The organism is Rathayibacter sp. AY1C9, assembly GCF_002932315.1.
Classification (GTDB): Bacteria; Actinomycetota; Actinomycetes; order Actinomycetales; family Microbacteriaceae; genus Rathayibacter.
Map to the genome: position 1 here is coordinate 1 of NZ_PSVZ01000020.1, position 56,437 is coordinate 56,437.

Genomic DNA, 56,437 nt, shown 5'->3' on the forward strand with positions numbered 1-56,437 from the left:
GTCGATCCCGGCCTCACCGCGCCGCGCGTCCGCCTTCCGCCCCGTCACTCCTGATCCCCCCGCTCACGGGGCAGGCGCCCGCCGCCGCCCCGAGCTGACGCGGATCTCCGCGCGACGACCCCTGGTCGAGGGACGCCTCGACCTCCGGAGCATGGGTGAAGATGGGCGGATGACATCCGTGGGGGGCGTTCCGGAGCTCAGGCTGGCCGTCGTCGACGACCAGCCCCTCTACCGGCACATGCTGTCGTCGCTGCTGCGCGCGGTGCCGGGCGTGCGGAGCGTCGTGGAGGCCGGATCCGCCACGGAGGCGCGGTCGGTGCTGCGGCCCGCGGAGCTCGACGTGGCGATCCTCGACATCGAGCTCGGCGACGGGGACGGCATCGAGCTCGGGCGCCGGCTGCGGTCCACCGCGCCGGGGCTGGGCATCGTCCTGCTCTCGGCCGTCGACGCGATGCACCGCTTCCTCCGCCTCGACCGCGCCGAGGCCCGCGGCTGGAGCTACCTCTCGAAGACCTCCTCCCTCTCCGCCCCCGCGCTGCTCGCCTCCGTCCGCGCGACGGCGGACGGCCGCACCGTGCTCGATCCGGCGCTGGTCGCCGCCCGCGCGGCCCGCCGCGACTCCCCGGTCGCCGCGCTGAGCCCGCGCCAGTACGAGGTGCTCTCGGGCCTCGCATCGGGGCTGACCAACGCCGCGATCGGCGAGCGCCTCGGCATCGCGGTCCGCTCGGTCGACAACCACGTCAACGCCGTCTACGCGTCCCTCGGCGTCCGCTCGGACGGCGAGCGCAACCCGCGGGTCGACGCGACGCTCCTCTTCCTCGAGCACACCGGGTGAGCGCCGGCCCGCGCGATACGCGCGAGGACAACCGCATCGTCCTCGGAGCGATGGCCCTCCTGGGCGGCGTCCTCTCGCTGCTGGCCGCGCTCCAGGCCGTCTTCGCGCTCGGGATGCTGTCGCGGACGCTGCGGGGGGTCGATCCGGGGCCGCTGCTCGACGTGACGACGCGCGTCCTGGTCAACGTGTCGACGATCGGGCTCGCGATCGCCCTGGTCGCGGTGCTGCGTCCCGAGCGCTCGACCGGCAGCGGCCGGGTGGCCCGGACGGCGGTCATCGCCGTGGGGATGGGACTCGTCCGCTGCTGCCTCCAGGTGCTGACCGGCGTCTACCCGCTCTCGGCCCTCCCCGCTCTCGCGGTCGAGCTGGTCGTGGGATCCACGGTGATCGCGCTGATCATTGCCTACGGCTACCTGCTCGTGCGCGCGGCGCGGCGGGTGCGCGAGAAGGAGCGGGAGCACGCCCGCGCCTCCGTGCAGGCGCTCGAGGCGGTGCAGGCCCTGCAGCGGGAGGAGCTGCGGGTGCGGCGCGACGTCGCGCAGAGCCTGCACGGCGGCCTCCAGAACGGACTCGTGGTGCTGACCGCCGAGCTGCACGCGGTCGCGAGCGCATCCGACGAGGCGGCCTCGGAGCGGCTGCTCGCCATCGCCGCCCGGCTCGACCGGCTCCGCGAGGACGAGGTGCGCGCGGTCGGCCACGCCCTCTACCCGGTCGAGATCGACCACGGCCTGGTCCCCGCCGTCCGCGACCTCGTCGCGCGACTCCCTCCCGAGATCGCCGTCGACCTCGACCTCGGCCGCATCCCGGCGCTCGCCGCCGAGGGCGCCGAGGCGCCGCTCGACCAGCGGATGCTCCTGTCCGGTTCCTGGAGGAGGCGGTCACCAACGCGCTGAAGCACGGCGGCGCCTCCTCGCTGCGGGTGCGCGGCGACGAGGAGGCGGGCGTCGTGGTGCTCACCCTCGACGACGACGGCCGCGGACTCGTCGAGGGGTCGACGCGCTCGGGCCTGGCGCGGCTGGAGCGGCAGCTCGCGGTCTACGGGGGCTCGTTGGAGCTCTCGGACTCGCCCGTGCTGGCGGGGGCGCGGCTGAGGGTGCGGCTCCCGCTGTCCGACGCGGACGGCGGCGGGGACGACGGCGGGGCGGAGTAGCGGGGCGGGCGCTCGCCCTCCCACGCCCAGGGTGGCGAGCCGTCTCCTCGTGCCCGCCCCTCACGCCGGGTAGATCAGCAGATCCTCCGGAGCGACGGTGAAGCCTGCCTCGCGACCGGGCGCGAGGTCGAGGCGCGCCGCGTCGGCCGCCGGGACGTCGGCGGTCAGGAGCGCGCTGCGCACCCGCACCGCGTCTCCCCGCTGCTCCACATCGGTGATCACGGCGCGGAGGCCTCCCTCTCCGACGGAGAAGGCGGAGGGACGGACCGCGGCGAGCACCGCGGCGCCGACCGCGACCGGCTCGGCCGCGACTCCGGACAGCTCGTGCCCGTCGGCGGTGCGCAGACCCGTCGCGGTGCGGACGCCCTCGAGCAGCTCGAGCCCGGCGAGCTCGGCGGTGAACGCGGTGCGCGGGCGCGTGAGGACGCGGGCGGTCGGCCCCTCCTCGACCACCCGGCCGCCGTGCAGCACCAGAACCCGGTCGGCGAGGGTCCAGGCGTCGAGCACGTCGTGGGTGACCACGATCGCCGAGCGGTCGGCGAGCACCTCGCGGAGCATCCGGCGGAGGACCGGGGCGGTCCGGGCGTCGACCGCGGCCAGCGGCTCGTCGAGCAGCAGAAGGCGCGGGTCGGTCGCGAGGGCCCGGGCGAGGGCGACCCGCTGCGCCTGGCCGCCGGAGAGGCTCCCCGGGCGCCGGTCGGCCAGGTCGGCCACGCCCGCGGCGGCCAGCTCGCGCTCGGCCCGCTCGAGGGACCGCGCCCGTCCGGCGCCGGCGCTGCGCGGACCGAACGCCGCGTTCTCGCGCACGCTGAGGTGCGGGAACAGCAGCGGGTCCTGCGCCAGCAGGGCGACGGGGCGGCGGTGCGGAGGAGTCCAGCGGCGGTCGTCGAAGAGCAGCGCGCCGCCGGCGGTCGCCCGCCCGGAGTCGGCGCGGACGAGGCCGGCGATCAGCTCGAGCACGGTCGACTTCCCCGCGCCGTTGGGCCCGAGCAGCGCGATCGTCTCGCCCTCGGCCACGTCGATCCGCACGTCGATCCCGCGCGCCGCGAGCCGCGCCTCCAGCAGCAGGCTCACCGCGGCACCCCCCGGGCTGAGCGGCCGTGCGCGAGACCGATCACGAGCACCGCGACCACCACGAGCACCAGCGCGAGGGCGACCGCCGCGTCCGGATCGCTCTCCCGCTGCAGGTAGATCTCGAGCGGGAGGGTGCGCGTCGTGCCCTCGAGGCTGCCGGCGAAGGTCAGCGTCGCCCCGAACTCGCCGAGCGCCCGCGCGAACGAGAGGATCGCGCCCGAGGCGAGGCCCGGCAGGATCAGCGGCAGCGTGATCCGGCGGAGCACTGTCCCGGGGGAGGCGCCGAGCGTCGCTGCGACCGACTCGTACCGCGCGCCGGCGCTGCGCAGTGCGCCCTCGAGCGTCAGCACCAGGAACGGCAGGGCCACGAAGGTCTGCGCGATCACGACGGCGGTGGTCGAGAACGCGATGCGGACGCCGAGGGCCTCCAGTGCGCCGCCGAGCAGGCCCATCCGCCCGAAGGTGAAGAGCAGCGCCAGCCCGCCGACCACCGGCGGGAGCACCAGCGGCAGCAGCACCAGCGAGCGGAGCAGGCGCTGGCCGGGGAAGGCCGTGCGGGCGAGCACGAGGGCCATCGGGGTGCCGAGCAGCAGGCACAGCAGGGTCGCGACGGCGGAGGTGCGCAGGCTCAGCAGGAGCGCGGCGACGGAGGAGTCGGAGGTGATCAGCGGCAGGAACTGCGGCCAGTCGACGCGGGCGAGGATCGCGGCGAGCGGGAGCAGCACCAGCAGGGCGCCGAGCGCGGCGACGGCCACGACCCAGCGCGGCAGGCCGGACCCGGTGCGCATCAGCCGCGGGCGAGCGGCGTCTCGACGATGACCGTGGTCGCCTTGACCACCGCCACCGCGGGAGATCCGGGCTCGAGCCCGAGCTCGCGGACCGCCTCGCTGCTCATCAGCGAGACCACGCGGTGCGGACCGCACTGCAGCTCGACCTGCGCCATCACGGTGTCCATCACGATGCCGGTGACGATCCCGACGAAGCGGTTGCGGGCCGAGCGCGCGACCGGGGACGGATCCTCCGGCAGCACGGCGTTCGCGCGGGCGAGCCGGGCGACCTCGAGGCCGTCGACGACGCGTCTCCCGGACGCGTCCTTCGCGCTCTCGAGCGTCCCGTTCTCGATCCAGCGCCGCAGCGTGTCGTCGCTCACGCCGAGCGCGGCGGCGGCGTCCCTGATCCGTATCTGCGGCATGGAGTCGATCCTACGTCCGCGGCTGAGCCTGTGCCGTGCCCGCCCCCTCTCCACGAGATACCGCTCCGGTGCGCCTCCTGCGGCGTGCCGCGCATCCGGGTGGCATCTCGCGGAGAGGGAGGAGAGGACGGCGGAGGGACGGGCGCTGGGGATCCCGGGCCCCGCGCGCAACCCCCTGGAGGACCGGCGGGAGCACGACGCACGCTGAAGGGACGACGACACAGGAGGCTGCATGCGCGCGATGGTCTACCGGGGCCCCTACAAGGTCCGCGTGGAGGAGAAGGACCGGCCGAGGATCGAGCACCCGAACGACGCGATCGTCCGGGTGACGATGGCGGCGATCTGCGGATCCGATCTGCACCTCTACCACGGGCTGCTCCCGGACACCCGGATCGGCCACACCTTCGGCCACGAGTTCATCGGCGTGGTCGACGAGGTCGGCTCGTCGGTGGAGAACCTCAGCGTCGGCGACACGGTGATGGTCCCCTTCACCATCTACTGCGGCTCCTGCTGGTTCTGCTCCCGCGGCCTCTACTCCAACTGCCACAACGTGAATCCGAACGCCACCGCGATCGGCGGCATCTACGGCTACTCGCACTCGGCGGGCGGCTACGACGGCGGGCAGGCGGAGTACGTGCGCGTCCCGTTCGCCGACGTGGGCCCGACGAAGATCCCCGAGTGGCTGCCGCACGAGGACGCCCTGATGCTCACCGACGCCTTCTCGACCGGCTACTTCGGCGCGCAGCTCGGCGACATCGTCGAGGGCGACACGGTCGTGGTGCTCGGAGCCGGACCGGTCGGCCTAGCCGCCGCGCGGTCCGCCTGGCTGATGGGCGCCGGCCGCGTCATCGTCGTCGACCAGATCGACTACCGCCTCGCCAAGGCCCGCGAGTTCGCCTTCGCGGAGACCATCGACTACACCGAGGAGGACGACCTCATCGTCACCCTCAAGAAGACCACCGGCGGGCTCGGCGCCGACGTCGTGATCGACGCGGTCGGGGCGGAGGCCGACGGGAACCTCCTCCAGCACGTCACCGGCGCCAAGCTCAAGCTGCAGGGCGGCTCGCCGATCGCGCTCAACTGGGCGATCGACGGCGTCCGCAAGGGCGGGACCGTCTCGGTGATGGGCGCCTACGGTCCGCTCGCGAGCGCCGTCAAGTTCGGCGACGCCGTCAACAAGGGCCTCACGCTGCGGATGAACCAGGCCCCCGTCACCCGCCAGTGGCCGCGCCTGTTCGAGCACATCCGTGCCGGGCACATCACGCCCAGCGACCTGATCACGCACCGCATCCCGCTCGAGCACATCGCCGAGGGGTACCACCTGTTCTCGTCCAAGCTCGACGGCTGCATCAAAACCGTCGTCGTCCCGTAGGAGGATCCCGTGCCGTACACCGCCGACCGCCCCGTCCGCGTGCCGACCCCCGAGGAGCTGCGCGCGCGCATCCCGGGCTGGGGCGCCGACCTCGATCCCGCCGACCGGCCCGCCTTCCCCCGCGAGCGCAGCGACCTCGTGTCGGGCGCGCACTGGGAGCGCCCGGAGAGGATGCGGACGCACGGCCGTCGCGAGAAGAGCATCGAGCACCTCGAGCTGCCCGCCGTCTTCGGCACGGCGCAGCCCCTCCACGGCCTCTCGGGCGCGATCCGCCGCTACGCCTACGACCGGTTCAGCGAGGGGCGCCACGCGCACTGGCTGCTGCTCGTGCTGGGCGACCGGGTGGAGTCGACCGGGGCGCACCTCCGCTCGCTGCTCACGACACGGCCGGACGATCCGATCACCGAGACCGGTGTGCTGGCCGAGGCGCACGCGCACCCGATCGCCTCGCGCCGCGGCCGGACCGACGTGCGCCACCAGATCCTCGACCCGCTGGTCGTCGGCGGTCCCTGGGTCCTCGCCGCGCTCGGCGCCGTGGCCGTCGCCCGCCGCCTCCTGCGCTGACGCCCCTTCTCCCTCTCGTGAGAGGCCGCTCCGGTGCGCCTCCGTCGGCGTGTCGCGGACCGGAGGCGCGTCCCGCGGAGGAGGACGGGGGTCAGCGGCTGCGGGGCGCGGCGCCCGCGGTCGGCGCGGTGCGGGTGTCGACGCTCGCCGTGAGTGCCGCGGAGTAGCCGGACGCCGGGCTGCCGGACATCGTCGCGAGCTGCAGGGCTACGCCGTCGTCGCCGAAGACGGAGTCGGTGTCCAGGCCGACCCGGGCGAGGTTCGCGGCCGAGCCCGCGTACGCGTCGAGGGCGTAGACCGCGGTGCACGCCTCCTCCTGCAGGGCGACCTGCGAGGTCGCGATCGCGTTCGACGCGTCGGTGATCGAGTCCGCTCCCGGGTACACCTCGAAGTGGATGTGCGGCCAGCGGCCGGAGTAGCAGGCCGGGACGATCGAGGCGAAGGAGACGACGCCCGACGCGTCGGCGACCTGCACGCCGCGGAGGTACGTCTCGTCCTCGACGCCGCTGGAGTACATCGAGTAGTCCCCGTGCGCATCGCAGTGCCAGACGTACACGGCGGCTCCGGCGAACGGCACGTCCCCGTTCGCCGCGTCGAGGATCGTCAGAGTGAGGGCCAGGGGGACCCCGTCGGCCGTCGCGCCGCCGCCGATGCTGGTGCGCAGGTCGCTGCGGACGATCCCGGAGCGCTCGAGGACGTCGACCCCGTTCGAGCCGTCGCCCGGGTAGGGGCCGGCCGTCTCGTCGGGGATCTCGCCGGCGACCGCGGTGCCGGCCCCGGCCGTGGCGGTCGCGGTGGGAGTCGCGGTGGCGGTCGCGGCGGCGGAGGAGGCGGATCCCGATCCTCCGGTGGCGCACGCCGCGAGCCCGAGGGTCGCCGCCCCCGCACCGACCAGCGTCAGCACGCCGCGCCGCGAGAAGAGGGTCCCCACGTCGAACGGGAGGCCCTGGTCGACCACCTCCTCCTCGGGGCGGTCGAGCCGCCGGCCCTCGTAGGCCGGTCCGTCGGGCGTGCTGCGGGGCTCCGGGATGCGGGTCATGGTCGTGCTCCTCGTCGATCGTGGTGTCCGTCGCGAGCAACCCTTGCGGCCGGGGCTCTGCGCCTCCGATGACCGTCCTACGACCCTCCTATGACCGACCTGCCGACCGCCCTGCAGGTCTCCTCCGACGCCGCGACGCCTCTCACGGTGCTCCGAACCCGGCCGCCGCGAGCACCGCGCGCCCGGCGTCGGAGGCGACGTACGCGACGAAGGCCGCCGCCGTGGCCGGGTCGCCCGCTCCGGTCAGCGCCGCGATCGGGTACGTGTTCACCGCCTCCGAGGCCTCATCGAAGGGAATGCCGGTGACCGAGCCCGCGGCCCCGCGGACGTCGGTCGCGTAGACGAGCCCGGCGTCCGCTTCACCCGAGGACACCTTGCCGAGCACGTCGGTGACCGACGACTCCTCGCTCACGGGGGAGATGTCGACACCGGCGGCCTGCTCGACCGCGACGGCCGCTGCTCCGCACGGCACCTGCGGCGCGCAGACGACGGTGGCGGTCCCGGGCCGGGCGAGGTCGGCGAGCGAGGCGACCTGCGCCGGGTTGCCGGGAGGCACGGCGATCTCGAGCGTGTTCGTGGCGATGTCGACCGGGTCCCCGTCGACGAACCCGGCCTCGGCGACGGTGGACATGGTGCGCTCATCGGCGGAGGCGAAGACGTCGGCCGGGGCGCCGTTGACGATCTGCGTCGCGAGGTCGGAGGAGCCGGCGAAGGAGAGCTCGACCTGCGCGCCGGGCTCGGCGGCCTCGAACCCCGTGGCGAGCTCGGTGAACGCGCCCTTCAGCGAGGCGGCGGCGAAGACCGTGATGGAGCCGCCGACCGAGGACGTCGCGCCGCCGGTGGCCGTATCGCCGGCGGGGGTCGACGGAGCGGAGCAGCCGGCGAGCAGGAGGAGCGCGGCAGCGGCCGGGACGAGGGGGAGCAGGCGACGATGCACGGGGACCTCCGGATCTGGGGTCCGCAGATGCGGCGGACAACTGATCCTAGGACCTCAGGTGCGGAGGCGGGCTGGGAGGAGGGCCTCACGTGCGGCGGAGAGACGATCCGAGGATCGGACCGGCCGGGCGAAGCGCCTGCGCGAGGACCGACGGGCCGCGCGACGCACAGCGGCGGGCGGACCGCAGCCCTCCGGCTCCGGCCCGCCCGCCGCTCGTCGCGGCCGCCTCGACGGCGGTCCTCCGCTCAGCCCTGCGGCGGCGAGTAGAACTGGAGGTCGTTGCCCTCCGAGTCCTTGAAGGGGAGGATGCGGCCCCACTCGTGGTCGCTGATCTCACCCTCGATCGACGCGCCCCGCGCCGTGAGGCGCTCCAGCTCGTCCTCGATCGAGCCCTCGGGCTGGAACGAGATGACCGCCCCGCCCTGCTCCGCGACCGTGGCCGATTCGCGGGCGTTCAGGCCGATCATCAGCCCGCCGGCGTCCAGCTCCGACCAGTCGGCCGAGGTGTCCTTGACCTCGAGGCCGAGCGTGTCGCGGTAGAACGCGACCGCCCGCTCCATGTCCGTGACGGGGACCCAGACCGTTGCGACTCCTGATGCCATGTCGTGCTCCTTCGCTCGATGATGCCGATCCTCCGACGCTAGGTCGGCGACGCCCGGAGCGGGGGCCCTTGCGCCGACGCGCGGAGGCTGCTCTCGCGCGGCGCCTCTCCGCCGAGCTGCCGTGCTCACGCGCCCGGCAGCGGTGAGGCGCCGGCTTCCCGCTGCCCGTCAGTGCCGAGACACCGCCCCGCGCCGAGACACCGCCCCGCGCCGAGACACCGCCCCTCGCCGAGACACCGCCCCTCGCCGGCGTCCCGGCGCGCAGCGGGACGTCTCGGCCCGGCCTCCGCGCGCGAGCGCTCCCCGCCGACGTCACCGACGACGCGGCCGCCGAGGCGGGCGTCGCCTGGATCGAGGAGGCGGTGGGTCCGTTGCGCATCCTGGTCAACAACGCCGGCGTCCAGCACCGCGTGCCCCTGCTCGAGCTCGAGGTCGCCGACTGGGAGCGGGTGCTGCGCACGAACCTCACCAGCGCCTTCGTGGTCGGCCGGGCGGCGGCGAAGCGGATGATCCCGCGCGGCGCCGGGAAGATCGTCAACGTCGCCTCGGTGCAGGCCGATCTCGCGCGGCCGACGATCGCGCCCTACACCGCCTCGAAGGGCGGGATCCGCAACCTCACGCGCGCGATGACGGCGGAGTGGGCGCAGCACGGCATCCAGGTCAACGCGATCGCTCCGGGGTACATCCACACCGAGATGACGCAGGGCCTCGTCGACGACGTGGCGTTCAACAGCTGGATCCTCGGCCGCACGCCCGCCGCGCGCTGGGGCCGCGTCGAGGACCTGATCGGCCCCGCCGTCTGGCTCGCCTCCGACGGCTCGGACTACGTCAACGGGCAGGTCGTCTTCATCGACGGCGGCATGACCGTCGTCGTCTGAGCCACCCCTCGACCCACCGAACGGAACCCGCATGACCGCGCTCGTCCCCGCCTCCACCACCCGCGTCGTCGTCCACGCCGCCGGCGACCTCCGCGTCGAGGAGGCGCCGCTCGCGCCGCGCGGCTCCGGCGAGGCCCTCGTCGCCGTCGCGTACGGCGGGATCTGCGGCTCCGATCTGCACTACTGGACGCACGGCGCCGCGGGCGAGTCGATCCTCCGCGAGCCGCTGACGCTCGGCCACGAGGTGGTCGGCACGGTCGTCGAGGCAGCGGCAGACGGCTCCGGACCCCCGGACGGCGCGGCCGTCGCCGTGCACCCCGCGACCGCGCGCGGCGAGTGGCCCGACGGGCGCCCGAACCTCGCGACCGAGGGCACCTACCTGGGCAGCGCCGCGCGGATGCCGCACACCCAGGGCGCGTTCGCCCGCCACGCGGTGCTGCCGGCGCGCATGCTCCGCGAACTGCCCGCCGGCCTCGGGCTCCGGGAGGCGGCGCTCGCGGAGCCGGCGAGCGTCGCCTGGCACGCGGTCTCGCGAGCCGGAGAGGTGGCGGGACGTCGCGTGCTGGTGATCGGCAGCGGCCCGATCGGAGCGCTGATCGTCGCCGTGCTGAAGCGGGCGGGGGCGGCCGAGATCGTCGCCGTCGACCTGGCCGAGGAGCCCCTGGCGATCGCCCGCGCGGTCGGCGCGACCCGGACGATCCGCGCGACCGACGCCGACGCGATCGCCGAGGTCGCCGCCGACGTCGTCTTCGAATCCTCGGGCAGCCCGCGCGGCCTCGCCTCGGCCGTCCGGGGCGCCGCCCGCGGCGGCACCGTCGTGATGGTGGGACTCCTCCCCTCGGGCGAGCAGCCGGCCCTGATCTCGCTCGCGATCACCCGGGAGCTGCGCCTGATCGGCTCCTTCCGCTTCGTCGACGAGATCGACGAGGTGCTGGCGGCGCTCGCCGACGGGAGCCTCGCGGTGGCGCCGGTGGTCACGCAGGTGCTGCCGCTGGAGCGCGCGCTCGAGGCCTTCGAGCTCGCCCGCGACGCCTCGCGCTCGAGCAAGGTGCTGCTCGACTTCACCCCGTGACAGGCGCTCGAGGCGCCTCCGGAGGGTCGGGATCGCCCGAGCGTTCGGGGTTCCCTCGGACGGCGGCGCCGCCGGAGCACTACCGTTGCACCATGGCGTCCACCGATACCCCCGATTCCGCCCCCGAAGCCGACACCGCTTCCGAGAGCGCCCCCACGCTCACCTTCTCCGACCTCGGTCTCTCCGACCCGGTCCTCAAGGCCCTCAAGGAGGTCGGCTACGAGACGCCCTCGGCCATCCAGGCCGCGACGATCCCGTCCCTCCTCTCCGGCCGCGACGTCCTCGGCGTCGCCCAGACCGGCACCGGCAAGACCGCGGCGTTCGCGCTGCCGATCCTCTCGCGCCTCGACGTCTCGCAGAAGACGCCGCAGGCCCTCGTGCTGGCCCCGACCCGCGAGCTCGCGCTGCAGGTGTGCGAGGCGTTCGAGCGCTACGCGTCCGGCCTCCGCGGCGTCCACGTCCTCCCCGTCTACGGCGGCCAGGGATACGGCACCCAGCTCTCCGCGCTCCGCCGCGGCGTCCACGTCGTCGTCGGCACGCCCGGCCGCATCATGGACCACCTCGAGAAGGGCACCCTCGACCTCTCGCAGCTGAAGTTCCTGGTTCTCGACGAGGCCGACGAGATGCTCAAGATGGGCTTCGCGGAGGACGTCGAGACGATCCTCGCCGACACCCCCGTCGAGAAGCAGATCGCGCTGTTCTCGGCGACGATGCCCGCGCAGATCCGCCGCATCTCCGGCAAGTACCTGAAGGAGCCGGAGGAGATCACGGTCAAGAACAAGACCACGACCTCCGTCAACACCACGCAGCGCTACCTGATGGTGTCGTACCCGCAGAAGGTCGACGCCCTCACCCGCATCCTCGAGGTCGAGAACTTCGAGGGCATGATCGTGTTCGTCCGCACGAAGAGCGAGACGGAGACGCTGGCCGAGAAGCTGCGCGCCCGCGGCTACACCGCGGCGGCGATCAGCGGAGACGTGGCCCAGGCCCAGCGCGAGCGCACGGTCGAGCAGCTGAAGTCGGGCAAGCTCGACATCCTCGTCGCGACCGATGTCGCCGCCCGCGGCCTCGACGTCGAGCGCATCAGCCACGTCGTCAACTACGACATCCCGATCGACACCGAGTCGTACGTCCACCGCATCGGCCGCACCGGTCGCGCGGGGCGCAGCGGAGCGGCGATCAGCTTCGTCACGCCGCGCGAGCGCCGCCTCCTCGCCGCCATCGAGAAGGCCACCCGCCAGCCGCTGACCGAGATGCGGATGCCGAGCGTCGAGGACGTCAACGTCACCCGCCTCTCGCGCTTCGACGACGCGATCACCGCGGCGCTCGCCGACACCGAGCGCCTGCAGCGCTTCCGCGACATCATCGGCCACTACGTCGAGCACCACGACGTGGTCGAGTCGGACGTCGCCGCCGCGCTGGCCATCGTCGCGCAGGGCGAGGAGCCGCTGCTGCTCTCGCCCGACGACCCCCGCTTCGCCCGTCGCGAGCGCGAGGACCGCGACTCCCGGCCCGACCGCGGCGACCGCCCCGAGCGCGGCGACCGCTTCGACCGCGGCGGCGACCGCGGCGAGCGTCCCGAGCGCCGTCAGCGCCCGGCGAACAGCAACCTCGCCTCGTACCGGATCGAGGTCGGCCGCCGCCAGCGCGTCGAGCCCCGCCAGATCGTGGGCGCGCTCGCGAACGAGGGCGGCCTCAACCGCGGCGACTTCGGGCACATCGACATCCGCCCGGACTTCTCGATCGTGGAGCTGCCGGCCGACCTGCCCCAGGACGTGCTCGACCGCCTCGCCGACACCCGCATCAGCGGCCAGCTGATCGAGCTGAAGCCGGACCGCCGTCCGAGCCGCGCCGGCGCCGACCGCGGCGCACGCCCCAGCGGCCCGAGCCGCTCGAGCGAGCGCCCGGAGCGCAAGCCGCGCTACTGACGCCTCCCGCCCCGGCGGACGGGCCTCCACAAGACGCCACTCCGGTACAGCGACCCTCGCGTGTCGCGTACCGGAGTGGCGTCTCGCGTTCGTGCGGGGGGCGGCCTCAGCGGCGCAGGACGCGCCGGGCCAGCACGTTGCCGAGCAGTTGCACCAGCTGCACGATCACGATGATCACGAGCACCGCGGCCCAGGTGACGACCGGCTCGAACTGCCGGTAGCCGTACTGGATCGCGAAGTTGCCGAGCCCGCCGGCGCCGATGTAGCCGGCGACCGCCGACATGTCGATCACGGCGACGAACACGAACGTGTAGCCGAGGATCAGCGGACCGAGCGCCTCCGGCAGCAGCACCGTGCGGACGATCCGGAACCGGCTCGCTCCGACCGACCGCGCCGCCTCGATCACGCCGGGCTGCACGGTCAGCAGGTTCTGCTCCACGATCCGCCCGATGCCGAAGGCGGCGCCGAGCGAGAGGGTGAAGACGATGGCGTCCGTGCCGATGCCGGAGCCGACCACCAGCCGGGCCAGCGGCTGGGCCGCGGCGATGAAGATGATGAACGGGATCGGCCGGAACACGTTCACGATCACGTTGAGCAGTCCGTGGACCATCCGGTTCGCGTAGAGGGCGCCGCCGCGGGTGAGCGCGAGGCCCAGTCCGATCAGCAGTCCGCCGAGCCCGCCGAAGAGGAGGCTCAGCGCGACGATGTAGAGCGTCTCGCCGGTCGCCTGGACGAGCTTGGGCAGGAGCGGGATCAGCTCGTTCATCGGGGCACCTCCGTGAGGGCGACGCGTCCGCCGAGGCGGGCGAGGAGGGGGTCGACGACGCCGTCCGGCGCGTCGAGGGCGACCGTGAGGTGGCCGAAGGCCCGTCCGCGGACGTCGGTGATGCCGCCGTAGACGAGCTCGAGCGGCACGCCGGCCGCCGCGACCTCGGCGAAGACGTCGCCCTGGGAGGCGGAGTCGTCCGAGAACGAGAGCGTGACCAGCCGGCCGCGGTGGCGCGTGCGCAGCACGGCCGCCTCCGCGGGCGAGGGCACCGAGCGGACGACCGTGGAGACGAAGCGGCGGGTGACCGGCTCGCGCGGGGCCGAGAACACGTCGAAGACGGGCCCGCGCTCCACGATGCGGCCCGACTCCATCACCGCGACCTTCGTCGCGAGCTGCTGGACCACGTCCATCTCGTGGGTGATCACGACGATGGTGACGCCCAGCTCCTCGTTGATGCGGCGGAGGAGGGCGAGCACCTCGCCGGTGGTGTCCGGGTCGAGCGCGCTGGTGGCCTCGTCGGCCAGCAGGATGCGCGGGGAGGCGGCGAGGGCGCGGGCGATGCCGACGCGCTGCTTCTGCCCGCCCGAGAGCTGCTCCGGGTGGCTGCGCGCCTTGTCGCTCAGGCCGACGAAGCGGAGCATCTCGTCGACGCGGGCGCGCTGCTCCGCCCGCGGGACGCCCGCGACCTGCAGCGGGTAGGCGACGTTCTGCCCCACGGTCTTCGAGCCGAACAGGTTGAACTGCTGGAAGATCATCCCGATGCCCAGGCGCAGCCGACGCAGCTCGCGCTCGGGCAGCCCCATGGTCTCGCGGCCGTCGATCTCGATGCTGCCGCTGGTCGCGGGCTCGAGGGCGTTGACGAGGCGCGCGAGCGTGCTCTTGCCGGCGCCGGAGTAGCCGATCACGCCGTAGACGTCGCCCGCCTCGATCTCGAGGCTCACGCCGTCGACGGCCGCGGTCGGGGCGGCGCCGCGCCCTGCGCCGGGGTACACCTTGCGCACGTCGGTCATGCGGATGAGCGGCACGGGGCGCCCTTTCTGTTGCGGGGGAGGCGCGGGACCGCGCCGGTGGGGAGCTCCGCGAGCGGAGGACCCGACCGGCGCGGTGCCGCGGGTGCCGGAGTCAGGAGGTGGCGGAGATGTCGGTCTCGGCGGACTCGAGCGAGGTCTCCAGCTCGGAGGCGGGGGTCTTCAGGAAGACCGCGGTGCCGCCGGACTGCTCCGAGACGCCGTCGAGCACGTCCTGGCTGTCCTGGTAGATCGAGACGAGCTTCGTGTAGGTCTCGTTCCCGGCGTCGTCGGCCCGGGCGGCGAAGATGTTCGTGTAGAGCAGGGAGGCGGGGTCGCTCGGGTCGTCCTGGGCGATCGCGTCCGAGGCCTTCAGGCCCGCGTTCTCGATGAAGTCGTTGTTGATGATCGCGGCGGCCACGTCCGGGAGCGACGTCGGGGTGAGGGAGGCCTCGAGCGCGGTGACCTCCACCTTCGAGGAGGATTCGACGTCGTCGACGTTCGAGAGCACTCCGCCGCCGTCCTTCAGCTCGACGAGCCCGGCCGACTGCAGCACCAGCAGCGCGCGCGCCTGATTCGTCTCGTCGTTGGGGATCGCGACGGTGGAGCCGGCGGGGATGTCCGCGACGTCGTCGTACTGCGAGGAGTAGAGGCCGAGCGGGTAGATCGCGGTCGCGCCGATCGGCACGAGGTCGGCGTCGGCCGAGGTGTTGTACTGCGCCAGGTAGGCGATGTGCTGGAACTGGTTGAGGTCGATCTCGCCCTCGGTGAGGGCGGGGTTGGGCTGGTTGTAGTCGCTGAAGTCGACGATCTCGACGTCGATCCCGGCGTCGGCGGCGGCCTTCTCGTAGGTGGCCCAGTAGGGGTCGCTCGCGCCGACCACGCCGATGCGGACGGTGTCGTCGCCGCCGCCCGCGCCGGAGCAGCCGGAGAGGAGGAGGGCGGCGGAGGCGGCGATCGCGGAGGTCGCGAGGAGTCGGGTGCGCAGGGTCATGGCTGTGGGGATCCTTCCGTGGAGAGGATCCGGGCACGCGGTGCCGACCGGGCGCTGCTGGTCACCGCCGGCGCTGCGACCGGCCTCCGGTCGCTCGGCGCCGCGACTGCGCGGATCCCGGGGATCACCTTACGAAGGCGGTCGGACCCGCGCGGAACCCGCGCGTAACACGGCGACTCGGAGGCAGCGGAGGCGCGCGCTCACCGCGCGAGCGCGCCGTCGCGGCTGCTCGGCGCGGGGTCCCGCCGTGGGGCGCGCTCAGCTTGAGAGCGCGCCACAGCGCCGCTCAGCGCGGGATCGCGCTGCGGCTGCGCGCTCAGCGCCTGACCGCGCCGCGCCGGACGCTCAGCTCGCGAGCGCGCCGTCCTCGCCCGCCGACGCCTCGTGCTTGGCGATCCGCTTCGCGATCGCGTCGCGCTCGGCCCGGAGCGACGCGATGGTCGGCTTGTCCAGGCGGGGGTCGGCCAGATCGGCGAAGGGGCTCGCGGCGCCGGTGCGCGCGGACACGAGCGCGGCGTACGCCTTCGTCGCGGCGCGGAGCTCAGCTCCGGCCCGTTCGACCTTCCGCGGCTTCGACTCCTTGTCCGAGACGAGTCGGGCGTGCTTGTCGAGGGCCTCTACCAGTGCGCGATGCGCAGCGTCAATCTTCTTGCTCATAGGCGCATTATGGCGCAGGATCGGCGCACGGCGCCGACTGTGACTCCCCGCGCCCGCCGCCCCCTTCCGTGAGACGCCGCTTCGGCACGCGACACGCCGGGGGAGGCGCACCGGAGCGGCATCTCGCGGGGAGGGGACGGTCGGGTCAGCGGGCGACCGGCGTGGAGACGGACGACGCGCCCGCGCTGGTGGCGACCGCGTCGAGGACGCGCTGCACGTCGAGGGCGTCGGCGAATGTGGGCGTGACCGCCGTGCCTCCGGCGATCGCCTCGACGAGGTCGACGACCTGGTGCGTGAAGAGGTGCTCGTAGCCGATGCCGTGCCCGGTCGGCCACCAGGCCGCCATGTACGGGTGCGCCGGCTCGGTGACCTGGATGCGCCGGAAGCCCTGCGCCTCCTCGGGGTCGCGGGCGTCGTAGTACTCGAGCTCGTTCATCCGCTCGAAGTCGAACGCGATCGAGCCGAGCTCGCCGTTCACCTCGATCCGGTTGGCGTTGCGGCGGCCGGTCGCGACGCGGGTCGCCTCGAAGACGCCCAGGGCGCCGCCCTCGAAGGAGGCGGTGAAGGCCGCGGCGTCGTCGACGGTCACGGCGCCGCGCGGGGCGTCGGCACCGGCGCGGCCGCCGAGGCCGACCTGCTCGCTGAGCACGGGGCGCTCGGTGGTGAAGGTGCGCAGCGTCGCCGAGACCGAGGTGATGCCGCGGCCGGTCAGCCACTGGGCGGTGTCGATGCTGTGCGCGCCGATGTCGCCGAGGGCGCCCGAGCCGGCGCGCTCCTTCTGCAGGCGCCAGGTCAGCGGCGCCTCGGAGTCGGACAGCCAGTCCTGCAGGTACTGGGCGCGCACGTGGCGGATGTCGCCGAGGCGGCCCTCCTCGATGAAGCGCTTCGCGAGGGCGAGGGCCGGGGTGCGGCGGTAGCTGAAGCCGCACATCGCCACCTTGCCGGAGGCGGCGGCCGCGGCGACCATCCGCTCCGCCTCCTCGACGGAGTTGGCGAGGGGCTTCTCGCACAGCACGTGCTTGCCGGCCTCGAGGGCCGCGATGGCGATCTCGGCGTGGGTGTCGCCCGGCGTGCAGATGTCGACGAGGTCGATGTCGTCGCGGGCGATGACGGCCCGCCAGTCGGTGGAGGCCTCGCTCCAGCCCAGCCGCTCGGCGCGCTCGGCGGTCGAGTCGGGGTTGCTCCCCACGAGCACGGCGAGCTCGGGGCGGAGGGGGAGGGGGAAGAAGCGGGAGGCGGTGCGCCAGGCGTGCGAGTGGGTGCGGCCCATGAAGGCGGTCCCCACCATCGCGACGCGCAGGGCTCGGTCGTTCGACATCGTCGTCCTTTCGTCGGCCGTACGACCCTGCCACGGGTCGGGGCGCGGGCGCTACCGCGCTCGGCGAGGCCGCCTCCGGGGCGACGCGCCCGGGCTGCACGGACATGAGCGCGTTCATAGGGTTCGGAGAGCGCTCTATCACGGACGGAATGTCTCAACCGCCGCCGTCAGATGTCGCGTAATCCCGCGGATCCCAGCCCTGACGCGGTAGCAGGAAGCCCCTGGGGCGACTGGGCGATCACTCGAACCGCCTTCGAATCGGTTCAGAACTTTTGCTTGACCCGCGACGTAAGTGGAAGTAGCTTCATCCGCATGGTCACCGCAGACCCCCGCAGCACTGCTGCACAGCCTCTTCCCCGCACCTCCGACGAGTCTCAGCAGCTGCTTCTGCAGATGCGCGGCATCGTGAAGGTCTTCCCCGGCGCCCGTGCTCTCGACGGCGTCGACCTCGATGTCCGACCCGGTGAGGTGCACTGCCTCCTCGGCCAGAACGGCGCCGGCAAGTCCACCCTCATCAAGACCCTCGCCGGGGCCCACCAGCCCACCGAGGGCGAGATCCTCGTCGACGGGAACGTCGTCACGATCCCGTCCCCGACGGCGGCCCTCGCCCTGGGCATCGCGACGATGTACCAGGAGCTCGACGTCGTCGACGGCCTCTCCGTCGCCGAGAACATCTTCCTCGGCCACGAGCTCTCCCGCGGCGGCTTCACCGCCCGGGCGAAGGCCACGAGGATCACCCGCGAGCTGATGGAGCGCCTCGGCCACTCCGAGATCTCGCCGAACCGCGAGGTCGGCACGCTCTCCGCCGCCGGCAAGCAGATCGTGCAGATGGCCCGTGCCCTCTCGCACGACGCGCGGGTCATCATCATGGACGAGCCCTCCGCGGTGCTCGACTCCGAGGAGGTGGAGAACCTCTTCCACGTGGTGCGCCAGCTCACCGCCTCCGGCGTCGCCATCGTCTACATCTCGCACCGCCTCGACGAGATCCGCGCCATCGGCGACCGGATCACCGTGATCAAGGACGGCGCGACCGTCGCGCAGAACCTCGCGGTCGCCGACACCCCCACCTCGAAGCTCATCACCCTGATGACCGGCCGCGCCGTCGAGTACGTCTTCCCGGACCGCCAGGAGCTCGACGTCGAGGCCGAGACGCTGCTGAAGGTCGAGAAGCTGGGCCTGCAGGGCTCCTTCTCGGACGTCTCCCTCGAGATCCGCGCCGGCGAGGTCGTCGGCCTCGCGGGACTGGTCGGCTCCGGCCGCTCCGAGATCCTCGAGACCATCTACGGGGCGCGCCGCGCCAGCACCGGGACGGTCAGCGTGGCGGGCAAGCGCCTGCGCGCCGGATCCGTCACCTCGGCGGTCGACGCCGGCATCGGCCTCTGCCCGGAGGAGCGCAAGAGCCAGGGCCTGCTCCTGGACGAGCCGGTCTACCGCAACATCACCCTCTCGACCTTCGACCGCTTCGCCAAGCGCGGCTTCCTCGACGAGCGCTCCGAGCGCGCGGCGGCGGCCGAGCAGGCGGTCTCCCTCGACCTGCGGCCCTCCGGGGTCGACCGCGACGCCCGCACCCTCTCCGGAGGCAACCAGCAGAAGGCGCTCCTCGCCCGCTGGCTCGTGCGCGGCTGCCGCGTCCTGCTGCTCGACGAGCCGACCCGCGGGGTCGACGTCGGCGCACGGGCCGAGATCTACACCCTGATCAGGGACCTCGCGACCAACGGCGCCGCCGTGCTCGTGGTCTCCAGCGAGATCGGCGAGGTCCTCGGACTCTCCGACCGAGTGCTCGTGATCTCCGACGGCGCCGTGGTCCACGAGGGCCCGGCCGATTCGATCGACGAGCACCGCGTGCTCGATCTCGTCATGGAAGGAAGTGCAGCGTGAGCGGACAGCTCGACACCGCGTCGCCGTCGATCGGCGGTCCGCAGGAGGACGCCGCCCGTCACGCGTCGGCCGCGACGGGAGGCTCCTCCGGGGGCGTGCCCTCGAAGGACTCCCGCTCCGGGATGGCCCGCCTCATGCAGGGCTCCCTCGGCCGCAACGTCGGGCTGCTGCTCGCGCTGGTGATCCTCTGCATCGTCGGATTCGCGACCGCGGGGGAGCGCTTCGCCAGCGTCGACAACGTGCTCACGATCCTCCGCCTCGCCGCGGTCATCGGCGTGCTGAGCATCGGGATGACCTTCGTCATCACCTCCGGCGGCATCGACCTCTCGGTCGGCTCCGTGATGGGGCTCGCGACGGTCTGGGCGAGCACGGTCTCGACCCAGTACTACGCGGCCAACACCTCCTGGTTGGTGATCGTGCTCACCGCGGTCGTCGTCGGCCTCGTCTGCGGCCTGATCAACGGCGCGCTGATCGCCTACGGCCGGGTCGTCGCCTTCATGGCGACCCTGGCGATGCTCGTCGCCGCCCGCGGCTTCGCCGAGCTGATCTCGAACCGCCAGACGCAGGTCGTCACGGTCACGCCGTTCCTCGACTTCTTCCGCGCCGACGTGCTCGGCATCCCGGTGCTCGTGCTGATCTTCGTGGTCGTCGCCGTCGCCGGCTGGATCCTGCTCAACCGCACCACCTTCGGCCGCCGCACCATCGCGGTCGGCGGCAACCCCGAGGCGGCCCGCCTCGCCGGCATCAAGGTCCGCCGCCACACCATGTACGTCTACGGCCTCGCCGGGCTCACCGCCGGCATCGCCGCCGTCATGATGCTCGCCCGCACCACCGCTGGCAGCTCGACCAACGGCCTCCTCTACGAGCTCGACGCCATCGCGGCGGTCGTCGTCGGAGGCACGCTGCTGGCCGGCGGCCGCGGCACCATCGTCGGCACCGTGTTCGGCGTCCTCATCTTCACGACCCTGACCAACGTGTTCACGCAGAACAACATGTCGACCTCGACTCAGGCCGTCGCGAAGGGCGCGATCATCGTCGCCGCCGTCCTGCTGCAGCAGCGGTTCGCCGCCCGCGGCAGGAAGTCCTGACCCCGGGGCTCCGGCCCCGCTCCTCCACACACAGCAACCCACCCGACCACTCAGGTCACCTCTCCGCAGGACACGTGTGCCCTCGGACCCCTCGGATCGATCGAAGGAGATCACTTCCATGCCCGCACGCCCCTTCACCCGCAGTCGCCTCTCCCGCACCGCCCGACTCGGCTCGGCCGGCGTCGCCTTCGGCGCCGTCGCGCTGATGCTCACCGGCTGCATCTCGAACGCCCCGGTCGAGACCGGCAACGCCGCCTCCGGTGGGACCGCCGCCGCCGTGGCCGCCTCGGACAACGACGCCTCCGGCGACAACGTCGTCATCGGCTTCACCGCTCCCGCCGCCGACCACGGCTGGATGGGCGCGGTCAGCCGCGCCGCCATCGCCGAGGCCGAGAAGTACGACGACGTGGAGCTCCGCACCGCGGAGGGCACCAACGACGTCAATCTCCAGATCAGCCAGGTCGAGACCTTCATCAACGACGGCGTCGACGCGATCGTGCTCCTGCCGATCGACGGAGCGGCGCTCACGCAGGTCGCCACCCAGGCGATGGAGGCGGGCATCACCGTCATCAACGTGGACCGCGAGTTCTCCAGCCCCTTCGCCGCCCGGTCGACCATCCTCGGCGACAACTACGGCATGGGCGTCAGCGCCGGCACCTACATCTGCGAGGAGCTCGGCGACAACCCCGACGCCGTCGTCGCCGAGATCGCCGGCATCGACTCCCTCCCGCTGACCCAGGAGCGCAGCCAGGGCTTCTCGGACGCGCTCGAGGGCTGCGGACTCGACGTGGACAACCGCGTCGCCGCCGACTTCACCGTCCAGGGCGGAGAGCAGGCCGCGGCCAACCTCCTCCAGGCCGCGCCGAAGATCGACGCCATCTGGAACCACGACGACGACCAGGGCGTCGGCGTCCTCGCGGCGATCGACACCGCCGGACGCGACGAGTTCCTCTTCGTCGGCGGCGCCGGATCGGCCAACGTGATGCGCGCGATCGAGGCCGACGACTCCGTCGTCAAGGCCACGGTCGTGTACCCCTCGACCCAGGCCGCGGACGGCATCAAGCTCGCCCGCCTCGTCGAGCAGAACAAGTCGATGGCCGACACCAGCTCGCTCGGCGTCCCGCGCCAGATCCAGCTCTTCGCGCCGGTCGTCACCAAGGACAACGTCTCCGAGTACCTGCCCTCGGCCTTCGAGTCCTGATCGGCCCCACCAGCCCGGGTCGGCGCGGGAACCATCCCGCGCCGACCCCCACCTCGGCGCCGCCCCGGGATCACTGACGACCCGCAGCGCAGCGCCACCGGCATCCGCGAGAGGAGGAGGAGTGCAAGACACCGGCCCCAGGGCCGGACAGGAGGAGACCGGATCCGCTCAGTCGTGCGGACAGCGACGGACCCGGCCTCTGCGATGAACACCTCATTGAAGGAATCACATCACGCATGAATGGTAAGCGATCCTCGAGAAGAAGCATCAGGCGTCTTCTCGCACTCGGCATCGCCGGGATGGTGACGGTCTCCGGACTCACCGCCCTCGGCCTGCCCGCCTCGGCCCACGACGGAGTGGACCACGGTTCCGAGGGCGGAGCATCCGCTCTCGACTGGAGCAACTATGAGAAGGTCCTGCTGACGAAGAACGTCGGCGAGCCCCTCGACCTGGCCGTCCTCCCGGACAAGTCGGTCCTCCACACCGCTCGGAACGGCGAGATCCGCCACACCGACCCCAAGACCGGCACCACCCGTGTCGTCAACACGATCCCCGTGTACCAGAACTCGGAGGACGGGCTGCAGTCCGTCGGCATCGACCCCGACTTCGCCGAGAACAAGTGGGTCTACCTCGTCTACGCGCCCCCCGGGAACACCCCGACCGGCGCGGCTCCGAACATGCTGCCCGAGGGCGCGACCGACAGCTACTGGGACCAGTGGAAGGGCATCAACCGCCTCTCCCGGTTCAAGTGGACCGGCTCGGGCCTCGACCTCGCGAGCGAGCAGAAGATCATCGACATCGAGACCCAGCGCGGGCAGTGCTGCCACGTGGGTGCCGACTTCGACTGGGACGCCGACGGCAACCTGTACCTCTCCACCGGCGACAACACGCCGGCGAGCGCTCCGGGTGCCGCGGGCTTCGCGCCGAACAACGACGCGCCCCGCATGAACCCGGGCTTCGACTCGCGTCGAGGCGCCGGCAACACGAACGACCTCCGCGGCAAGATCCTCCGGATCACCGTGCAGGAGGACGGCTCGTACACGATCCCCGAGGGCAACCTCTTCCCGGTGGGAACCGAGAAGACCCGCCCCGAGATCTTCGTGATGGGCGTCCGCAACCCGTTCAAGATCGACGTCGACGCCGAGACGAACACCCTCTCCTGGGGCGACTACGGCCCCGACGCCACGAAGGCCGCTGCGGCCGACGGCGTCCGCGGCCCGATGGGCCTCGTCGAGTGGAACGCGACCGGACTGGACGAGCCGCACAACTCCGGCTGGCCCTACGTCCACGGACCCAACGCGCCGTACAACGAGTGGAACTTCGAGACGTCGACGCCCCGCGGCTTCTTCGACCCGGAGAACCTGAAGAACAACTCGCGCTGGAACACCGGCCTCGTCGACATCCCGGACGCCAAGGCGGCGACCGTCTACTACGGCGACAACCCCGGCGACCAGCCGTTCGACGAGCTCGTCAACTTCGGGACCAGCACCGGCCAGGGCCCCATGGGCGGACCGGTGTACCACTTCGACGCGGAGAACACCTCGACGTCGAAGTTCCCGGAGTACTGGGACAAGAAGACCTTCTTCGGCGAGTTCTCGCAGGACTACATCGCGGCGTTCACGCTCGATGAGGACCGCGCGGTCACGCACATCGAGGACTTCCTCCCCAACGCGGCGCTCAGCCAGGCCGCGCAGCCGATCCACGACAACCCGATGGACATGGAGTTCGGCCCCGACGGGTCGATGTACGTGATCGAGTACGGCGACGGATTCTTCCGCGCCAACCCCGACGCGGGCCTGTACCGGATCGACTACGCCGAGGGCAACAAGGCGCCGCAGGCCCGCTTCACCGCGACCCCCCTGTCCGCCTCGCAGACCCCGCTCGAGGTCACGTTCGACGCCAAGGGATCGACCGACCCCGAGGGCGACGCGCTCACCTACGACTGGGACTTCGACGGCGACGGCACCTTCGACGCCACCGGAGTGACCGTCAAGAAGACCTACACCGAGCTCGGACAGTTCACGGCCCGTCTGCGCGTCACCGACGCCAAGGGCAAGTTCAGCCTGACCTCGCGGGTCATCTCGGTCGGCAACCAGGCGCCGCAGATCCAGATCCAGACGCCCGGCAACGGCTCGTTCTTCAGCTGGGGCGACGCGATCCCCTACCAGGTGACCGGCAAGGACGCTGAGGACGGCGACCAGATCGTCAGCAGCCGCGTGGGCTGGACCTACGGCCTCGGCCACGACGAGCACGCCCACCCCGAGGTCACCGGCACCGGTGCCAAGGGAGCGTTCCCGACGTCCAAGGACTCGCCCGAGCACGGCCCCGGCGCGCTGCTGTACGGCACCGTCGTCGTGACCTACACGGACGGCGGCTTCAACGGCCTGCCCCCTGCTGCGGCCGAGGCGACGCTGCGGCTGAACCCGAAGACGCAGGAGGCGGAGCACGCCGCCCGTGAGGGCGTCCTGCCCTACGCGGACACCACCGCCAGCGGCGGCAACGCCGTCAGCGGACTCGGTGCGGGATCCTTCCTGCGCTGGGACCCGGTGAACTTCGCCAACCTGACCGGCGTCGTGGTCCGCGCCACCGGTGAGGGCACCGTCGACCTCCGCTGGAACGCTGCCGACGCAGCGCCCTTCGGAACAGCGACCATCCCCGCGGGAGCCGGCTGGAAGGACGTCCTCGTCCCCTTCGGCACCAACGTCCCCCGCGGCACCGGCTCGCTCTACGTGACCTCGCCCAACGGCCTGTCGCTCGACTCCCTCACCTTCCAGGGTGCCGGCGCCGGTGACAAGACGGCTCCGACCGTCGCGGCGACCCTCGACCCGGCAGCGCCTGCGGGCGTCGGCGGCGTCTACAACAAGCCCGTGACCCTCGGCCTCACCGCCACGGACAACGGAGCGCTCTCCACCGTCCAGTACTCCGCCGACAACGGCACGACGTGGACCACGGTCCGCGCCGTCAACGGCGCGTACACGGTCCCGTTCACCACGAACGGCGCCCGGACGATCCAGTACCGCGCCACCGACACCGGCGGCAACGTCTCGGCGGTCGGCACGGTGAAGTTCACGCTCGACCTGGCCGCGGCGAACGCCCCGACCGCCGCGTCGACCACCACTGTGGCGCTCTCGGCTCCCCGCGTGACCTTCGGGGCACCCGGCGAGGCGACCGTCACGGTCACCGGTCAGGGTGGGAACCCCGGCGGAGAGGTCGTCCTCTACGAGGGCGCCACCGAGCTGGGCCGCGCGACGCTGAAGGACGGCAAGGCGACCTTCGCCCTGCCGAAGACCCTCGGCGCCGGCACCCACACCTTCCGTGCGGCGTACGGCTCGGACGCCACCTTCAAGGCCTCGGAGGGCACCGCCCGCCTGATCGTCTCGAAGGCCGCCTCGGAGCTCACCGCGACCGTCTCGCCCAACCCGGTCAAGCCGGGCGCCAGCGCGCAGGTCACGGTCGACGCGAAGTCCTCGACGGGTGTCGCCGGCACCGGTCAGGTGAGCGTGATGGTGAAGAGGAACCTCTCCACCGTCGCGATGCTCACCGGGACCCTCGACGAGAACGGGCACGTCGTGGTGACGCTCCCGAAGCTCGCGGCGGGCAGCTACAAGCTGACCGTCACCCACACCGCCACGGCGGACACCAACGCCGCGTCGGCGCTGCTGAACCTCACCGTCCAGCAGTAGCCCCCGCGCAGGGGCCGGCCGGCTCGACCGGGCCGGCCGGCCCCCCACCCCCTGCACCATCTGCCATTTCGAAGGAGAAATGATGCACCACCACCACGCATCCATCACGGCCAAGCCGATGAGCCGGCGCTCGCTGATGACGGCCCTGGCCGCATCGACCGTCGCGGTCGGCGTCGGAGCGGGAGCCCTCGCGGCGCCCGCCACGGCCGCCCCCGCGCCCTCGTCCGGATCCACGCGCCTGGTCCCGATCAACCGCATCGGCATCCAGCTCTTCAGCGTCCGCGACAAGGTCTCGTCGCTCGGCTTCCGGGCCGTCTTCGAGGAGCTCGGCCGCATCGGCTACAGCGAGATCGAGTTCGCCGGGTACACCCAGGGCAACGTCGGGGCGATCACCCCGCAGCAGATCCGCCAGCTGCTCGACGACAACGGCCTCCGCGCCGTCGGCTCGCACGTCGGCACCAACCTCCTCCGCTCGGAGCTGGGCAAGCAGATCGAGATCGCGCAGATCCTCGGCACGCCGCACCTCGGCACCGGCAACGCGCCCACCAACGTCAACACCAAGGCGGGCTACCTCGCCGCGGCGGAGGAGTGGAACAAGTGGGGCCAGCAGGTCTCGGCCGCGGGCATGAAGCTCTACCAGCACAACCACGCCGGTGAGTTCGGGTTCGCCACGGACGACCCCAAGACCCGCCTGTACGACCTCTTCTACGACAACACCGACCCGCGTCACGTGTACCTCGAGATGGACGTCTACTGGGCGTACGTCGGCAAGAAGCTCTACCCGGGCTTCGAGCCGCTCGACTACATCAAGCGCAACCCGCGCCGCTACCCGATCCTGCACCTCAAGGACGGCAAGACGAACAACGCCAACACCAACGGCTACGACATCGTCGAGTTCGGCGCGGGCAACCTGCCCTACCAGGCGTTCCTCTCGGAGCTGCGCGACCGCGGCCAGCGCTTCGGCGTCTGGGAGCAGGACACCGCTCCCACGCTGGCGACGCCGCCGAGCACGGGGAACTCCCTCGAGGCCGCTTCCCGCAGCTACTCCGCGATCGCTGCGCTCCGTGGCTGAGCGCACCCCGCGCCGCGCGCGCCGCACCGACAGCACCACCACCAGCACGACGCGCACGAGCGCACCGAGGAGAACCCCCATGAAGTGGAAGACGCCCACGGCGGTCCTCGCGGCCGCCTCCCTCGCGATGGTCGCCGCACCGTCCGCCTTCGCGGCGACGACGGACTGCACCACCGAGCTCGGGAACCAGACGATCACCGGAGACCTCAACGTCGGCGCGGGCCAGACCTGCGTGCTCGGCAACGTGACCGTCACCGGCAACGTCATCGTCGGCGACGACGCCTGGCTGGACGCCACCTCGGCGACCATCGGCGGCGACGTCATCGGCACCGACGCGTACGGCATCTCGATCGACGGCACCAGCGTCGGCGGAGACGTCGTGTCGTTCTCGGACGGCAGCCGCAACGGCTTCCTCTACCTGCGCGACCTCACGGTCGGCGGCATGGTCGAGGCCGGCGGGATCGACGTCGAGTTCAGCGACCTCTCGGTCGACGGCTCGGTCAGCACCGACGCGGCGAACTACGTCGACGTCGACCGCACCAGCGTCGGCGGCGACGCCACCTTCGCCGGCAGCGACTTCGGCGTGAACGTGCAGGGCGCCATCGTCGGCGGCTCGCTCGCCGTCACCGGCTCCTCGCGCGGCGTCCTCCTGGGCGCGAACGAGGACGGCTCGGCCTCGGCCCTCGGCAACACGGTGGGCGGGAACCTCACGCTCTCGGGCAACTCCGGCAACGTCCAGCTCGCGGGTACGACGGTCGGCGGGCGCATCGCGCTCACCGACAACGCGCCGGCGGTCAACTTCGGCGCGGGCAACACCGCCGCCGGAGTCGACGGCACCTTCACGGGAACGGCGGCGGGCGCTGCGGCGGCCGGCGACCAGGCCGTGGCCGTCATCGTCCCCGAGGCCAACAAGGGCGAGCTGACCTGGACGCTCGAGGGCACCAGCAACCTGGTGAACCTCGGCGTCGCCGAGGAGCAGGGCGACCACTTCGCCGCCTCCGGTGAGCTCGTGCCGGTCCGGGTGACCGACACCCGCCTCAACGGCCCGGCCTGGTCGGTCACCGGCCAGCTGAGCGACTTCCGCTCCGGCGAGAAGACGTTCTCGGGCAAGCACCTCGGCTGGACCCCCGAGGTCCTGGAGAACACCGGCGGTGCCGTCGCGGGCGCAGCCGTCCCCTCCGGGTTCGACTCGGGCAACGGCCTCGCCACGCCCCGCGTCCTCGGCTCCGCCGCGGCGCAGCACCCGACCGGATCCTCGGTCCTGGGCGCCGACCTCGACCTGAAGCTCCCGCTCTCGGTCGGAACCGGCACCTACACCGCGACGCTGACGCTCACCGCGCTCGGCTAGCACCGGTGGGGCGGCCTCCGGGCCGCCCCACCCTCCCCCCGTCTCCCCGCGAGACGCCACTCCGGTACGCCCCGCTCGGCGTGCCGCGTACCGGAGCGGCGTCCCGCGGGGAGGCATCCCCCCTTGCAACGGAAGCCTGATCGATGTCGCTCATGCCACGCACCTCCCGCACCACCGCCGCCCTGCTGCTGATGACGCTCCTCGCAGCCGGCGGCCTCTCGGCTCAGGCGGGTGCCCAGGAGGCGGACCCCGCCTCCACGCCGGTCACCTGGGGGGTGCGCCCCGCCGACACCGAGCAGGGCAGCGAGCGGCCGAACTACGCGTACGCCCTCGATCCCGGCGGACGCCTCAGCGACGCCCTGATCGTCTCCAACTACGACGACGAGGAGCAGACGTTCCGCGTCTACGGCTCCGACGGCTTCATCACCGAGGCCGGCCAGCTCGACCTGCTCCCCGCCGCGGAGCCCTCGACGCAGCTCGGCAGCTGGATCGCGTTCCCCGAGCCCGAGGTCACCGTGCCCGCCGGCGAGAGCGTGCAGGTCCCGTTCGAGGTCGTCGTCCCCGACGACGTGACCCCGGGCGACTACGCCGCGGGCGTCGTCTCCTCGATCCTGGTGCAGGGCGAGACCGGAGTCTCGGTCGACCGGCGCCTGGGCTCGCGCATGTACCTCCGCGTCGGCGGCGAGCTCGCCCCGCGCCTGTCGATCGACGGCCTCGCCGTCTCGTACCAGGGCGGCTGGAACCCCTTCGCCCCCGGCTCCGCGACCGTCGACTACACCGTGACCAACGCGGGCAACACCCGTATCGCGCCGGGCGCCGAGATCAGCGTCGCCGGCCTCTTCGGCCTCGCGCCGGTGTCCGCGACCGACCCGGAGCCGCTGCCCGAGCTCCTCCCCGGAACCTCCGTCTCGCGCACCGTGACCGTCGCCGGAGTCTGGCCGCTCTTCGTCGCGACCGCCCGCGCCGCGCTCTCGGGCACCGTCGTCACCGCCGACCAGGCCGCGCAGGCCGACTCCGCCGTCGTCGTCCCCGACGTGCCGGTCGCCACCGCCGAGACCTCGGCCGCGGCCGTGCCGTGGAGCGCCGTGCTCCTCCTCGCCCTGCTCATCGGGCTCATCGTGCTGACCGTCGTCCGCCGCCGCCGCCGGGCCGCGGGGGAGCAGGCGCGCATCGACGCCGCCGTCGCCGCCGCTCTCGGCGCCCAGCCGGAGGACGCCGACCGCGCGGAGGTCCGCTCCTGACCGGGTGCGGCCGACGCGGTCCGCGAGGGATCGCGCCGGCGCGGCCCGCCGCCTCCGGGTGCGCGGCCGCCGCTCTAGCGGACCGCCCGCCCCTCGGCGCGCAGCTGCTCGAGGAAGCCGTCCACCACGGCGGGGCTGAGCAGGTGCCCGCGCAGCATCAGCGCGGCACCGCGCACGCCCCCGCTGCCGCCCAGCTCGGCGGTCACCACGTCGAGCCGCTGCGTCGCGAGGGGGAGGGAGCGCTCGTCGATCACCGAGCGCACGGCCGTCAGGATCTCCGGGCTGGCGAGGGCGACCGCGCCGCCCAGCACGATGACGGAGGGGTTCAGCAGGCTCACGCAGGTGGCCAGCACCTCGCCGAGCTGCAGTCCCGCGATCCGCGCCGCCTCGACGGCCTCGGGATCGCGCACCTTCAGCAGGTCGATCAGCTCGCGCACCGACTGCACGTCGCGGCCCGCCCGGGCGAGCCCGGCGGCCAGAGCGGAGCCGCCCGCGACCGCCTCGAGGTCCCCCTCCTGACCGCCCGCCGCGGCCGGGGCCGTGCGCGGCACCTGGACGTGGCCGAGATCACCCGCGGAGCCGAGGGCTCCGCGCTGGAGCAGCCCGGACGAGACGATGCCCGCGCCGATGCCGGTGCCGACCTTCACGAACATCAGGTCGAGGGCGTGCGGGAAGCGCGAGGCCCGCTCACCGAGCGCCAGCAGGTTCACGTCGTTGTCGACGAGCACCGTGGTGTCGTAGCGCCGGCGCACGAAGGCGGGGATGTCGAAGCCGTCCCAGCCGGGCATGATCGGCGGGCGCACCGGGCGGCCGCTCGCGTGCTCCACCGGGCCGGGCACGCCGACCCCGATGCCCGCGAGGGCGGTGCGGTCGACCCCGGCCGCGGCGAGGATCCCGTCGCAGACGTCGAGCGCGTGCCCGAGCACCGCCACGGGGCCCTGCGCGATGTCGAGCTCCTCGCGGCGCTCGGCGATGATGCGGCCGTCGAAGTCGGTCAGCGCGATGGTCGAGTGCGCCGCGCCCAGGTCGATGGCCAGGAGGGAGCGGACGGCCGGGTCGAAGACGAGGCGCGCGGACGGACGGCCGCCGGTCGACGGAGCGCGGTCGAGGTGCGCGATCAGTCCGAGCTCGAAGAACTGCTCCAGGCGCGTCATCACCGCGGTCCGCGCGAGGCCCGTCTCCTCGACCAGCTCGGCGCGGGTGCGCGGCCGACCGTCGGCGAACAGCCTCAGCATGTCGCCGGTCGCGGTACCCGCGCGCTCGGCCACGCTCAGCTCCTTCTCTCGGCCCGGAGGACGGGTTCGGGGGACAGCACACCTGAGGAAACCAGTCGACGCACGGTCGCGCAATCTCGGCGGGCCCTGCGTGCGGTTCCTGCGCAACACGGCCGGCCGGAGGCGCGACGCGCGCCCGGCCGAGGCCCCTCCCCACTCCGATCGCCCGGGTGCGCCCCGACGATCGCCGCTCAGCCAGCCCTTCCAGACAGGAGAGAACGATGACCTCGTCCGACACCACCACCACAGGCGCCCCCCGATCGAGCGGGCGCATCGGCCTCTGGCTGATCGGGGCCCGGGGCAGCGTCGCCACCACGGCCGCCGTGGGCCTGCACGCCATCGCCGCCGGAGCCGCGCCCAGCTCGGGCTGCGCCACCGCGACCCCCGCCTTCGAGGACGTCCCGCTCGCCGGGTTCGCCGACATCGTCATCGGCGGCCACGACGTCTCGCCGACCCCGCTGCTCGAGAAGGCCACGGGCCTCGCGGCCGGCGGCATGTTCCCGACCTCGGTCGTCGCCGAGGTGGCCGACCGGATCGACGCGACCGACGCCGAGATCCGCCTCGCCCCCTCCGACGCCGCGTCGCAGCAGGAGGAGATCGACCGCCGGGCCGCCGACATCGTCGCCTTCCGCGAGCGCCACGGCCTCGCCCGGGTCGTCGTGATCGACGTCGCCTCGACCGAGGTGCTGCCGGCCGACCGTCCCGAGTTCCACGACCTCGCCGCTCTGCGCGCCGCCCTGGCGCGTCCGGGCGAGCGCCTCCTGCCGCCGAGCTCGATCGCCGCCCTCTCGGCCGTCGTCGCGGGCGCGGCCTACGCCTGCTTCACTCCCTCGACCGCGCTGGCTCTGCCGGCCCTGGAGGAGTGGGCCGCCGAGGCCGGGATCCCGATCGCCGGCCAGGACGGCAAGACGGGGGAGACCCTGCTCCGCAGCGTGCTCGCGCCGATGTTCACGGCGCGCGGGATGCGCGTGCTCTCGTGGGCGGGGGCGAACCTCCTCGGCGGCGGCGACGGGCAGACCCTCGCCGACCCGGAGGCGGTGCGCTCGAAGCTCGTCTCGAAGAACCGCGGACTCCGCAGCCTCCTCGGCGACGACGTCGTCACTCCGCTCCACATCGACAACGTCCCGGACCTCGGCGACGTCAAGACCGCCTGGGACCACGTGCACGCGGAGGGCTTCCTCGGCTCGCGGATCACGGTGCAGACGATCTGGTCGGCGTACGACTCGGCCCTCGCGGCGCCGCTGATCCTCGACCTCGCCCGCCTGCTGGCGCTCGCGGACGAGGCCGGCGTCTCGGGCCCGGTCGGCGAGCTCGGCTTCTTCTTCAAGGACCCGTGGGGCAGCGACGTGCACGGGTTCGCCGAGCAGACCGCGGAGCTGGTGGCCTGGTCCGCCCGCACCGGCGCGCTCGTCGCCGAGCGCCGCACCCCGGTGACGAGCGGGACGCGGAGCGATGGCTGAGCTGCGCGACTACCTCGAGCTCGTCCGCGCGAAGGCCGCGCTCACCGTGATCGGCGACACCGTCGCGGGCGGAGCGTGGGCGGGCCGCGGAGTGGGAGCGCGCACGGTCGCGCTCCCGCTGTCCTCCGCGCTGCTCTACTCGGCGGGCATGGCGCTCAACGACTACGCGGACGCCGAGCTCGACGCCCGGGAGCGGCCCGAGCGGCCGATCCCCTCGGGGCGCATCCGGCGCTCGGCGGCGCTGGGCACGGCGGCCGCGCTGACCGCGGCGGGGATCGTCGTGGCGGCCGTCGTGGACGGGCGGCGCTCGCTCGCGCTCTCGCTGCCGCTCGCGGCCGGGATCTGGTCGTACGACCTGCTCGCGAAGCCGACTCCGCTGGGCCCGGTCGTGATGGCGGCCTGCCGCGGTCTCGACGTGCTGCTCGGCGCGGGCGTCGACGGCGTGCGCGCGGCGGCCCCCGCCTCCGCCGCTGTGGCCGCGCACACGCTCGGCGTCACCGTGCTCTCGCGCGGCGAGGTGCACGGCACCACCCCGGTCGCGGCGGGTGCGGTCTCGGCCGGCACCGCGGCGATCGCGCTGTCCACCGCGGCCGGCGCTCTGGCCGAGCGCCGGGCCGCCCCCGCCGCGGTCGTCGCCGCGGGCCTCGGGCGCTGGCTCCTGCTCGTGCTCACCGCGCAGCTGCAGGCCGTGCGGACGCCGACGGCCGCGGCCGCGCGGACGGCGACCCGCGCGGGCATCACCGGGATGATCCCGCTGCAGGCCGCGCTCGCCGGTCTGAAGCGTCCCGAGCTGGGGGCGGCGCTGCTCGCGCTCGACGCGCTCGGCTCCCTCCTGCTCCGCCGCCCGCGGACGGCGGACATCACATGAGCGCCACCGGACCCGTCCTCGGCTACGGCACCAACGGCTTCGCCGACCACACCCTCGACGACGCGCTCACGGTGATCCACGCCGCGGGGTACCGCGCCGTCGCGCTCACCCTCGGGCACCCGCACCTCGATCCCTTCGCAGCCGACTGGCGCGAGCGGACGCTGGCGCTCCGGTCGCGGCTCGACGAGCTGGGCCTGCGCGTGGTCGTCGAGACGGGCGCGCGGTACCTGCTCGACCCGTTCGCGAAGCACCGCCCCACGCTGGTCGACGAGGAGGCCGGCCCCCGGGTCCGCTTCCTCGAGCGCGCGATCGAGATCGCCGCGCTGCTGGGCGCCGACGCCGTCTCCCTCTGGTCGGGGGTCGTGCCGGCGGGCGCGGATGCGGCCGCGGCCTGGCGTCTTCTCGTCGAGCGGATGCGCGGCGTCGTCGCGACGGCCGAGCGCCACGGCGTGCGGCTGGCCGTCGAGGCCGAGCCGGGGATGCTGGTGGAGACGGTGGCCGACGCGCTGCTGCTGCGCCGCGAGCTCGGCGACCCGGAGTCGGTCGGGCTGACGGTCGACCTCGGCCACTGCGTCGTGGTGGAGCCGGACGGCGTGGTCGGAGCCCTCCGCAGCGCCGGGGACCTGCTGCTGAACGTGCAGGTCGACGACATGCTCCCGGAGCGGCACGAGCACCTCGAGCTCGGCACCGGATCGCTCGACCTCGCGGCCGCCTTCGCGACCCTCGCCGAGATCGGCTACCGCGGGATCGCCGCCGTCGAGCTGCCCCGGCACTCGCACGACGCGCCCCGCCTGGCCGTGGCGAGTCTCGCGGCGATGGAGGAGGCGCTCGGCGGCGCCTCCTCGCACGCCGAGCACCCGTGGACCGCGGCCGCCCGCTCCGCCGTCCTCGAGCGCCCGTCGCGGATCGAGCGCTTCTTCCCCGCCGCGGGCCGCGAGGCCGGACGCGAGCCGCTCCGGCCCGCCGAGGACCCGCACGGCCTCGTCCACGGCACGCACGACGACGCGGCCCGCGCCGCCCTGGTGCAGGCCGCCGCGCAGGCGCTCGGCGACGACGACCTGGCCGCTCTCCTCCTCCGCCTCTACCGCGGCGGGGACGGCGCCGAGCGCCGCGGAGTGCTGGCCGGGCTGAACGCCCTCGGCGACCCGGGACCGGCTACGACCCTCGCCGGCCTCGAGCTGACCGCCGACGCCCTGCGCGCCAACGACACCCGGCTCGTCGCCGCGGCGATGGGCTCCTTCGCCCGCCGCCACCTCGACGCGCACGCCTGGCGGCACGGGGTGCTCAAGCTCGTCTTCCTCGGCGTCCCGCTCGCAGCGGTCGCCGGGCTGGAGGAGCGCAGCGACGCCGAGCTGCGCGCGATGGCCGGCCGCTTCGCGGACGAGCGCCGCGCGGCCGGGCGCCCGCTCCCGGACGATCTGGCGGTGCTCCTGCCGAGCTGACCGCCCCCGAACGCCGCCCCGACCGCGGGGCACCACCACCGATGAGAAAGGCGCGACGATGCGCATCTTCGACCCGCACATCCACATGACCTCCCGCACCACCGACGACTACCAGGCGATGTTCGACGCCGGCGTCCGCGCGGTCGTCGAACCCTCCTTCTGGCTCGGACAGCCGCGCACGAACGTCGGCTCGTTCACGGACTACTTCGACGCCCTGATCGGCTGGGAGCGCTTCCGCGCCGCGCAGTTCGGCATCCGCCACCACTGCACCATCGGGCTCAACCCGAAGGAGGCGAACGACCCGCGCTGCCGGGCCGTCCTGCCCGAGCTCGACCGCTACCTCGCCAAGGACGGCGTCGTCGCGGTCGGCGAGACCGGCTACGACTCGCTCACCCCCGAGGAGGACCAGGTCTTCCGCCAGCAGCTCGAGCTCGCCGGCGAGCACGGCCTCCCCGCGATGGTGCACACCCCGCACCGCGACAAGGAGTCGGGCACCCGCCGGACCCTCGAGGTCGTCGCCGACTCGGGTCTCGAGCCCGGGCGGGTCCTCGTCGACCACCTCAACGAGGTCACCGTCGACGCGGTCCGCGACTCCGGCTGCTGGATGGGCTTCTCCATCTACCCCGACACGAAGATGGACGAGACCCGCCTGGTGACGCTGGTCGAGCGGATCGGGCTGGACCGCGTGCTGGTCAACTCCGCAGCCGACTGGGGCCGCTCCGACCCGCTCACGACCGCGAAGACCGGCCGCCTCCTCCTCGTCGCCGGCTTCAGCGCGGGCGACGTGGACCGGCTGCTCTGGCAGAACCCGGTCGAGTTCTACGGGCAGAGCGGACGCCTGGACCTCTCGCCCGTCGCGGGCTTCGACGTGCAGGAGTCGGCCGGCCGCACCTTCGAGGGCAACTCCGTGCTCCGGGGCGCGCCGCGCGTGGCGGAGGTCGTGTGATGCACCTCTCCTACTGCACCAACGTCCATCCCGCCGAGGACCTGGCCGGAGTCGTCCGCCAGCTCGACGTCTACGCCGGACCCGCGCGCGTGGCCGCCGGGCTCGCCCTGGTCGGAGTCGGCCTGTGGATCCCGCGTGACCTCGCGGCCCGCCTGGTCGCCAGCGCCGAGGACCGCGCCGTCCTCCGCGCGGCCCTGCAGCGCAACGGCCTGGAGGTGCGCACGCTCAACGCGTTCCCGTACGCCGCGTTCCACGCCGAGGTCGTGAAGCTCGACGTCTACCGCCCCGACTGGACCACGCCGGAGCGCCTGCAGTACACGATCGACTGCGCGCGGATCCTGGCCGACCTGCTGCCCGCCGGCGCCGACGGCAGCATCTCGACGCTGCCGCTGGGCTGGCGCGAGGGCTGGGGGCGGGAGCAGGACGAGGCCGCCTGCCGGAACCTCGCCCGGCTCGTCGAGGAGCTGCGCGACCTGCGCCGCTCCACGGGCCACGCGATCCGCCTGGCGATCGAGCCCGAGCCCGGCTGCATCCTCGACACCGTGGACGACGTCGTCGACTGGCTGCACCCGCGCATCGGAGTGGTCGACCCGGCGTACGTGGGCGTGTGCCTCGACACCTGCCACCTCGCCGTCTCCTTCGCCGACCCGGCCTCGGCCGTCCGCCGCATCCGCGACGCGGGCCTGCGCGTGGTCAAGGTGCAGGCCTCGGCCGCGCTCCACCTGGAGGACCCCTCGGGCCGCGCCGCGCTCACCCCGTTCGTCGAGAAGCGCTACCTGCACCAGACCCGCGAGAACGGGATCGACGGAGTGCTCCGCGTCGACGACCTGCCTGAGGCGCTGGACACGCTCCCCGGCACCGGCCCGTGGCGCGTGCACTTCCACGTGCCGCTGCACCACCGGCCGGAGGCGCCGCTCTCGGCGACCACGGCCGTCCTGGCGGAGGCGGTCTCGGCGGTCGACGCCGCCTGGCCGTACGACGAGATCCACCTCGACGTCGAGACCTACACCTGGTCGGTGCTCGCCGACGCCCCGAGCGACCTCTCGACGGGCATCGGCGCCGAGCTCGCCTGGGCGGCCGCGCACCTGCTCACGCCCGCCTCCCGAGAGGCGCTGCTGGCGCCCCTCCTCCCGCAGGCGGCGGCGCTGTGAGGCCCGTGCTGCTGCTCGACGTGGTCGGGCTGACCTCGACGGCGCTCGCCGACATGCCCCGCCTCTCGCGGCTGGCCCGCGCGGGCGGGCGCCTGCCGCTGGACACGGTCCTGCCCGCGGTCACCTGCAGCGTGCAGTCGACCATGCTCACCGGCTCGATGCCCGCGCAGCACGGGATCGTCGGCAACGGCTGGTACTTCCGCGACCTCGGCGAGGTGCACCTGTGGCGCCAGCACAACCGCCTGGTCACGGGGGAGAAGGTCTGGGAGACCGCGCGCCGGCTGAGCGGGGAGCCGTACCGCGCGGCCAACATCGGCTGGTGGTACGCGATGGGGGCGACGACCGACGTCACCGTCACTCCGCGCCCGATCTACCACGCCGACGGCCGCAAGTCGCCGGACGCGTACGTGCGCCCGCCGGCGCTGCACGACGAGCTGGTCTCGCGCTTCGGCGCCTTCCCGCTGTTCCAGTACTGGGGGCCGACCGCGTCGCTCCGCTCGACCCAGTGGATGGTCGACGCGACCCGGCATGTGCTGGCGGGCGACGGCTCCGGCCCGCCCGAGCTGACCACGGCGTACCTGCCGCACCTCGACTACGACCTCCAGCGCTTCGGACCGGACTCGCCCGAGGCGCGCCGGGCCGCGTCGGAGCTCGACGTGGTGCTCGCTCCGCTGCTCGACGACGCGGAGGCGCTGGGCGCGTCGGTGATCGTGGTCGCCGAGTACGGGATCGCCGACGCCGACACTCCGGTCGACGTGAACCGGGCGCTCCGCCGCGAGGGCCTGCTCGAGGTCTACGTGCAGGACGGCCGCGAGCAGCTGGACCCGTGGACGTCGCGCGCGTTCGCCGTCGCCGACCACCAGGTCGCGCACGTCTACGTGCAGGACGCGGCGGACCTGCCGCGGGTGCGCTCGATCCTCGAGGGGCTCGACGGCGTCGACGAGGTGCTCGACCGGGAGGCGCAGGCCCGCTACGGCCTCGACCACGAGCGCTCGGGCGAGTTCGTCGTGGTCGCCCGGCCGGGGGCGTGGTTCACCTACTACTACTGGCTCGACGACGACCGCGCGCCCGACTTCGCCCGCGGCGTCGACATTCACCGCAAGCCCGGCTACGACCCGGCCGAGCTCTTCTTCGATCCGGCCGACCCGCTGGTGAAGGCGAAGGCGGCGGGCAACCTGGCCAAGAAGGCACTGGGGCTGCGCTACGCGATGAACCTGGTGCCCCTGGACGCGTCGCTCGTGCGCGGCACGCACGGGAGGCTGCCGTCCTCGTCGTCGGACACTCCGCTCGTGCTGGCCTCGGACGCGGACCTGCTGCCGGCCGGAGCCGCGTCGCTCCCGGCCACCGCGGTGCGCGACCTGGTGCTCGCGGCGCACGGCCCGGCCCTCGCGAAGGAGGCGTCGGCGCTCGCGCGCTGAGGGAGGGGACGCCCGGCGGCCCGTGCGCGGGCCGTCGGGTGCCGGGGGCTCAGCCGGGGTCGCCGCGGCCCGACGCGGGCTCAGGCGAGCTCGCCGCGGTCCGACGCGAGCTCAGGCGAGCTCGCCGCGGACCGCAGCGGGCTCAGGTCCTCGCCGCGGACCCAGCCGGGCGGCCGGGCGGCTCAGCGCGGCACGAGCCCGGTGAGCCGCGCCGTCAGCCGCTCGACGGGACCCGCACCGAGGAACCGCCACCACAGCACGGCGGCCGCGCACAGCCCGAGCACGAGGGCGAGAGCGGCGAGCGGAGTGTCGGCGGAGTAGCCGAGGCCCGCCCGCGCGAGCGCCGCGACGAGAGCCACCTGCAGCACGTAGACCGAGAGCGCGAGCGTGCCGATCGCCCGGAGCGGCACCAGCAGCCGCTGGACCGCGGTGGAGCGCGACGTGGTCAGCAGCACCACCGCCACGTAGGCCAGGAGCACGAGCCCGAGGTCGTGCAGGGTGTCCGGGAGGCTGCCGGAGGGCGACTCCACGCCGAGCAGGAGCGCGACCAGTGGCCGCACCGGGTACGCGACGACCGCGACCGCCGCGAGCACCGGCAGCAGCCGGTCGCGCTGCGCGCCGTGCCGCAGCAGCAGGGCTCCGAGGAGGAAGAAGGGGAGCAGGTTGGTCGCGCGGTAGCTCGGCCCGGTGAAGAGCCAGAGGGCGAGCGGAGAGCCGGGTGCGGCGGCGGCGACCGCGGCGTTCGCGGGCCCGGCGGCGAGCGCGAGCACGGCGGCCAGCGCGGCGATGATCCGGGAGCGGAGGAGCAGCAGCGGCGTGCCGAGCACGAGCACGACGCCGAGGTACTGCAGCACGATCGCGATCCAGCTGCCCCAGGTCTCGAGCCAGACGCCGAGCGCCACGAGCACTGCGCCGCGGATCGCGTTCCGCAGCAGCACCCGCCCCGGCGAGGCTCCGGGCCGCGCGAGCACCAGGGCCGCCGACATCCCCATCACCAGCGCGAACAGCGGCGACGCGAGATCGTTGACGTTCCACGCCAGGAACCCGACCACTCCCGTGCGCGCGCTCGGCACGAGCGGCATCGCGTGCGCGACGAGCATGGCAGCCACCGCCACTCCGCGCAGCACGTCGGGGGCGACCAGTCGGTCGTGCCGGAGTCGCGGAGCCGTCGCAGTCATCCCGCGAGAGTAGGCGCGGCCCCGCCGCCGCGCCCCGCGCGAGCGCACCTCGCGCCACCGGCCGTCCGCCGGGCCGTCGGCCGCGGCGCCGCCCGCCCCGCCGACGTGCGCTGCTGTCCGCTCCGCTCCGTCGGCCCGGCCTCCGGCCGCTCGCTCCCAGCCGTCGCTGACCGGGCGCGGCGCCGCCCGCCCCCGCCCACGCGCGCTGCTGTCCGCTCCGCTCCGTCGGCCCGGCCTCCGGCCGCCCGCTCCGATCCGTCGCTGACGGCCCGTTCCGTCCCCCCGCACGGGCCGTTCGTGACGGATCGACGCCCGGCGCCCTCCGGCAGGCCCGCGCTCGCTCCGCATGCGGCGCCCAGGCGCGCCCGGCCCGCTCCGATCCGTCGCGGACGGCCCGTCCTGCGCTCCTCCGCGGGCCGTGAGCGATGGATCAGCGCCCGCCCGCGCCGCCGCCTCGCGCGGATCCCCGCCGCAATGCCCCGTCCGTGCCCTCGGCCTGCTCCGATGCGTCACGAACGGCTCCTTCCGTCCTCCCGAAGCGACCGTTCGTGACCCCTCGGTGCCCGCTCGTCCGTACGCCCGCCCGCGCCGCCGCCTCGCGCTCGGCGCCGCCGCGACGCCCCGGCCTGCTCCGATGCGTCACGAACGGCTCCTTCCGCCCTCCCGAAGCGACCGTTCGTGACCCTTCGACGCCCGTTCGTCCGTACGCGCGCCCGCGCCGCCGCCTCGCGCTCGGCACCGCCGCGACGTCCCGGCCTCGCATCGGCCTGCTCCGATGCGTCACGAACGGTCCCTTTCTCCCTCCCGAAGCGACCGTTCGTGACCCCTCGGCGCCCGCCCGCCCGCGAGCGGCCCGCACTCGGCCCGCACCGAGCACGACCGGGCATGCTGGACGGATGACCGACGCCGCCCCGTCCCCCGACCGCCCGCGCCGCGCCCGCAGCCAGCACGTGCTCACCGTGCTGCGGACCGAGCGCCTCACCGGTCACCTGGTCCGCGTGCACCTCGGCGGCGACGGGCTCGACGCGTTCCTCGCCGAGTCCGACCCCGAGCGCCTCGCCGCGACCGACCGCTACGTGAAGCTCCTGCTCCCGCCGCGCGGCTCCGACCTCCAGCCGCCCTTCGACCTCGACGCGCTCCGGGCGAGCGTCGCCCCCGAGCAGCTGCCCGTGCGCCGCACCTACACCGTCCGCTCGGTCGACCTCGAGCGGCGCTCGATCGCCGTCGACTTCGTCGTGCACGGCGACGAAGGGGTGGCGGGACCGTGGGCGCTCGCCGCGGCTCCCGGCGACCGGATCGCCCTCTCCGCGCCCGGCGGCGCCTGGTCGCCGAGCGCCGACCCCGAGGCCGTGCACCTGCTGCTCGGCGACGACTCCGCTCTGCCGGCGATCGCCTCCGCCCTCGAGGGGATGTCCGCGCACGCGCGCGGCCTGGTCCTGATCGAGGTGGACTCGGCCGCCGACGAGCTCGCGCTTCCCGCTCCGGCCGGAGTGGAGGTGCGCTGGCTGCACCGCGGCGGTCTCGAGGCCGGCCGGGCGCTGGTCGCGGCCGTCCGGGCCGAGCCGAGGCCCGAGGGCGTGCTCGAGGTCTTCGCGCACGGCGAGCGCACCGCGATGAAGCAGCTGCGCGCCCTCCTGCAGGACGAGTGGGGCGTGGAGCGCCGGGCGCTCTCGCTCTCGGCCTACTGGGCTCTCGGCCGCGCCGAGGACCGCTTCCAGGCCGAGAAGCGCGAGCCGGTCGGCGCGATCTTCGCCGACTGACGCGGGAGCGCACTCCGTCCGCGCACCTCCGGGAAGGGACTAGCCTCGGACCCACCTCTACTCCGGTCCCCACGACCGGACCGTCCGATGGCGGTCCGGCCCTGCGAGCCTCGCGCCCGCCGCCCCCGCCGTTCTGCGGGCTGCTCGACCGACACGATGAGGAGAGCCCCTGTGGGAGTGCTGATCTTCGGCGCCTGGCGGCGCCGGATCGAGTTCGAGGACCGGACGCTCGCGCACGTGCGGATCGCCGTGCGCGCGCGGATGGAGCAGGGGCAGCCGTTCCGCTTGACCTGGAGGACGCTGCAGGAGTCGGAGCCGCGCTCGCACGCGATCCTCGTGCAGCCGAACGCGGTGCTGGAATACCGCTTCGATCATCCCCGTCTGCACGCCGTGAACCGCCTCTGGCTGCGCGAGCTCCTCACCCCCGCGTCCGGGCGCGACATGGTCGTCGCCGCTGAGCCCGAGCAGGCGCCGCTCCTCGGTGACGACCGTCCGTCCCCGGTTCCCGAGGGAGGGCTCGCGGCCTAGTCGGAGCGGAGCCCCTCACTGCCGAGCGAGGCCGACCGGGAGCCCGCCCGCGAGGGCGGCGGCGGATCCGAAGAGCAGCGCCCCCACCCCGCCCAGGGCGGTGGCGACGACGGTGTTCAGCACGGCTCCGACGAGCGCGAAGCCCAGCACGTTCGGCAGCGAGAGGATCGCGTCGAGGTCGATCTGATCGCCGACGACCTGCCCGAGGAGCGTGTCGGCCTGGGTGAAGAGGTCCGAGTGCACGAGCAGCGGATGGGCGACCAGGACGGCGACGAGGCCGAGTATCGCGAGCGCGAGGCCGAGCAGGAACGAGAGCTTCACGGCCGACCAGAAGTCGACGTGCACGAGCGCGAGGCGGAGCGGAGCCTGATCGCCGGCCGGCTTCCCGGAGCCGGTCATCGGGCGTCAGCGGCGCGCTGGACGACGTCGACGACGACGAGGGCTGAGGCGGCGGCGGAAGCGAGGGCGCGGTTCACGAAGGTCTCCTTGGGCGGGACGGGCGCCGGGACCAGAGGCTCGGCGGCGTTCTGCCAGAGTCCCGGGCCGGAGGAGTCCGGTGCGTCGTCCGGGAGTCGCGTCCGGTGCGCCTCGGGGATGACCGCGCGTCCGCTGCTCCCTCCGACAGCCCGCCACCCGCCGAGGGCCCCTCCTCTCCGGCGTGCGGTCGATGCGGATCGCCGCCTGCCGCTCGCAGGACCTCCCCCGCGCGGTGGATCCTGCCCGGACACGGAGCGCCGCGCAGGACGCCGCGGCCACCGCCCCAGCGGGACTCCCGCCGACACGGATGTTGCATCGCCGCCGCAGCCGGACATGTACCTGTGACTCCGCGAAAGGGGAACCATGAGCATCCGCTCCCGAGACGACTTCTCCGAGCTGTACCGCGCCCACTTCGACGACCTGCTCCGCTTCGTCCGCCGCCGCGCTCCCGCCGCGACGGTCGACGACATCGTCGGCGAGACCTTCCTCGCCGCCTGGCGTCGCCGGCAGGACCTGCCGGAGAACGTGCGGCCCTGGCTGTTCGGCACCGCCCGGCACGCGATCCTCAACGCCGCCCGCGGCGAGAACCGCCGGCAGGCGCTGGCCGTGCGGATCGGGACCCTCGCCCCGGAGGAGCAGGCCGACCCGTCGGTCGGCGACCGCCTCGACCTGGAGAGCGCGTGGAAGCGGCTGCCCCTCGCCGAGCAGGAGGCTCTGGCCCTCCACGTGTGGGAGGACCTCCCGCAGGCCGAGGCGGCGCAGGTGCTCGGCTGCTCCCGGGCCGCCTACGCGATGCGGCTCACCCGCGCGAAGCGGCGGCTGGCGGCGCTGCTCGCCCCCCTCGACTCCACGCTCCTCTCCGGCACGGCAGAACGGACCCTCTCATGACCGACCAGCTCCTCGACCTGCTCCGCGCGCACGACGCCGAGCCCCGCACCCCTCTCTCCGCTGCCGAGGCCGCACGTCGGGACGCGCTCCTCGGCGAGATCCTGGTCAGCGAGGACGCGGCCGCTCCCCGTTTCTTCCGCCCCCGCGACTGGGCCGTCGCCGGCGCGGCGACCGTGCTCCTGGCCGCCGCAGCCGCAGCCGCGGTGATCGTCGTGGTCCCGGGTCTCATCCCCGGCACCGGCTCCGTCGGGCTGAACCGCGCGGTGCTCGCCTCCTGGACCGCGATCCCCGAGCGCCTCCTGCCGAGCTCCGAGCTCGGGCAGTCGGCGACGCAGTGGTGTGCGACGAACCTGCAGAGCCCCAACGGCGAGGCCGGGCCGGCGGAGGTCTCGCACCTCGACGCGCGCGGCGACGCCGCCTCGATGATCTACCGCTTCGACGACTCCCTCTACTACTGCCTCAGCGCCGGGAACGGCGCGGGGATGTGGGAGGTGGCGGACGCCGCACCGGCCGGCCCCCTCGCCGCGGACGCCGTCCAGCTCAGCTCGGCCGGCACCTTCGGAGAGGGGGACGCCGCTCTGATCTACGCGGTCGGCTTCGCGGGCGCGGACGTGGAATCGGTGGTGCTGAACGAGGCCGGCGTCGAGCCGGTCGTCGCGACCCTCGAGGGCGGCTCCTGGACCGCCTGGTGGCCCTCGTCCGACGGTCTCGCCGCCGGGCCCGCCGGCACGGTCACGATCACCACCCGGGACGGCTCGAGCCGCGAGGTCCCCGTCGACTCCCTCTACCGCCCGTGAGCGGGCCGCGGCACTCCCGTTCGGACGGGCCGGAGCAGGAGGGGACGGGTGCGCGCGTCCTGTCCACGCGCTTCACCGACGTCCACTACCTCGACGAGGGACCGGAGGACGGCACTCCGCTCGTGCTCGTGCACGGCTTCCCCGACGTCCCCGCCACCTGGGACGGCGTCCTGGAGCTGCCTTCCCCCGGGCTCCGGGTGGTGCGCCCCTTCCTGCGCACCCGCGCCTCCCGTGACGCGCTAGAGCGTCTGCGGCCGCGGACGGTCCGTGCCCACCCCGCGGACGCTCCTGCTGGAGGCCGCGAGGAGCGAGGCGACGAGGACGACCGCGGCGCAGCCGAGCAGGGTGCGGTCGAGCCCGACGAGGTCGGCGAGCGGGCCCACGAGCGCCTCCCCGAGCGGCACGGCGAGGAAGGAGCCGACCATGTCGTAGGAGTAGACCCGGGCGAGCGCCTCGCGGGGGACGTGGGTCTGCAGCGTCTGGTCCCAGGCGATGGCGAAGATCTCGAGCGCGACTCCGCCGAGGGCGAAGGCGAGGAGGAGGGCGGGGAGCGCCGGGAGGATCCCGAGGGCGGCGACCGGGACGGCCGTCACCGCCATGAGGGCGACGCCCGCCCCCAGCGCACGGCGGGGCCGCCAACGCAGCGCGATCACGGCCCCGATCACCAGGCCGACGGTCTGCGCGGCGATCACGAGTCCCCATGCCGCTCGGCCGAAGGACCGGTCGGCGACGACCGGGCCGAGGACCGTGGTCGCGCCGACGAACGCGGCGTTGACGGCGGTGAACTGCGCCACGACGATCCACACCCAGCGCCGGCTCGTGAACTCCCGCCACCCCTCGCGGAGGTCGGCGAGGACGGAGGCGCCCGGGCCCGAGCGGACCGTCCGCGGCAGCCGCACACGGGAGTAGAGGACCGCGGCCAGGGCGAAGCCCGCGGCGTCGACCGCCAGCCCCCACCCGGGACCCACCAGTGCGACGAGCGCGGCCCCGCCCGAGGCGCCGACGATGCTCCCGGCGTTCAGGCCCAGGCGGAGCAGGGCGTTGGCCGGGCGGAGCTCGCCGACCGGCACCGTCTCGGGGACGAGGGCGGCCGCGGCGGGCAGGCTCATCGCCGCGACGGCGCCGTTGAGCACGCTGAGCACGACCAGGGCCGCGACGGTCGCCGTCCCCGTGATCACCGTCACGGCGACCGCGGCCTGAGTGGCTGCTGCCGCGAGCGAGGTGCCGACGAGGATCACGGAGCGGGGGAGCCGGTCGGCGAGGACGCCGCCGAGCAGCAGGACGGCGACGTTGGCGAGGGAGCGCGCGGCGACGACGAGTCCGAGGTCCGTCGGCGAGCCCGTCAGGTCCAGCACGGCGAAGGCCAGGGCGATCGGAGCGACGGCGTTGCCGAGGACGCCGGTCGTGCGGGCGGCGAGGAGCCAGCGGAAGGGGCCGTGCGCAAGAGGACCGTGCGCCAGCGGCCCGCGCCCGTCGCGGGTCACGGCCGGCGGAGCGGGAACATCGCGGTCGTCATCGACACCGGCGCGGTCCCGGGGGTCCTCGGCGGCCGGGCCGCCGCGTGCAGCAGCGCGGACGCCTCCCCGACGTGCCGCACGACCCGCCGCCAGACCTCGGGGTCGACCCAGAGCTCCGCGTCCGTCGACAGCTGAGGACCGTCCGCCCGGCTCGACGAGCGCCGCCGGAGCTCCTCGATCAGGGCCTCGAGGTGCAGGTCCCGCTCCTCCTCCGGCCCTGCGTCCACGGACGCGGTCACGTCGAAGGGCCTTCCGGAGGCCTCGTGCCGGTACCTCTTCGCCTCGCCGCCCCGCAGGCGCACGGTCTCGACGACGGCCACGAGCCCGGCGCGCTCCAGCACGCGGAAGTGGTAGCTCGCCGTCGCCTGCGACAGCTGCAGCTCGCGGGCGGCCTCCGCGGCGCTCATCGCCGCTCCCGTCACCAGGGACAGCAGGCGGAGGCGGATCGGATGCGCGGTGGCGCGCAGCTCGTCGAGAGAGGACATGCGGCCATGGTGACCGGCGGCTCCCGCACCGTCAAACAGGGCTTTGGGGGTGGGGCGGCGCTCACCGGGCCGCTCCGGTGCACATCGGGCGGCGCTCGCCGGGCCGCTCTGACGAGCGATCCGGAGGGCCCACCGCTCTCCCCAGCGATCAGGGAGCGGGGCCCGGAGTCGTCCTCCGGGCCCCGTCGCTCAGACCTGGGCGGTGCCGCTGTCCTCGACCGGGCCGGACGCGTCCGACTCCTCGGTGATCTCGGTGTCGGTCTCGTCGGCGCGGTCGCGGAGCGCGTCGGCCATCGCGCCGGCGCCCTCGGCTCCGTGGTCGTGCTCGACCTGGTCGATCAGGCCGCCGAGCTTCTCGTCGTTGCTGGCGTCCTCGGCTCCGTCCATCACGGGGCTGTTCTGCTCGTTGTCGCTCATGGCGCTCCTCCTGGGTCGACCGGCCTCTGCGCCGGTGGTCCGACGCTACGCGCGCGGCCCGTGCGGTGCAGGTGATCGACGGGAATCGGCCAGTCCGGTATCGAGCGCTCGATGGGCGTTCCCGGTCATCCCCGAGTCGAGCGGATATCGCTTTCCACCCTCCGGAGAAGTGAGCGGATATCGCCTGTCGAATGAGCCCCTATCGCTTTCCGGCGAGGTGAACAGTTCTCTCAGAGAAGTGCCCCTCGGAGACCCTCCCTGCTATGATCGGGCGACTTCTGCACCAGGGACCGGGGGGTCGTTCTCGGCGGACGATCGATCATCCACACGCCTGTTATCTCGATCATCACCAGTGAAGGCGCGTATGGCTTCGTATCTCTTCGTCTGCTCCGGCGGCGGGCATCTCAAGGAGATGTTCGCCCTCTCGGGGCTCCTCGGAGTCGACCCGGAGGAGCAGCACTGGGCGACCGTCGACAGCGCCCTCAGCCGCACCCTCCTCGCCGACCGGCGCGTGACCCACCTCGCCGATCCGCCGCCCCGCGCCGTGGTGCCGGTGCTCCGCAACGCGATGATCGGCCGCTCCCTGCTGGCCCGCGGGTCCTTCGACGCCGTCTTCAGCACCGGCGCCAGCCCCGCCCTCTCCTTCCTGCCGCTCGCGGCCTCGCGCGGCATCCCCGCGCACTACATCGAGAGCGCCGCCCGCGTGCTCGGCCCGTCGATGACCGGTCGGATCCTCGCCCGGGTCCCCGCCGTCTCGACCTACACCCAGTACCGCTCCTGGGCCGACGACCGCTGGAGCTTCGGCGGCTCGATCTTCGACACCTACCGCGTCGAGGACGTCGTCCCGCAGCCGATCCGCCGCGCCGTGGTCTCGGTCGGCACGCAGGACGGCTACCCGTTCCCCCGCTTCTTCGCCGCGCTCGCGCCGCTGCTCGAGGGCGTGGAGGTGCTCTGGCAGACCGGAGCGAACGACGTCTCCGGGCTCGGGATCGACGGCCGCCACTCCGTGCCGCACGACGAGCTCAACGCCGCGATGAAGGCGGCCGACGTCGTCATCGCGCACGGGGGAGTGGGCACCGCGCTCAGCGCCATCGAGCAGGGCCGGGTGCCGATCCTGGTTCCGCGCCGCGCCTCGTTCGGCGAGCACGTCGACGACCACCAGGTGCAGATCGCCACGCGCCTGGCCGACTCCGGCCTCGCGGTCACCGTCGACATCGAGGGCCTCTCCCGCGAGACGCTCGAACTCGCCGCGGCGAGGCGGGTCGTCTCCGCCGATTCCGCCGTGCCCTTCGTGGTGCACGAGACGGCCGAGAAGTCCTCGGGCCTCTCCCGCCGTCTCTTCCCCTCCTCCCGCTGATCCCCGCCCGAGCGACCAGACGTGATGAGAACGACATCCACGCGTCATCCGCGGCCCGTACACTCTCGAATGGGTTGGGGGGCCGGACGTCACTTCATGTGCGTCGAATTCGGAATGGTCGGCCGACTCGACACTGATGGCGAAAGCTCCGAAGGATTCTCGATATGACTGACACCCCGCGCGGCCTCTCGCGCCGCCTCCTGCTCGCCGCCTCCGCTGTCGGAGCCGCCGCGACCGCCTCCGCTCTCGTAGCGACCCCGGCGCTCGCCGCGCCGAACTACAGCGTGATCCCGAAGCTTCCGGGCGAGGTCTCGCGCCTCGACACCGCGTTCTCGAAGAACGGCAGGAAGCCTTACGAGATCATCGATGTGAAGATCGGCGGCGACTCCACCCGCCTCTTCGTCCCGCACTCGGCGAAGCCGAAATCAGGCTCCTCGGTGCCGGTCGCCTGGTTCTACCACGCCAGCGGCAGCGACTACACGTCGCTCTACTTCGCCTACAGGTACTCGGCCGATCCACTCGTCGACCTGGGCTTCGTCAGCATCTGTCCGGACTTCGGCGGTCCGAGCAACTACACCAACCCCACGGCGCTCGCCGTGCAGACGGCCGCCACGGCCTGGGTGCAGAACCTCTGGGACGTCCGCGCGAGCTTCCTCCGCTCGAACTCCGGCGGCGGAGCGATGATGTGCTGGGCCTACGCGAAGAAGATGGTGCCGAACATCTACGGGGCGTACCACGCCAGCAGCGTCTTCGACGTCGAGGACCTCGCGGCGCGCGATACCAGTCCGTCGAACCGCGTTCTCGCCGTGTACGGGGGAGACCGGGCGCTGATGCGCGCGACCAACCCCGCCCGGCTGCCGCAGGACGCGTGGAAGGGCATGCGTCTGCGCGTCAGCGCCGGCACGGCCGACAAGCTCGCTCCCGCCGAGCTCCACGGCGGACGCCTGCGTCGCCTGGCGCTCCCCGTCGCCAGGGAGGCGACGATCGCGTACCACAGCGGCGCCGAATTCGATAATGGTCACGTCGTACCGGAGTTCACCAACAAGGACTCGGTCGCGACCTTCCGCCGCTGGCTCCAGGAGGGCCCCGCCTGATCCGCGGCAGGACCGACGCGACCCCTCCTCCCCGGGGGTCGGCGCCAGGGTCGAGCAGTGGAGGAGGAGGGCACGGCATCGCAGGCGTCCCAGCCGCCGAGAGGCGGCTCGCGAGGGCATCGCGATCCTCATCGAGGCCGACGGGACCACTCCCGTGAGCGCCGCACCGCCCGCCCCCTCCTCCACCACTCCGCTCCGACGCCAGAAGGACTCCCTGACGTGATCGACATCCTCCCGCGACGACTCCTCGTCGGCGCGCTCTTCTCGGTCGCCCTGGTGATCGTCCTCGGGATGGGGTACATCTTCTCGACCCGGGAGCCGGCCACCGGCCTCCTGGTGATCGCCGCCGGAGTCGGCGGCATCGTCGGGGCCTGGGTGCTGCTGCGGGTCCCCGCGCACTGGCTGCCGGCGATGGCGCTCGCGTTCTTCGCGCTCGTCCCGACGCCGCTGACCCCCTCGACCCTGACGTTCCGCATGACGCTCTGGGCCGTCATCCTCGTGATCTGGGCGATCCGGCGCGGGCTCGCTCCCGAGCTGTGGCGCGCCCCCGTCAAGGCGTGGACCCGCGAGCTCGTGCTCTCCCCGTGGCGGGCCGTGGTGATCCTCGCGTTCATCGCCCTCATGCTCTGGTCGGCCCTGGCGACGGTGCGCAGCTCCTACGCGACCGAGGGCGTCTCGTGGATGTTCAGCTTCGCGATCTGCGTGGGCGTGCCGATGCTCGTCTTCGACGCCCAGCGCGAGGCCGTGCTGCTGCGCAAGACGTGGGTGATCCTCTCGGGGCTGCTCGCCCTCTACGCCGCCCTCGAGCTGGTCGCGCAGAGCTCCCCGATCCTCGGTGCCGTCTACGGCGCCCTCGGCTACGAGCAGGACCAGCACTGGTCGCTCTACCGCGCCGAGATCACCTTCGGCCACCCGCTGCTCGCCGGCACCTTCCTCACGGTGGGCGCCGGTCTCGCGTTCGGCTCCTGGCTCCAGGGCTCCCGCAAGTCGGACCTGCTGCTGGGCATCCTGGCCTCGGGCGGCGTCGTCGCGACCGTCTCGCGCGGACCGATGGCGGCCATCGCCGTCGCGGTCGTCGTCGCGCTCGTCGCCGTGGGCTTCCTCAACCCGAACCGCTCGCTGCTCCGGCCCGGCTCGATCCTGATCGCCGGGCTCGTCGCGGGTGTCGGAGTCCTGAACTTCGAGCCCGTCACCGCCCGCAACAACAACCTCGACGCCTCCATCTCGGCCGGCGCCCGCGACCTCGCGGTGACCGTGTCGCTGAAGGCGGCCGAGCTCACGCACTGGCTCGGCTCCGGAGCGGCGACGTCCGGCATCAGCGGCAGGCGGTTCTCGGACGTCGTCATCGAGAACTCGTTCCTGCAGCTGCTGATCAGCGTCGGCATCCCCGGCCTGCTGCTCTTCGTGATCATGGTGGCCGCGATGTTCGGCGCCACGCTCAGCCGTCGCGACGTCGGTCCTGCGGCGGGCCTGCTCGGCTTCATGGTCTGCCTCGCCGGCTACAACGCCATCGACGCGGTCCGCCCCAGCCACCTGCTCCTGGGATTCCTCGTCATCATCTGCCTCAACCCGGTGCACGTCCCCGACTTCTCGAAGGGCATCCGGATGCGCCAGCCCCTCGGGGCGAGGATCTTCGACGCGCCGATGGCCGTCGGGATGCGGGGCGAGCGATGAGCCGCCTCGCCCGCAGGAACGACTCGTCGCCGGCCGCGCTCGTCGTCCAGCAGTCGCTCGCGCCGCCGGACTCGACCACGCAGTACGTCGACTCGATCGTCGACGGCCTGGCGCCCGGCGTCGAGCTGCTGTTCTTCTCCTGGCGCAGCGCCCTGCTCGCCGACTACGACGTGCTGCACGTGCACTGGCCCGAGCTGATGATCCGCGGCCGCAGCCCGCTGCACCGCTTCCTCCGCCGCCGCGCCCTCGACGTGCTGCTGGTGCGCCTCGCGCTCCAGCGCATCCCGCTCGTGCGGACGGTGCACAACCTGCACCCGCACGAGCTCGGTCCCGCCGCCGAGCGCCGCTCGCTGGCCCGGGTCGACCGCGCGACCGACCTGTTCGTCCGCCTGAACCCGACGACCGTCGCTCCCGGCCGGGCGCCCGCCGTCACCGTGCTGCACGGCCACTACCGCGACCAGTTCGCGCAGCACCCGCTGCCCGAGCGCGAGCACGGCCGCGTCCTCTACTTCGGCATCATCCGCCCGTACAAGGGCGTCGTCGAGCTGATGGACGTGTTCCGCGGCGTGGAGGACGACTCCCTCTCCCTGCACGTGGTCGGCAGCCCCAGCACGGGCCAGCGCGAGCTGGTCGAGGAGCGGGCCGCCCGCGACACCCGGGTGCGCACCACGCTCCGCCGGGTCGACGACGCCGAGATGGTCGACGAGATCGGCCGGGCCGAGCTGATCGTCCTTCCCTACCGCGAGATGCACAACTCCGGCTCGATCCTGGTCGCCCTGTCGCTCGGCCGGCCGATCCTGGTGCCTCGCACGCCCACCAACACGGCCCTGGCCGAGGAGGTCGGCAGCGACTGGGTGATCGAGTACGACGGCGAGCTCACCCCCGAGCTGATCACCGCCGCTCTCGAGCGCACGCGCGCCCGGCCGCCGGAGGGGCTCCCCGCCCTCTCCGGTCGAGACTGGGACGTGCTCGGACTCCAGCTCAAGAAGGCCTACGAGGGCGCGATCGCCACCAAGAAGGGCTCGACCCGATGACCGGGACCACGCAGAAGCCGTCACCGAGCCTCAGCCGCTCGGCGAGCCGCGGCGCCGCCGTCACCATCGGCGGGCAGGCGATCCGCATCGCCGTCCAGCTGGGCGGCATCGTCATCCTCGCGCGCCTGCTCTCGCCGGCCGACTACGGCCTGCTCGCGATGGTCACGGCGATCATCGGCATCGGCGAGATCTTCCGCGACTTCGGCCTCTCCTCCGCCGCCATCCAGGCGAAGGAGATCACGCCGGGCCAGAAGAGCAACCTGTTCTGGATGAACTCGGGCATCGGCCTCACCCTCACCCTGGTGGTCATCGCGGCCTCCTGGCCGATCGCCGCCCTCTACGGCGACGACCGGCTCCAGCTGCTGACCGTCGTGCTCTCCTCGACGTTCCTCCTCAACGGAATCTCGACGCAGTTCCGCGCCGACCTCGCCCGTCACCTCCGCTTCGTGAAGATCACCCTGGTCGACATCGTCGCCCAGGTGCTGGGCCTCGTGGTCGGCGTGCTGATGGCGCTCGGCGGCGCCGGCTACTGGGCGCTGGCCGGGAGCCAGATCGTGCAGCCGCTCATCAGCGTGCTGATGCTGGTCTTCATCACGGGCTGGCGTCCCGGCCGCTACCGCCGCGGCGAGGCGATGGGCCACTTCCTCCGCTACGGAGGCGGGGTCTTCGCGACCCAGGCGCTGACCTACGTGAGCAAGAACGTCGACTCCGTCATCATCGGCGCGCGCTTCGGCCCGGTCGACCTCGGCCTCTACAACCGCGCGTTCCAGCTGATGATGCTGCCGCTGCAGCAGTTGAACTCTCCGGTGCAGCGCGTGGCACTGCCCGTGCTGTCCAAGCTGCAGGACGAGCGCGAGCGGTTCCGCACGTTCATCCTCTTCGGCCAGTCGGCGATGCTGACGGCGATGGGCCTCGTGCTCGCCGTCCTCGGCTCCCAGTCCGACTCGGTCATCCGGATCCTGGTGGGGGAGCGCTGGCTCGCCTCGGTCCCGATCTTCCAGATCCTGCTCGTGGCCGGGTTCTTCCAGGCCACGGCGTACTGCTCCAACTGGGTGTTCCTCGCCAAGGGCCTCGTGCGCCAGAGCGTCTGGTACAGCCTGGCGACCCGCCCGCTGATGGTCGTCCTGATCCTGCTCGGCTCCAACTGGGGAGTGACGGGCGTCGCGGTCGCGTACGCCGGCTCGCTCGCCCTCACCTGGCCGACCGCGCTGATCTGGATCGGCCGCACCTCCGATGCCCCCGTCCGCGAGATGTTCACCAACGGCCTCCGCAGCGGCATCACGTTCGGATCGATCACGGTGGGCGCCTACTTCTCCACCGTCTGGATCGCCGCCGACCAGCCCGTCCTCCGCCTCCTCGTGGGCGGCGCCGCCGTCCTGGTCGGGGTCGGGCTCTGGATGCTGATCCTCCCCGCGTTCCGCCGCCAGATCCTCAGCCTCGCCGACCTGCGCCGCCACTTCCGCCGCAGCCGCCCGGCCGCCGCTCCGGCCCCGGCCACGGTCGATGCCATCAGCCCCACCGGCGACAGCGCGCTGGTCGACGGAGCCGTCACGGCCGGCATCCCCGACTCCGAGCGGCCTCCCGCCGCCGTTCCTCCCACCGAAAGAGATCGATGAAACTCAAGCTCGGCGTCGTCAAGTCCTGGAAGAAGGACTTCGTCACGACGACCCGCCTGCCCGCCCGCCGCGACGCGGCGGTGCTCCGCGCCGCCCTCGCGGACCTCCGACCAGAGCCCGAGTCGCACCTCGTGATCGCCGCTCCCGGCAGCGGCAACATCGGCGACCAGGCGATGCTGGAGGCGTTCCTCGAGAACACCACCGGTCCCGTCGTGGTCGTCCAGCGCTACGCCGGCGACGTCGTGATCCCCGAGGAGCAGGCCGACCGGGTCGAGGTCGTCGAGCTCCCGCACCTGGTCTACGGAGTGGGCGACGCGCACGCCGCCGACCTCCGCGCCTACGCCGCGCTGATCCGCCGCGCCCGCTCGGTCTCGGTCGTCGGCGCCGACATGATGGACGGCAAGTACAGCCTCCGCGGCTCGGTCCGCCGCTCCCTGCTCGCGCAGGCGGCCGCCGAGGCTGGGGTGCCCACGCGCATCCTCGGCTTCTCCTGGAACGCGGCGGCGCGCCTCGCCGCCCGCCGCTCCCTGATCGCCGCCTCCCGCGCCGGCGTCGTCCCGATGCTCCGCGACCCGCTCTCGGCGGAGCGCGCCCGGAGCATCGGCGTGCAGCGCGTCGAGGAGGTCACGGACATCGTCTTCTCGGCGCGCACCCGCGACCGCAGCTTCCGCGAGGGGCTGGGGCTGCCCGAGGGCGTCCCCTTCGCGCTCGTGAACGCGAGCGCCCTCGTCGCCGGCATGGTCGACCAGGTGCCGGAGTACGAGCGCATCGTCGACCGCCTCCGCGCCGCCGGCGTGCACGTCGTGCTCCTCCCGCACGTCTCCCGCCCCATCGGCGACGACAAGGTGGCCGTCCGCGCGGTCGCCGAGCGCGTGGGATCCGAGGGCGTCACCGTCGTCGACCGCGTGCTCATGCCCGCCGAGATCCGCGGCCTCGCCGAGGACGCCCTGCTGACCGTCACCGGCCGCATGCACCTCGCGATCATGTCGCTCTCGCTCGGCGTCCCCGCGATCACCCTCGCCACCCAGGGCAAGGTCGAGGGCATCATGCGCCTCATCGGCCTGCCGCAGCTGTGCGTCGAGCCGGTCCCCGGCTTCGCCGACCGCGTCCTCCCGGTGATCGACCGCATCCTCGCCGAGCCGGGCGACGGCGGCGTGCGCGCCACCATCGACGCGGCCATGCCCGAGGTGCGCCGCCTCTCGGCGCTCAACACCCGCGGCCTCGGCGCGGAGGTCGTGCGATGAGCGCGGCGCAGGAGAAGGGACCGCGCATGCGGATCATGTTCGTCGTCACGTCGCTGCACGGCGGCGGGGCCGAGTTCGTCGCCCGCACCTGGATGGGCTGGCTCCTCGAGCAGGGCCACCACGTCGACGTCGTCACCACCTCGGTGAAGGGCACCGACGAGTACCTCCCCGAGGGCGCGGTGCTGCACCGCATCGGCGAGGGCAAGGGCCACGTCGGCAAGGCGCGGATGCTCAAGGAGCTGTTCCGCCGCCGCACCCCCGACGTCGCGGTCGCCCTGCAGGGCTACCCGAACATCGTGCTCCTGGCCTCGGCCGAGATGACCGCGAAGGCGGACCGCCCGAAGACCATCGTGAGCGAGCGCAACCTCGTCTCGCTCGGCATCCCGGGCTTCTCGAGGACCCAGAAGGTGCAGCTCGGGCTCGCCAAGACGCTCTACCGCCGCGCCGACCACGTCATCGCGATCTCGCACCCCGTCGCGGGCGAGCTCGTCGCCGGCTTCGGCGTCTCGGGCGAGCGCTGCACCGTCGTGCCGAACCCGGCGACCGCCAAGGTCGACCGCTCCCGCCAGGTCTCGCGCACCCCCGGCACTGCGGCGGGCCTGCAGATCGTGCTGCCCTGCCGCCTCGTCGTCCAGAAGCGCCCCGAGCTCGCGATCCTCGCGGCCGAGGAGCTGGAGCGCCGCGGCATCCCCGCGAAGGTCGTCTCCTTCGGCGGCGGCCCGCTGCTCGGCAGCATGAAGGCGGAGGCGACCGCGCGCGGCGTGGACTTCCAGGACATGGGCTGGGTCGAGGACTGGTTCCACCACTTCGACGAGAACGCCGTCGTGCTGCTCCCGTCGCTGCGCGAGGGCTTCGGCAACGTGCTGGTCGAGGCGGCCGCCGCCGGCGTCCCCTCGGTCGCCGTGTCCGGGGCGCTCGGAGTCGCGGACGCGATCGTCCCCGGCCTGACCGGCGAGCTCGCGCTCACCCCCTCCGCCTCCGACCTCGCCGACGCGCTGATCCGCGCGAGCGAGCTCGAGATCACCGGCATCGACCGCTGGCTCGACCGCTTCTCGCTGGAGTCCAGCGGCCGCGACCTCGAGACGGTGCTCCGCCGGGTCGTGGGGCAGAAGTGACCCTCGTCTCGGTGGTGGTCCCGGCGCACCAGGAGGAGGCGCACCTCGCCTCCGCCCTGGAGCGCCTGCTGCGGCAGACCCACGCCGAGCTCGAGATCCTCGTGGTCGACGACGCCTCGACCGACGGGACCGAGGCGATCGGCCGCGCGTTCGCCGAGGAGCACGAGCGGATCCGCTACCTCCGCCAGGACGAGAACCAGGGCGTCGCCGCCGCTCGCGAGCGCGCCGTCGGCGAGGCCGCCGGCGAGTGGGTCTGGCTGGTCGACGCCGACGACGAGTGGCCGGAGACCGCGGTCGAGGCCATGCTCTCGGCGGGGGAGGCGGGCCGCGCCGACGTGGTGGTCGCCCAGGCGGTCGCGGTCGACGCCACCGGATCCACGCCCGTCGGCTCCCTGCGCGGCCCGCTCGCGCTCTCGGGCCGGGGCGCCTTCACCGCGCTCCTGGTCGGGGAGCTGACCGGGCACCTCTGGAACAAGCTGTTCCGCCGCGAGCTGTTCGACGGCATCGAGTTCACGCGGATCCGCCAGCACTCGGACCAGGCGCAGGTCGCGCAGCTGCTCGCCGCGGCCGACGAGGTCGTCGTCGTCCCCGACTCCGTCTACGAGTACCGCCTCCGCTCCGGCTCGATCATCCGCTCGGGCGCGAAGCGCGCCGACTCGCTCGCCGGGCTCGCCGCCGTGATCGAGCGGACGGCCCGCGGGCTCGACCCGCGCATCCTCGACTCGCAGGACTACTCCTACTACCGCGCGCGCTTCTCCCTGCTCTCCCGCTTCAAGGACGCCACCTCGGGCGCGCACAGCCCCGAGGAGGCGGACCGGCTCTGGCGGGCCGCGCACGACGAGGCGGGACTCCGGCACCTGGTCGCGCTCGTGCGCCGGCGCGACCTCAAGCGCTCCGTCCTCTTCGGGCTCGCCGCCGCGGCGCCCGCGCTCTACCGAGCGGCGATGAGCGCCGGGAACGGACGCCGGTGACCGTCGTCTCCATGGTGAGCGGAGAGGCCGGAGTGCGCTTCCCGGCAATCGAGTCCTCGTCACTATTCCGTCGAATGTGCGGCGCGGACGATACACCCTTAGTCTTGATCCTCGGTCGCATTCTGCGACCGAGCCTGCGTCCTTCTCTGAGCCTTGTTCACCTCGGATGGAATTCACGAGCGGTACGACCGGGCACAAGGGGGAGAGAATGAAGCTGCTGAAGCCTGCGGGCGGGGCCCGACGCGAATGGGTGGATTTCGCTAAGGGTGCCGCCATCCTGATGGTCGTGTACTACCACACGTCGTTGTACCTCGGTGACATCGGGGTCGAGAACACTCTCGGCCGCATCAAGGTCGTGTTCGAGCTGTTCCCGATGCCCCTCTTCTTCCTGGTGTCCGGTCTCTTCGGCTCGCGCATCCGCACCTGGAGCTTCGGCGACCTCTGGCGCCGCAGGCTGTACCCGCTGCTCTGGCTCTACGTGGTCTGGTCCGTGATCCGCATGGCCTTCTACCTGGTCGTGCCGCTCGCGAACGGCGGACTCGGCGAGCTCCCCGCGACCGACCCGCTCAACCTGCTCCTGCTGTTCTTCTGGCCCAGCAGCAGCTACTGGTTCATCTACGGCCTCGTGCTCTTCACGCTCGGCGCGTGGCTCCTGCGCAAGGTCGACCACCGCGTGCAGGTCGCCCTCGCCGCGGTGATGGGGACGATGTTCACCACGGGTCTCCTCAACACGACCAACGTGGGCTGGAACCGCATCGGCGCCCTGTTCGTCTTCTTCCTGGTGGGCACGCTCTACTCGAAGAGGATCATCGACTTCGTCGAGCAGA

51 protein-coding genes (1 of these 51 cut by a window edge) are annotated in these 56,437 nt (G+C 73.4%); 34 read left to right on the forward strand and 17 right to left on the reverse strand.

Translation table 11 applies throughout. The features are described from left to right. Positions 1-169: 169 nt before the first annotated feature. From C5D09_RS12900 to C5D09_RS12910, 3 genes are read left to right on the forward strand one after another with little or no spacing between them, the layout of a single operon-like run. On the forward strand, positions 170-835 hold the full coding sequence (locus C5D09_RS12900) for a response regulator transcription factor (RefSeq protein WP_104237929.1): 666 nt from the start codon (positions 170-172) through the stop codon (positions 833-835). Further along, positions 832-1,728 carry a hypothetical protein gene (locus C5D09_RS12905; RefSeq protein WP_104269472.1) on the forward strand — a complete coding sequence of 299 codons (897 nt, stop codon included), beginning with the start codon at positions 832-834 and terminating at the stop codon, positions 1,726-1,728. Before C5D09_RS12900 ends, C5D09_RS12905 begins: the two co-directional genes overlap by 4 nt. Positions 1,729-1,754: 26 nt before the next feature. Then, the gene (locus C5D09_RS12910; protein WP_104269473.1) at positions 1,755-1,985 is read left to right on the forward strand and encodes a hypothetical protein; all 231 of its coding nucleotides are present in this window, start codon (positions 1,755-1,757) and stop codon (positions 1,983-1,985) included. A gap of 60 nt (positions 1,986-2,045) precedes the next feature. Here the strand turns inward: C5D09_RS12910 and C5D09_RS12915 are convergent, their stop codons facing one another. Genes C5D09_RS12915 through C5D09_RS12925 form a run of 3 tightly spaced genes read right to left on the reverse strand, consistent with a single transcriptional unit; the run spans position 2,046 to position 4,251 of the window. Then, entirely contained in the window at positions 2,046-3,059 is a 1,014-nt protein-coding gene (locus tag C5D09_RS12915; protein ID WP_104269474.1) for a sulfate/molybdate ABC transporter ATP-binding protein, read from the reverse strand. Further along, positions 3,056-3,847, reverse strand: a complete 792-nt coding sequence (locus C5D09_RS12920; RefSeq protein WP_104222446.1) for an ABC transporter permease — start codon at positions 3,845-3,847, stop codon at positions 3,056-3,058. The genes C5D09_RS12915 and C5D09_RS12920 overlap by 4 nt, the downstream gene beginning before the upstream one ends. Then, positions 3,847-4,251 (reverse strand): molybdopterin-binding protein, encoded by a 405-nt coding sequence (locus C5D09_RS12925; protein WP_104222447.1) that lies wholly within the window; start codon positions 4,249-4,251, stop codon positions 3,847-3,849. Before C5D09_RS12925 ends, C5D09_RS12920 begins: the two co-directional genes overlap by 1 nt. Before the next feature lie 232 nt (positions 4,252-4,483). On the opposite strand from C5D09_RS12925, the gene C5D09_RS12930 reads away from it, so the two are divergent. Further along, entirely contained in the window at positions 4,484-5,623 is a 1,140-nt protein-coding gene (locus C5D09_RS12930; RefSeq protein WP_104247669.1) for a zinc-dependent alcohol dehydrogenase, read from the forward strand. A 9-nt stretch (positions 5,624-5,632) separates the two neighbouring features. Further along, on the forward strand, positions 5,633-6,187 hold the full coding sequence (locus tag C5D09_RS12935; protein WP_104269475.1) for a hypothetical protein: 555 nt from the start codon (positions 5,633-5,635) through the stop codon (positions 6,185-6,187). 91 nt (positions 6,188-6,278) lie between these two features. On the opposite strand, the gene C5D09_RS12940 is transcribed toward C5D09_RS12935, so the two are convergent. From C5D09_RS12940 to C5D09_RS12950, 3 genes are all read right to left on the reverse strand, one after another. After that, on the reverse strand, positions 6,279-7,226 hold the full coding sequence (locus C5D09_RS12940; RefSeq protein ID WP_104269476.1) for an intradiol ring-cleavage dioxygenase: 948 nt from the start codon (positions 7,224-7,226) through the stop codon (positions 6,279-6,281). Positions 7,227-7,368: 142 nt separating this feature from the next. Continuing rightward, the gene (gene modA, locus C5D09_RS12945) at positions 7,369-8,163 is read right to left on the reverse strand and encodes a molybdate ABC transporter substrate-binding protein (RefSeq protein ID WP_104269477.1); all 795 of its coding nucleotides are present in this window, start codon (positions 8,161-8,163) and stop codon (positions 7,369-7,371) included. A gap of 245 nt (positions 8,164-8,408) precedes the next feature. Further along, positions 8,409-8,765, reverse strand: a complete 357-nt coding sequence (locus C5D09_RS12950; RefSeq protein ID WP_104222452.1) for a VOC family protein — start codon at positions 8,763-8,765, stop codon at positions 8,409-8,411. Positions 8,766-8,926: 161 nt separating this feature from the next. Between C5D09_RS12950 and C5D09_RS12955 the strand changes: the two genes are divergently transcribed. The 3 genes from C5D09_RS12955 to C5D09_RS12965 all read left to right on the forward strand — a co-directional run bounded on the left by C5D09_RS12955 (position 8,927) and on the right by C5D09_RS12965 (position 12,643). Further along, positions 8,927-9,643: an SDR family oxidoreductase gene (locus tag C5D09_RS12955; protein ID WP_104269478.1), complete on the forward strand. Its 717-nt coding sequence runs from the start codon at positions 8,927-8,929 to the stop codon at positions 9,641-9,643. 31 nt (positions 9,644-9,674) lie between these two features. Beyond that, positions 9,675-10,715 (forward strand): L-idonate 5-dehydrogenase, encoded by a 1,041-nt coding sequence (locus C5D09_RS12960; protein ID WP_104269479.1) that lies wholly within the window; start codon positions 9,675-9,677, stop codon positions 10,713-10,715. A 92-nt stretch (positions 10,716-10,807) separates the two neighbouring features. Continuing rightward, complete coding sequence (locus tag C5D09_RS12965; protein WP_104237941.1) at positions 10,808-12,643, forward strand: DEAD/DEAH box helicase; 1,836 nt, start codon at positions 10,808-10,810, stop codon at positions 12,641-12,643. Positions 12,644-12,749: 106 nt separating this feature from the next. Here the strand turns inward: C5D09_RS12965 and C5D09_RS12970 are convergent, their stop codons facing one another. The 5 genes from C5D09_RS12970 to C5D09_RS12990 form a co-directional block, all read right to left on the reverse strand. Beyond that, positions 12,750-13,409: a methionine ABC transporter permease gene (locus C5D09_RS12970; RefSeq protein ID WP_104226596.1), complete on the reverse strand. Its 660-nt coding sequence runs from the start codon at positions 13,407-13,409 to the stop codon at positions 12,750-12,752. After that, positions 13,406-14,437 carry a methionine ABC transporter ATP-binding protein gene (locus C5D09_RS12975; protein ID WP_258062154.1) on the reverse strand — a complete coding sequence of 344 codons (1,032 nt, stop codon included), beginning with the start codon at positions 14,435-14,437 and terminating at the stop codon, positions 13,406-13,408. Before C5D09_RS12975 ends, C5D09_RS12970 begins: the two co-directional genes overlap by 4 nt. A gap of 97 nt (positions 14,438-14,534) precedes the next feature. After that, complete coding sequence (locus C5D09_RS12980) at positions 14,535-15,413, reverse strand: MetQ/NlpA family ABC transporter substrate-binding protein (protein WP_104269480.1); 879 nt, start codon at positions 15,411-15,413, stop codon at positions 14,535-14,537. 345 nt (positions 15,414-15,758) lie between these two features. Next, positions 15,759-16,070, reverse strand: a complete 312-nt coding sequence (locus tag C5D09_RS12985; RefSeq protein WP_104222458.1) for a hypothetical protein — start codon at positions 16,068-16,070, stop codon at positions 15,759-15,761. Between the two features lie 145 nt (positions 16,071-16,215). After that, positions 16,216-17,388, reverse strand: a complete 1,173-nt coding sequence (locus tag C5D09_RS12990; RefSeq protein ID WP_104226598.1) for a Gfo/Idh/MocA family protein — start codon at positions 17,386-17,388, stop codon at positions 16,216-16,218. Between the two features lie 393 nt (positions 17,389-17,781). On the opposite strand from C5D09_RS12990, the gene C5D09_RS12995 reads away from it, so the two are divergent. The 7 genes from C5D09_RS12995 to C5D09_RS13025 all read left to right on the forward strand — a co-directional run bounded on the left by C5D09_RS12995 (position 17,782) and on the right by C5D09_RS13025 (position 28,899). Continuing rightward, positions 17,782-19,266, forward strand: coding sequence for a sugar ABC transporter ATP-binding protein (locus tag C5D09_RS12995; protein WP_208543410.1), 1,485 nt, complete (start codon positions 17,782-17,784; stop codon positions 19,264-19,266). Positions 19,267-19,388: 122 nt separating this feature from the next. Beyond that, positions 19,389-20,354, forward strand: coding sequence for an ABC transporter permease (locus C5D09_RS13000; RefSeq protein WP_104222491.1), 966 nt, complete (start codon positions 19,389-19,391; stop codon positions 20,352-20,354). Between the two features lie 118 nt (positions 20,355-20,472). Continuing rightward, positions 20,473-21,555 carry a substrate-binding domain-containing protein gene (locus C5D09_RS13005; protein WP_104222461.1) on the forward strand — a complete coding sequence of 361 codons (1,083 nt, stop codon included), beginning with the start codon at positions 20,473-20,475 and terminating at the stop codon, positions 21,553-21,555. A 236-nt stretch (positions 21,556-21,791) separates the two neighbouring features. Continuing rightward, positions 21,792-25,238, forward strand: coding sequence for a PQQ-dependent sugar dehydrogenase (locus C5D09_RS13010; protein ID WP_181135046.1), 3,447 nt, complete (start codon positions 21,792-21,794; stop codon positions 25,236-25,238). Between the two features lie 82 nt (positions 25,239-25,320). Beyond that, positions 25,321-26,310, forward strand: a complete 990-nt coding sequence (locus C5D09_RS13015; RefSeq protein ID WP_219813837.1) for a sugar phosphate isomerase/epimerase — start codon at positions 25,321-25,323, stop codon at positions 26,308-26,310. A gap of 79 nt (positions 26,311-26,389) precedes the next feature. Next, on the forward strand, positions 26,390-27,658 hold the full coding sequence (locus C5D09_RS13020; RefSeq protein ID WP_104269481.1) for a hypothetical protein: 1,269 nt from the start codon (positions 26,390-26,392) through the stop codon (positions 27,656-27,658). Positions 27,659-27,810: 152 nt separating this feature from the next. After that, complete coding sequence (locus C5D09_RS13025) at positions 27,811-28,899, forward strand: hypothetical protein (RefSeq protein ID WP_146078976.1); 1,089 nt, start codon at positions 27,811-27,813, stop codon at positions 28,897-28,899. A 74-nt stretch (positions 28,900-28,973) separates the two neighbouring features. On the opposite strand, the gene C5D09_RS13030 is transcribed toward C5D09_RS13025, so the two are convergent. After that, complete coding sequence (locus C5D09_RS13030) at positions 28,974-30,167, reverse strand: ROK family protein (RefSeq protein WP_258067006.1); 1,194 nt, start codon at positions 30,165-30,167, stop codon at positions 28,974-28,976. A gap of 227 nt (positions 30,168-30,394) precedes the next feature. Here C5D09_RS13030 and C5D09_RS13035 point away from each other — a divergent pair, with 227 nt between their 5' ends. From C5D09_RS13035 to C5D09_RS13060, 6 genes are read left to right on the forward strand one after another with little or no spacing between them, the layout of a single operon-like run. Continuing rightward, positions 30,395-31,633 carry an inositol-3-phosphate synthase gene (locus tag C5D09_RS13035; RefSeq protein WP_104226602.1) on the forward strand — a complete coding sequence of 413 codons (1,239 nt, stop codon included), beginning with the start codon at positions 30,395-30,397 and terminating at the stop codon, positions 31,631-31,633. Beyond that, a complete protein-coding gene (locus C5D09_RS13040; RefSeq protein WP_219812291.1) occupies positions 31,626-32,501 on the forward strand; it encodes an SCO3242 family prenyltransferase in 876 nt (291 codons plus the stop codon). The genes C5D09_RS13035 and C5D09_RS13040 overlap by 8 nt, the downstream gene beginning before the upstream one ends. Further along, positions 32,498-33,943 (forward strand): EboA domain-containing protein, encoded by a 1,446-nt coding sequence (locus tag C5D09_RS17875; RefSeq protein ID WP_104263224.1) that lies wholly within the window; start codon positions 32,498-32,500, stop codon positions 33,941-33,943. The genes C5D09_RS13040 and C5D09_RS17875 overlap by 4 nt, the downstream gene beginning before the upstream one ends. Positions 33,944-34,001: 58 nt before the next feature. Beyond that, the gene (locus tag C5D09_RS13050; RefSeq protein ID WP_104222466.1) at positions 34,002-34,889 is read left to right on the forward strand and encodes a TatD family hydrolase; all 888 of its coding nucleotides are present in this window, start codon (positions 34,002-34,004) and stop codon (positions 34,887-34,889) included. Then, complete coding sequence (gene eboE, locus C5D09_RS13055; protein WP_104226604.1) at positions 34,889-36,040, forward strand: metabolite traffic protein EboE; 1,152 nt, start codon at positions 34,889-34,891, stop codon at positions 36,038-36,040. The genes C5D09_RS13050 and eboE overlap by 1 nt, the downstream gene beginning before the upstream one ends. Then, positions 36,037-37,458: an alkaline phosphatase family protein gene (locus C5D09_RS13060; RefSeq protein WP_104260663.1), complete on the forward strand. Its 1,422-nt coding sequence runs from the start codon at positions 36,037-36,039 to the stop codon at positions 37,456-37,458. Before eboE ends, C5D09_RS13060 begins: the two co-directional genes overlap by 4 nt. Positions 37,459-37,640: 182 nt before the next feature. On the opposite strand, the gene C5D09_RS13065 is transcribed toward C5D09_RS13060, so the two are convergent. Next, entirely contained in the window at positions 37,641-38,636 is a 996-nt protein-coding gene (locus tag C5D09_RS13065; protein ID WP_181135047.1) for a DUF418 domain-containing protein, read from the reverse strand. 896 nt (positions 38,637-39,532) lie between these two features. Here C5D09_RS13065 and C5D09_RS13070 point away from each other — a divergent pair. Both C5D09_RS13070 and C5D09_RS13075 read left to right on the forward strand, forming a co-directional pair. Beyond that, positions 39,533-40,396 (forward strand): siderophore-interacting protein, encoded by an 864-nt coding sequence (locus C5D09_RS13070; protein ID WP_104267453.1) that lies wholly within the window; start codon positions 39,533-39,535, stop codon positions 40,394-40,396. A 171-nt stretch (positions 40,397-40,567) separates the two neighbouring features. Continuing rightward, positions 40,568-40,924 (forward strand): hypothetical protein, encoded by a 357-nt coding sequence (locus C5D09_RS13075; RefSeq protein ID WP_104269483.1) that lies wholly within the window; start codon positions 40,568-40,570, stop codon positions 40,922-40,924. Between the two features lie 15 nt (positions 40,925-40,939). Here the strand turns inward: C5D09_RS13075 and C5D09_RS13080 are convergent, their stop codons facing one another. After that, positions 40,940-41,323, reverse strand: coding sequence for a DUF3566 domain-containing protein (locus C5D09_RS13080; protein WP_104269484.1), 384 nt, complete (start codon positions 41,321-41,323; stop codon positions 40,940-40,942). A 441-nt stretch (positions 41,324-41,764) separates the two neighbouring features. On the opposite strand from C5D09_RS13080, the gene C5D09_RS13085 reads away from it, so the two are divergent. Together C5D09_RS13085 and C5D09_RS13090 are read left to right on the forward strand one after the other, a co-directional pair. Continuing rightward, on the forward strand, positions 41,765-42,289 hold the full coding sequence (locus C5D09_RS13085; RefSeq protein WP_104263229.1) for an RNA polymerase sigma factor: 525 nt from the start codon (positions 41,765-41,767) through the stop codon (positions 42,287-42,289). Further along, positions 42,286-43,086, forward strand: coding sequence for a hypothetical protein (locus C5D09_RS13090; RefSeq protein ID WP_104269485.1), 801 nt, complete (start codon positions 42,286-42,288; stop codon positions 43,084-43,086). Before C5D09_RS13085 ends, C5D09_RS13090 begins: the two co-directional genes overlap by 4 nt. A 239-nt stretch (positions 43,087-43,325) precedes the next feature. Here the strand turns inward: C5D09_RS13090 and C5D09_RS13095 are convergent, their stop codons facing one another. The 3 genes from C5D09_RS13095 to C5D09_RS13105 form a co-directional block, all read right to left on the reverse strand. Further along, positions 43,326-44,570, reverse strand: a complete 1,245-nt coding sequence (locus C5D09_RS13095) for an MFS transporter (RefSeq protein ID WP_258067007.1) — start codon at positions 44,568-44,570, stop codon at positions 43,326-43,328. Then, a complete protein-coding gene (locus C5D09_RS13100) occupies positions 44,567-45,088 on the reverse strand; it encodes a helix-turn-helix domain-containing protein (protein ID WP_104222473.1) in 522 nt (173 codons plus the stop codon). The genes C5D09_RS13095 and C5D09_RS13100 overlap by 4 nt, the downstream gene beginning before the upstream one ends. A gap of 189 nt (positions 45,089-45,277) precedes the next feature. Next, complete coding sequence (locus tag C5D09_RS13105) at positions 45,278-45,505, reverse strand: hypothetical protein (protein WP_104222474.1); 228 nt, start codon at positions 45,503-45,505, stop codon at positions 45,278-45,280. A 364-nt stretch (positions 45,506-45,869) separates the two neighbouring features. Here C5D09_RS13105 and C5D09_RS13110 point away from each other — a divergent pair, with 364 nt between their 5' ends. The 9 genes from C5D09_RS13110 to C5D09_RS13150 all read left to right on the forward strand — a co-directional run. Then, positions 45,870-46,862: a glycosyltransferase gene (locus C5D09_RS13110; protein ID WP_104260670.1), complete on the forward strand. Its 993-nt coding sequence runs from the start codon at positions 45,870-45,872 to the stop codon at positions 46,860-46,862. Between the two features lie 164 nt (positions 46,863-47,026). Beyond that, complete coding sequence (locus C5D09_RS13115; RefSeq protein ID WP_104260671.1) at positions 47,027-47,956, forward strand: S9 family peptidase; 930 nt, start codon at positions 47,027-47,029, stop codon at positions 47,954-47,956. Positions 47,957-48,175: 219 nt separating this feature from the next. Further along, positions 48,176-49,630 carry an O-antigen ligase gene (locus C5D09_RS13120; RefSeq protein WP_104269486.1) on the forward strand — a complete coding sequence of 485 codons (1,455 nt, stop codon included), beginning with the start codon at positions 48,176-48,178 and terminating at the stop codon, positions 49,628-49,630. Then, positions 49,627-50,664, forward strand: a complete 1,038-nt coding sequence (locus C5D09_RS13125; RefSeq protein ID WP_104269487.1) for a glycosyltransferase — start codon at positions 49,627-49,629, stop codon at positions 50,662-50,664. Before C5D09_RS13120 ends, C5D09_RS13125 begins: the two co-directional genes overlap by 4 nt. Beyond that, a complete protein-coding gene (locus C5D09_RS13130; protein WP_104222479.1) occupies positions 50,661-52,280 on the forward strand; it encodes a lipopolysaccharide biosynthesis protein in 1,620 nt (539 codons plus the stop codon). The genes C5D09_RS13125 and C5D09_RS13130 overlap by 4 nt, the downstream gene beginning before the upstream one ends. Then, the gene (locus C5D09_RS13135) at positions 52,277-53,524 is read left to right on the forward strand and encodes a polysaccharide pyruvyl transferase family protein (protein ID WP_104233543.1); all 1,248 of its coding nucleotides are present in this window, start codon (positions 52,277-52,279) and stop codon (positions 53,522-53,524) included. Before C5D09_RS13130 ends, C5D09_RS13135 begins: the two co-directional genes overlap by 4 nt. 26 nt (positions 53,525-53,550) lie before the next feature. Further along, positions 53,551-54,639, forward strand: coding sequence for a glycosyltransferase (locus C5D09_RS13140; RefSeq protein ID WP_181067812.1), 1,089 nt, complete (start codon positions 53,551-53,553; stop codon positions 54,637-54,639). After that, positions 54,636-55,610 (forward strand): glycosyltransferase family 2 protein, encoded by a 975-nt coding sequence (locus C5D09_RS13145; RefSeq protein ID WP_104269488.1) that lies wholly within the window; start codon positions 54,636-54,638, stop codon positions 55,608-55,610. The genes C5D09_RS13140 and C5D09_RS13145 overlap by 4 nt, the downstream gene beginning before the upstream one ends. A 208-nt stretch (positions 55,611-55,818) precedes the next feature. Then, a protein-coding gene (locus C5D09_RS13150; RefSeq protein ID WP_181027202.1) for an acyltransferase family protein crosses the window boundary here: on the forward strand, positions 55,819-56,437 show its 5' portion. The gene runs 542 nt beyond the window's last position; 619 of the gene's 1,161 nt are visible here — the first part of the coding sequence; it begins with the start codon at positions 55,819-55,821; the stop codon falls past the right edge of the window.

Excerpts from the sequence above, each read along its gene's own strand:
- C5D09_RS13090 (WP_104269485.1), top strand. The coding sequence starts at position 42,286 with ATGACCGACCAGCTCCTCGACCTGCTCCGCGCGCACGACGCCGAGCCC.
- C5D09_RS13130 (WP_104222479.1), top strand. The coding sequence starts at position 50,661 with ATGACCGGGACCACGCAGAAGCCGTCACCGAGCCTCAGCCGCTCGGCG.
- C5D09_RS13035 (WP_104226602.1), top strand. The coding sequence starts at position 30,395 with ATGACCTCGTCCGACACCACCACCACAGGCGCCCCCCGATCGAGCGGG.
- C5D09_RS13025 (WP_146078976.1), top strand. The coding sequence starts at position 27,811 with ATGCCACGCACCTCCCGCACCACCGCCGCCCTGCTGCTGATGACGCTC.
- C5D09_RS12965 (WP_104237941.1), top strand. The coding sequence starts at position 10,808 with ATGGCGTCCACCGATACCCCCGATTCCGCCCCCGAAGCCGACACCGCT.
- C5D09_RS12960 (WP_104269479.1), top strand. The coding sequence starts at position 9,675 with ATGACCGCGCTCGTCCCCGCCTCCACCACCCGCGTCGTCGTCCACGCC.
- C5D09_RS13125 (WP_104269487.1), top strand. The coding sequence starts at position 49,627 with ATGAGCCGCCTCGCCCGCAGGAACGACTCGTCGCCGGCCGCGCTCGTC.
- C5D09_RS12920 (WP_104222446.1), bottom strand. The coding sequence starts at position 3,847 with ATGCGCACCGGGTCCGGCCTGCCGCGCTGGGTCGTGGCCGTCGCCGCG.
- eboE (WP_104226604.1), top strand. The coding sequence starts at position 34,889 with ATGCACCTCTCCTACTGCACCAACGTCCATCCCGCCGAGGACCTGGCC.
- C5D09_RS13000 (WP_104222491.1), top strand. The coding sequence starts at position 19,389 with ATGGCCCGCCTCATGCAGGGCTCCCTCGGCCGCAACGTCGGGCTGCTG.
- C5D09_RS13070 (WP_104267453.1), top strand. The coding sequence starts at position 39,533 with ATGACCGACGCCGCCCCGTCCCCCGACCGCCCGCGCCGCGCCCGCAGC.
- C5D09_RS13065 (WP_181135047.1), bottom strand. The coding sequence starts at position 38,636 with ATGACTGCGACGGCTCCGCGACTCCGGCACGACCGACTGGTCGCCCCC.
- C5D09_RS13105 (WP_104222474.1), bottom strand. The coding sequence starts at position 45,505 with ATGAGCGACAACGAGCAGAACAGCCCCGTGATGGACGGAGCCGAGGAC.
- C5D09_RS13110 (WP_104260670.1), top strand. The coding sequence starts at position 45,870 with ATGGCTTCGTATCTCTTCGTCTGCTCCGGCGGCGGGCATCTCAAGGAG.
- C5D09_RS13020 (WP_104269481.1), top strand. The coding sequence starts at position 26,390 with ATGAAGTGGAAGACGCCCACGGCGGTCCTCGCGGCCGCCTCCCTCGCG.
- C5D09_RS12940 (WP_104269476.1), bottom strand. The coding sequence starts at position 7,226 with ATGACCCGCATCCCGGAGCCCCGCAGCACGCCCGACGGACCGGCCTAC.
- C5D09_RS13085 (WP_104263229.1), top strand. The coding sequence starts at position 41,765 with ATGAGCATCCGCTCCCGAGACGACTTCTCCGAGCTGTACCGCGCCCAC.
- C5D09_RS13010 (WP_181135046.1), top strand. The coding sequence starts at position 21,792 with ATGAATGGTAAGCGATCCTCGAGAAGAAGCATCAGGCGTCTTCTCGCA.
- C5D09_RS12990 (WP_104226598.1), bottom strand. The coding sequence starts at position 17,388 with ATGTCGAACGACCGAGCCCTGCGCGTCGCGATGGTGGGGACCGCCTTC.
- C5D09_RS12930 (WP_104247669.1), top strand. The coding sequence starts at position 4,484 with ATGCGCGCGATGGTCTACCGGGGCCCCTACAAGGTCCGCGTGGAGGAG.
- C5D09_RS13100 (WP_104222473.1), bottom strand. The coding sequence starts at position 45,088 with ATGTCCTCTCTCGACGAGCTGCGCGCCACCGCGCATCCGATCCGCCTC.
- C5D09_RS13140 (WP_181067812.1), top strand. The coding sequence starts at position 53,551 with ATGCGGATCATGTTCGTCGTCACGTCGCTGCACGGCGGCGGGGCCGAG.
- C5D09_RS13050 (WP_104222466.1), top strand. The coding sequence starts at position 34,002 with ATGCGCATCTTCGACCCGCACATCCACATGACCTCCCGCACCACCGAC.
- C5D09_RS13115 (WP_104260671.1), top strand. The coding sequence starts at position 47,027 with ATGACTGACACCCCGCGCGGCCTCTCGCGCCGCCTCCTGCTCGCCGCC.
- C5D09_RS12925 (WP_104222447.1), bottom strand. The coding sequence starts at position 4,251 with ATGCCGCAGATACGGATCAGGGACGCCGCCGCCGCGCTCGGCGTGAGC.
- C5D09_RS12985 (WP_104222458.1), bottom strand. The coding sequence starts at position 16,070 with ATGAGCAAGAAGATTGACGCTGCGCATCGCGCACTGGTAGAGGCCCTC.
- C5D09_RS13015 (WP_219813837.1), top strand. The coding sequence starts at position 25,321 with ATGCACCACCACCACGCATCCATCACGGCCAAGCCGATGAGCCGGCGC.
- C5D09_RS12950 (WP_104222452.1), bottom strand. The coding sequence starts at position 8,765 with ATGGCATCAGGAGTCGCAACGGTCTGGGTCCCCGTCACGGACATGGAG.
- C5D09_RS13040 (WP_219812291.1), top strand. The coding sequence starts at position 31,626 with ATGGCTGAGCTGCGCGACTACCTCGAGCTCGTCCGCGCGAAGGCCGCG.
- C5D09_RS12900 (WP_104237929.1), top strand. The coding sequence starts at position 170 with ATGACATCCGTGGGGGGCGTTCCGGAGCTCAGGCTGGCCGTCGTCGAC.
- C5D09_RS13080 (WP_104269484.1), bottom strand. The coding sequence starts at position 41,323 with ATGACCGGCTCCGGGAAGCCGGCCGGCGATCAGGCTCCGCTCCGCCTC.
- C5D09_RS12970 (WP_104226596.1), bottom strand. The coding sequence starts at position 13,409 with ATGAACGAGCTGATCCCGCTCCTGCCCAAGCTCGTCCAGGCGACCGGC.
- C5D09_RS17875 (WP_104263224.1), top strand. The coding sequence starts at position 32,498 with ATGAGCGCCACCGGACCCGTCCTCGGCTACGGCACCAACGGCTTCGCC.
- C5D09_RS13135 (WP_104233543.1), top strand. The coding sequence starts at position 52,277 with ATGAAACTCAAGCTCGGCGTCGTCAAGTCCTGGAAGAAGGACTTCGTC.
- C5D09_RS12995 (WP_208543410.1), top strand. The coding sequence starts at position 17,782 with ATGCGCGGCATCGTGAAGGTCTTCCCCGGCGCCCGTGCTCTCGACGGC.
- C5D09_RS12980 (WP_104269480.1), bottom strand. The coding sequence starts at position 15,413 with ATGACCCTGCGCACCCGACTCCTCGCGACCTCCGCGATCGCCGCCTCC.
- C5D09_RS13005 (WP_104222461.1), top strand. The coding sequence starts at position 20,473 with ATGCCCGCACGCCCCTTCACCCGCAGTCGCCTCTCCCGCACCGCCCGA.